This is a genomic window from Nitrosophilus alvini (assembly GCF_015100395.1).
GTDB classification, from domain to species: Bacteria; Campylobacterota; Campylobacteria; order Campylobacterales; family Nitratiruptoraceae; genus Nitrosophilus; species Nitrosophilus alvini.
The window spans coordinates 1,371,942-1,429,612 of the sequence record NZ_AP022847.1 but is presented as its reverse complement, the minus strand read 5'-3'; the positions used below and the strand labels follow the sequence as shown (position 1 = coordinate 1,429,612).

At 37.7% G+C, this 57,671-nt stretch carries 57 protein-coding genes and 1 pseudogene (2 of these 58 cut by a window edge); 33 read left to right on the top strand and 25 right to left on the bottom strand.

Features of this window, described 5'->3' with window-relative positions; genetic code table 11:
* The 4 genes from EPR_RS07280 to plsY form a co-directional block, all read right to left on the bottom strand.
* Positions 1-891 carry the 5' portion of a sensor histidine kinase gene (locus tag EPR_RS07280; RefSeq protein ID WP_234697110.1) on the bottom strand. It extends 378 nt beyond the left edge of the window, so the window shows 891 of its 1,269 coding nt (coding positions 1-891); it begins with the start codon at positions 889-891; the stop codon falls past the left edge of the window.
* A gap of 23 nt (positions 892-914) precedes the next feature.
* Positions 915-1,586: a homeostatic response regulator transcription factor HsrA gene (gene hsrA, locus EPR_RS07275; protein ID WP_200762576.1), complete on the bottom strand. Its 672-nt coding sequence runs from the start codon at positions 1,584-1,586 to the stop codon at positions 915-917.
* 131 nt (positions 1,587-1,717) lie between these two features.
* Positions 1,718-2,050 carry a dihydroneopterin aldolase gene (locus tag EPR_RS07270; RefSeq protein WP_200762575.1) on the bottom strand — a complete coding sequence of 111 codons (333 nt, stop codon included), beginning with the start codon at positions 2,048-2,050 and terminating at the stop codon, positions 1,718-1,720.
* On the bottom strand, positions 2,047-2,673 hold the full coding sequence (gene plsY / locus EPR_RS07265) for a glycerol-3-phosphate 1-O-acyltransferase PlsY (RefSeq protein ID WP_200764202.1): 627 nt from the start codon (positions 2,671-2,673) through the stop codon (positions 2,047-2,049). The genes EPR_RS07270 and plsY overlap by 4 nt, the downstream gene beginning before the upstream one ends.
* A 150-nt stretch (positions 2,674-2,823) precedes the next feature.
* Between plsY and nadA the strand changes: the two genes are divergently transcribed.
* The 19 genes from nadA to EPR_RS07170 all read left to right on the top strand — a co-directional run bounded on the left by nadA (position 2,824) and on the right by EPR_RS07170 (position 21,045).
* Positions 2,824-3,822, top strand: a complete 999-nt coding sequence (gene nadA / locus EPR_RS07260) for a quinolinate synthase NadA (RefSeq protein ID WP_234697108.1) — start codon at positions 2,824-2,826, stop codon at positions 3,820-3,822.
* Between the two features lie 39 nt (positions 3,823-3,861).
* Positions 3,862-4,680 (top strand): carboxylating nicotinate-nucleotide diphosphorylase, encoded by an 819-nt coding sequence (gene nadC, locus EPR_RS07255; RefSeq protein WP_420827475.1) that lies wholly within the window; start codon positions 3,862-3,864, stop codon positions 4,678-4,680.
* A gap of 33 nt (positions 4,681-4,713) precedes the next feature.
* Positions 4,714-5,664 carry a DHH family phosphoesterase gene (locus EPR_RS07250; protein ID WP_200762573.1) on the top strand — a complete coding sequence of 317 codons (951 nt, stop codon included), beginning with the start codon at positions 4,714-4,716 and terminating at the stop codon, positions 5,662-5,664.
* Positions 5,661-7,028 (top strand): peptidoglycan metallopeptidase Pgp6, encoded by a 1,368-nt coding sequence (gene pgp6, locus EPR_RS07245; RefSeq protein WP_234697107.1) that lies wholly within the window; start codon positions 5,661-5,663, stop codon positions 7,026-7,028. Before EPR_RS07250 ends, pgp6 begins: the two co-directional genes overlap by 4 nt.
* A 69-nt stretch (positions 7,029-7,097) precedes the next feature.
* Positions 7,098-7,985 (top strand): UDP-3-O-acyl-N-acetylglucosamine deacetylase, encoded by an 888-nt coding sequence (lpxC, locus tag EPR_RS07240; protein WP_200762572.1) that lies wholly within the window; start codon positions 7,098-7,100, stop codon positions 7,983-7,985.
* Positions 7,954-8,436 (top strand): hypothetical protein, encoded by a 483-nt coding sequence (locus EPR_RS07235; protein WP_234697106.1) that lies wholly within the window; start codon positions 7,954-7,956, stop codon positions 8,434-8,436. Before lpxC ends, EPR_RS07235 begins: the two co-directional genes overlap by 32 nt.
* Positions 8,437-8,465: 29 nt before the next feature.
* The gene (thrB, locus tag EPR_RS07230) at positions 8,466-9,347 is read left to right on the top strand and encodes a homoserine kinase (protein WP_200762571.1); all 882 of its coding nucleotides are present in this window, start codon (positions 8,466-8,468) and stop codon (positions 9,345-9,347) included.
* A 63-nt stretch (positions 9,348-9,410) separates the two neighbouring features.
* Positions 9,411-9,644, top strand: coding sequence for a DUF448 domain-containing protein (locus tag EPR_RS07225; RefSeq protein WP_234697105.1), 234 nt, complete (start codon positions 9,411-9,413; stop codon positions 9,642-9,644).
* The gene (gene infB / locus EPR_RS07220; protein ID WP_200762569.1) at positions 9,637-12,201 is read left to right on the top strand and encodes a translation initiation factor IF-2; all 2,565 of its coding nucleotides are present in this window, start codon (positions 9,637-9,639) and stop codon (positions 12,199-12,201) included. The genes EPR_RS07225 and infB overlap by 8 nt, the downstream gene beginning before the upstream one ends.
* Complete coding sequence (gene rbfA / locus EPR_RS07215) at positions 12,198-12,551, top strand: 30S ribosome-binding factor RbfA (protein WP_200762568.1); 354 nt, start codon at positions 12,198-12,200, stop codon at positions 12,549-12,551. The genes infB and rbfA overlap by 4 nt, the downstream gene beginning before the upstream one ends.
* Positions 12,551-12,979 (top strand): ribosome maturation factor RimP, encoded by a 429-nt coding sequence (gene rimP, locus EPR_RS07210; protein ID WP_200762567.1) that lies wholly within the window; start codon positions 12,551-12,553, stop codon positions 12,977-12,979. Before rbfA ends, rimP begins: the two co-directional genes overlap by 1 nt.
* Positions 12,980-12,996: 17 nt before the next feature.
* Complete coding sequence (ribD, locus tag EPR_RS07205) at positions 12,997-13,983, top strand: bifunctional diaminohydroxyphosphoribosylaminopyrimidine deaminase/5-amino-6-(5-phosphoribosylamino)uracil reductase RibD (protein ID WP_234697104.1); 987 nt, start codon at positions 12,997-12,999, stop codon at positions 13,981-13,983.
* Entirely contained in the window at positions 13,976-14,686 is a 711-nt protein-coding gene (gene ubiE / locus EPR_RS07200; protein ID WP_200762565.1) for a bifunctional demethylmenaquinone methyltransferase/2-methoxy-6-polyprenyl-1,4-benzoquinol methylase UbiE, read from the top strand. The genes ribD and ubiE overlap by 8 nt, the downstream gene beginning before the upstream one ends.
* A gap of 539 nt (positions 14,687-15,225) precedes the next feature.
* Positions 15,226-16,026: a cytochrome c3 family protein gene (locus tag EPR_RS07195; protein WP_200762564.1), complete on the top strand. Its 801-nt coding sequence runs from the start codon at positions 15,226-15,228 to the stop codon at positions 16,024-16,026.
* Between the two features lie 17 nt (positions 16,027-16,043).
* Complete coding sequence (locus tag EPR_RS07190) at positions 16,044-16,547, top strand: cytochrome c3 family protein (RefSeq protein WP_200762563.1); 504 nt, start codon at positions 16,044-16,046, stop codon at positions 16,545-16,547.
* 41 nt (positions 16,548-16,588) lie between these two features.
* Positions 16,589-18,133, top strand: a complete 1,545-nt coding sequence (locus tag EPR_RS07185; RefSeq protein WP_200762562.1) for a cytochrome c3 family protein — start codon at positions 16,589-16,591, stop codon at positions 18,131-18,133.
* Between the two features lie 9 nt (positions 18,134-18,142).
* Positions 18,143-19,240, top strand: coding sequence for a cytochrome c3 family protein (locus tag EPR_RS07180; protein ID WP_200762561.1), 1,098 nt, complete (start codon positions 18,143-18,145; stop codon positions 19,238-19,240).
* The gene (locus EPR_RS07175; protein WP_200762560.1) at positions 19,234-20,247 is read left to right on the top strand and encodes a cytochrome c3 family protein; all 1,014 of its coding nucleotides are present in this window, start codon (positions 19,234-19,236) and stop codon (positions 20,245-20,247) included. The genes EPR_RS07180 and EPR_RS07175 overlap by 7 nt, the downstream gene beginning before the upstream one ends.
* Before the next feature lie 36 nt (positions 20,248-20,283).
* The gene (locus EPR_RS07170; RefSeq protein WP_200762559.1) at positions 20,284-21,045 is read left to right on the top strand and encodes a tetratricopeptide repeat protein; all 762 of its coding nucleotides are present in this window, start codon (positions 20,284-20,286) and stop codon (positions 21,043-21,045) included.
* A gap of 52 nt (positions 21,046-21,097) precedes the next feature.
* On the opposite strand, the gene EPR_RS07165 is transcribed toward EPR_RS07170, so the two are convergent.
* From EPR_RS07165 to EPR_RS07085, 17 genes are all read right to left on the bottom strand, one after another.
* A complete protein-coding gene (locus tag EPR_RS07165; protein ID WP_234697202.1) occupies positions 21,098-21,793 on the bottom strand; it encodes a tetratricopeptide repeat protein in 696 nt (231 codons plus the stop codon).
* 135 nt (positions 21,794-21,928) lie between these two features.
* A complete protein-coding gene (locus EPR_RS07160; RefSeq protein ID WP_200762557.1) occupies positions 21,929-25,141 on the bottom strand; it encodes a cytochrome c biogenesis protein CcsA in 3,213 nt (1,070 codons plus the stop codon).
* Positions 25,142-25,290: 149 nt separating this feature from the next.
* A complete protein-coding gene (locus tag EPR_RS07155; protein WP_200762556.1) occupies positions 25,291-25,812 on the bottom strand; it encodes a hypothetical protein in 522 nt (173 codons plus the stop codon).
* Positions 25,793-27,904 (bottom strand): cytochrome c3 family protein, encoded by a 2,112-nt coding sequence (locus tag EPR_RS07150; protein WP_200762555.1) that lies wholly within the window; start codon positions 27,902-27,904, stop codon positions 25,793-25,795. Before EPR_RS07150 ends, EPR_RS07155 begins: the two co-directional genes overlap by 20 nt.
* Before the next feature lie 10 nt (positions 27,905-27,914).
* The gene (locus EPR_RS07145; RefSeq protein WP_200762554.1) at positions 27,915-28,916 is read right to left on the bottom strand and encodes a 6-bladed beta-propeller; all 1,002 of its coding nucleotides are present in this window, start codon (positions 28,914-28,916) and stop codon (positions 27,915-27,917) included.
* A gap of 11 nt (positions 28,917-28,927) precedes the next feature.
* A complete protein-coding gene (locus EPR_RS07140; protein WP_200762553.1) occupies positions 28,928-30,658 on the bottom strand; it encodes a hypothetical protein in 1,731 nt (576 codons plus the stop codon).
* 28 nt (positions 30,659-30,686) lie between these two features.
* Positions 30,687-31,652: a peptidylprolyl isomerase gene (locus tag EPR_RS07135; protein ID WP_338037311.1), complete on the bottom strand. Its 966-nt coding sequence runs from the start codon at positions 31,650-31,652 to the stop codon at positions 30,687-30,689.
* A gap of 17 nt (positions 31,653-31,669) precedes the next feature.
* On the bottom strand, positions 31,670-32,359 hold the full coding sequence (locus EPR_RS07130; protein WP_200762551.1) for a cytochrome c3 family protein: 690 nt from the start codon (positions 32,357-32,359) through the stop codon (positions 31,670-31,672).
* Positions 32,343-33,437 (bottom strand): 6-bladed beta-propeller, encoded by a 1,095-nt coding sequence (locus EPR_RS07125; RefSeq protein WP_200762550.1) that lies wholly within the window; start codon positions 33,435-33,437, stop codon positions 32,343-32,345. The genes EPR_RS07130 and EPR_RS07125 overlap by 17 nt, the downstream gene beginning before the upstream one ends.
* Before the next feature lie 247 nt (positions 33,438-33,684).
* Positions 33,685-34,434: a cytochrome c3 family protein gene (locus tag EPR_RS07120; RefSeq protein WP_200762549.1), complete on the bottom strand. Its 750-nt coding sequence runs from the start codon at positions 34,432-34,434 to the stop codon at positions 33,685-33,687.
* Positions 34,435-34,687: 253 nt separating this feature from the next.
* Positions 34,688-35,377 carry a cytochrome c3 family protein gene (locus EPR_RS07115; RefSeq protein ID WP_200762548.1) on the bottom strand — a complete coding sequence of 230 codons (690 nt, stop codon included), beginning with the start codon at positions 35,375-35,377 and terminating at the stop codon, positions 34,688-34,690.
* 88 nt (positions 35,378-35,465) lie between these two features.
* Positions 35,466-36,638, bottom strand: coding sequence for a sensor histidine kinase (locus tag EPR_RS07110; RefSeq protein ID WP_200762547.1), 1,173 nt, complete (start codon positions 36,636-36,638; stop codon positions 35,466-35,468).
* The gene (locus tag EPR_RS07105; RefSeq protein WP_200762546.1) at positions 36,628-37,284 is read right to left on the bottom strand and encodes a response regulator transcription factor; all 657 of its coding nucleotides are present in this window, start codon (positions 37,282-37,284) and stop codon (positions 36,628-36,630) included. Before EPR_RS07105 ends, EPR_RS07110 begins: the two co-directional genes overlap by 11 nt.
* Positions 37,281-38,390 (bottom strand): cache domain-containing protein, encoded by a 1,110-nt coding sequence (locus EPR_RS07100; RefSeq protein ID WP_200762545.1) that lies wholly within the window; start codon positions 38,388-38,390, stop codon positions 37,281-37,283. Before EPR_RS07100 ends, EPR_RS07105 begins: the two co-directional genes overlap by 4 nt.
* Before the next feature lie 228 nt (positions 38,391-38,618).
* Positions 38,619-39,689: a cytochrome c3 family protein gene (locus EPR_RS07095; RefSeq protein ID WP_200764198.1), complete on the bottom strand. Its 1,071-nt coding sequence runs from the start codon at positions 39,687-39,689 to the stop codon at positions 38,619-38,621.
* Positions 39,690-39,698: 9 nt separating this feature from the next.
* The gene (locus tag EPR_RS07090) at positions 39,699-41,063 is read right to left on the bottom strand and encodes a cytochrome c3 family protein (RefSeq protein WP_200762544.1); all 1,365 of its coding nucleotides are present in this window, start codon (positions 41,061-41,063) and stop codon (positions 39,699-39,701) included.
* Positions 41,064-41,250: 187 nt separating this feature from the next.
* Complete coding sequence (locus EPR_RS07085; RefSeq protein ID WP_200762543.1) at positions 41,251-41,592, bottom strand: c-type cytochrome; 342 nt, start codon at positions 41,590-41,592, stop codon at positions 41,251-41,253.
* A 184-nt stretch (positions 41,593-41,776) separates the two neighbouring features.
* Here EPR_RS07085 and oadA point away from each other — a divergent pair, with 184 nt between their 5' ends.
* Positions 41,777-43,591, top strand: coding sequence for a sodium-extruding oxaloacetate decarboxylase subunit alpha (oadA, locus tag EPR_RS07080; RefSeq protein ID WP_200762542.1), 1,815 nt, complete (start codon positions 41,777-41,779; stop codon positions 43,589-43,591).
* Between the two features lie 9 nt (positions 43,592-43,600).
* Positions 43,601-44,869: an exodeoxyribonuclease VII large subunit gene (gene xseA / locus EPR_RS07075; RefSeq protein ID WP_200764197.1), complete on the top strand. Its 1,269-nt coding sequence runs from the start codon at positions 43,601-43,603 to the stop codon at positions 44,867-44,869.
* 10 nt (positions 44,870-44,879) lie between these two features.
* Here the strand turns inward: xseA and sppA are convergent, their stop codons facing one another.
* Positions 44,880-45,752: a signal peptide peptidase SppA gene (gene sppA, locus EPR_RS07070; protein WP_200762541.1), complete on the bottom strand. Its 873-nt coding sequence runs from the start codon at positions 45,750-45,752 to the stop codon at positions 44,880-44,882.
* Positions 45,745-46,965, bottom strand: coding sequence for an aminofutalosine deaminase family hydrolase (gene mqnF, locus EPR_RS07065; protein ID WP_200762540.1), 1,221 nt, complete (start codon positions 46,963-46,965; stop codon positions 45,745-45,747). Before mqnF ends, sppA begins: the two co-directional genes overlap by 8 nt.
* Positions 46,966-47,044: 79 nt before the next feature.
* On the opposite strand from mqnF, the gene aroQ reads away from it, so the two are divergent.
* The 10 genes from aroQ to EPR_RS07015 all read left to right on the top strand — a co-directional run bounded on the left by aroQ (position 47,045) and on the right by EPR_RS07015 (position 55,689).
* Positions 47,045-47,524: a type II 3-dehydroquinate dehydratase gene (gene aroQ / locus EPR_RS07060; RefSeq protein WP_200762539.1), complete on the top strand. Its 480-nt coding sequence runs from the start codon at positions 47,045-47,047 to the stop codon at positions 47,522-47,524.
* 67 nt (positions 47,525-47,591) lie between these two features.
* On the top strand, positions 47,592-48,617 hold the full coding sequence (locus EPR_RS07055; protein ID WP_200762538.1) for an aminopeptidase P family protein: 1,026 nt from the start codon (positions 47,592-47,594) through the stop codon (positions 48,615-48,617).
* Positions 48,618-48,631: 14 nt separating this feature from the next.
* A complete protein-coding gene (gene folK / locus EPR_RS07050; protein WP_234697103.1) occupies positions 48,632-49,126 on the top strand; it encodes a 2-amino-4-hydroxy-6-hydroxymethyldihydropteridine diphosphokinase in 495 nt (164 codons plus the stop codon).
* Positions 49,123-49,929, top strand: coding sequence for a MinD/ParA family protein (locus EPR_RS07045; RefSeq protein WP_200762537.1), 807 nt, complete (start codon positions 49,123-49,125; stop codon positions 49,927-49,929). The genes folK and EPR_RS07045 overlap by 4 nt, the downstream gene beginning before the upstream one ends.
* 8 nt (positions 49,930-49,937) lie before the next feature.
* On the top strand, positions 49,938-50,675 hold the full coding sequence (locus EPR_RS07040) for an LOG family protein (protein WP_200762536.1): 738 nt from the start codon (positions 49,938-49,940) through the stop codon (positions 50,673-50,675).
* Positions 50,676-50,686: 11 nt separating this feature from the next.
* Positions 50,687-51,703 (top strand): tRNA 2-thiouridine(34) synthase MnmA, encoded by a 1,017-nt coding sequence (gene mnmA / locus EPR_RS07035; protein WP_200762535.1) that lies wholly within the window; start codon positions 50,687-50,689, stop codon positions 51,701-51,703.
* 119 nt (positions 51,704-51,822) lie between these two features.
* Positions 51,823-52,752, top strand: coding sequence for a ribose-phosphate pyrophosphokinase (locus tag EPR_RS07030; protein WP_200762534.1), 930 nt, complete (start codon positions 51,823-51,825; stop codon positions 52,750-52,752).
* A 19-nt stretch (positions 52,753-52,771) separates the two neighbouring features.
* On the top strand, positions 52,772-54,562 hold the full coding sequence (lepA, locus tag EPR_RS07025; RefSeq protein WP_200762533.1) for a translation elongation factor 4: 1,791 nt from the start codon (positions 52,772-52,774) through the stop codon (positions 54,560-54,562).
* Positions 54,563-54,577: 15 nt separating this feature from the next.
* Entirely contained in the window at positions 54,578-55,126 is a 549-nt protein-coding gene (locus tag EPR_RS07020; RefSeq protein WP_200762532.1) for a YajG family lipoprotein, read from the top strand.
* A complete protein-coding gene (locus EPR_RS07015; RefSeq protein ID WP_200762531.1) occupies positions 55,123-55,689 on the top strand; it encodes a ComF family protein in 567 nt (188 codons plus the stop codon). Before EPR_RS07020 ends, EPR_RS07015 begins: the two co-directional genes overlap by 4 nt.
* A 12-nt stretch (positions 55,690-55,701) precedes the next feature.
* Here the strand turns inward: EPR_RS07015 and EPR_RS07010 are convergent, their stop codons facing one another.
* Both EPR_RS07010 and EPR_RS07005 read right to left on the bottom strand, forming a co-directional pair.
* Entirely contained in the window at positions 55,702-56,154 is a 453-nt protein-coding gene (locus EPR_RS07010; RefSeq protein ID WP_200762530.1) for an acyloxyacyl hydrolase, read from the bottom strand.
* A gap of 1 nt (position 56,155) precedes the next feature.
* Positions 56,156-56,488: a hypothetical protein gene (locus EPR_RS07005; RefSeq protein ID WP_200762529.1), complete on the bottom strand. Its 333-nt coding sequence runs from the start codon at positions 56,486-56,488 to the stop codon at positions 56,156-56,158.
* A 527-nt stretch (positions 56,489-57,015) separates the two neighbouring features.
* On the opposite strand from EPR_RS07005, the pseudogene EPR_RS09370 reads away from it, so the two are divergent.
* Together EPR_RS09370 and EPR_RS09365 are read left to right on the top strand one after the other, a co-directional pair.
* Positions 57,016-57,288: pseudogene (locus EPR_RS09370) on the top strand (methyl-accepting chemotaxis protein); the annotation flags it as partial.
* Positions 57,289-57,363: 75 nt separating this feature from the next.
* A protein-coding gene (locus EPR_RS09365) for a CZB domain-containing protein (RefSeq protein ID WP_234697201.1) crosses the window boundary here: on the top strand, positions 57,364-57,671 show its 5' portion. The gene runs 52 nt beyond the window's last position; the window shows 308 of its 360 coding nt (coding positions 1-308); its start codon is at positions 57,364-57,366; the stop codon falls past the right edge of the window.

Here is a 57,671-nt window from a genome sequence, read left to right as displayed (position 1 = left end):
ATCTGTTATAAGTTCTTTTTTCTCCTGTTCGGCAAGGAGTCTGTAGTTGTTTGCTTTGTCTTTGAGATACTCGATTATATCCATCTCTACCGGAGGTTCGAACTGATCACCCTCCTGTCTTCCGATTTTGAGAATATTTCCGACCATATTGTTCATTTCATCAATGGTTTTTATATTCAGTTTTATTGTCTCTATGTACTCTTCGGGGGTTCTTTTCTTCAAAAGTGTTACTTCGTTTTTAAGTTTCATAACTGCCAGTGGAGTTTTAAGTTCGTGTGCAACTCCTATGAAGAGCTCTTTTTGATATTTTACAAATGTCTGAATTCTGTTTATAAGCATATTTAACGATTTGCCAAGAGGCTGAAATTCTACCGGTAGATTCTCTATTTTTATAGGTTTGAGCATAGCTTCGTTCATATCTGCCAATTTGTTTGTCAGGTTAGTTATTGAGGTTACAAGCATTTTTGAGATAACAAAAGCATAGAGTATGATAAATGCAAATGCCAAAATATTGGCTATCAGAATAATTCTATATATCTTTTTAAGAAGTGTTACAACAGATGTGATATCTTTTGTCAGTTTAAGATATGTCTGCTCTCTGTAGTTGTATGGAAATAGAAGTTGTATGTAGTATCTGCCGTTTTCTTTGTATTCATTGAATCTTATACCGTAGATAAGTTTTGGCTGGGTAGTAACTTCCACGTTTATATCAAGTGTATTCTCAAGATAAAAACTGTCAAGTCTTGTACCGCTTCTATGGTACGGGATTGTGCTTGCAAGGAATTTTGCCTGTCTGATTAGTTGCTCTTCGAGTTCTTGATAAAGAGAGTTTTTTATGTAACCGTAAAGCAGACTGGAAAAAATGGCAATCAGTGCCGCACTTGCGATCACCAACTGCCATATGAATCGGCTTCTTATGCTCCTTTTGGGAAACAAAATCTATAGCCTCGTCTTCTAACTGTCTCAATTGTAGTTATTCCCAAAGGTTTGTCTAGTTTTTGTCTGATCTGGTTGATTGCAACTTCGATAACATTTGGAGTAACCAGTTCAGGCTCTTCCCATATAGCGTCAAGTAGTTGCTCTTTTGATACTATCTGATCTTTATGTCTTGCCAGATGTGTCAAAACTTCAAAAGGTTTTCCTTTTAGTTCTATTTCTGTATCTTTGTATGTGATTTTTTCCTCTTCAGGATTTATGATAAGCTCTTCTATCTCTATAATATTGCTACCGCCAAATCTGAGTCTTGCTTCTATTCTTGCAACAAGTACATCAAATTCAAAAGGCTTTCTTATGTAGTCGTCTGCACCTGCTCTCAAAGCTTCTATTTCACTATCTTTGTCATCTCTTGCCGAAAGAACTATAGCAACAGTTTTCGGGCTTGCCTGTTTTACACTTGTGACCAGTTCAAGACCGTCTCCGTCCGGAAGCATCCAGTCAACCAGTATAAGATCATAATTTCTTATATCCAGATAATATTGTGCATCTTTGAGATTTTCGGCTATGTCGCTTTGATAACCAAACTCTTTTAGTCCTTCGGCCAATGTCTTATTAAGCGTGATTTCATCTTCCACTATTAAGATCCTCATGGTACCCCTTTACGTTTTATTTTAAGCGGAATTATAGCATAATTTTAGAAAAATTTAAAGAAAATTTCAACTTTTTTAAAGGAAAATCTGTTCTATGACAAAATGATGACGGGAAAATCAGAGTTCGTCTGTTAAAAGTTTTTATAAGACTTTATGAAGGTTATGCCCACACTGCAGTCGGGCAAAATGTCAGGCTTTTTTAAAGTCAATTTTAGATTTTTAATCTGGGGATATTCGGTTTTCAGTTTTTCAGCCAGACTCTGTAAAGCGGTCTCTATAAGTTTGAACTTCTCTTCTATAATATGTTTTTTAACCATTTTGGCAACTTCGGCATAGTCTATATAGTTTTCTTTGAAATCATACTCTATTTCGATATCCATAATAACTCTTTGAGGGGAGACTCTCTCTCTTTCCAAAACTCCTATTATTGCATTGAAAGAGAGATCGTTTATGAGTATTTTCATACCGGAGCTTTCTCCTGTCCCTGAAAAAGCCGTACAATATTTGGTATATGTTTATAAAGAACAATAAAAGCTATAAGAAGCAGAGGTGCATGAGATTTTATATAAGGAATTTCCGGATGAATTAAAAAACTTGATACTAACAGTGCAGCCAGTCCTGATAAAGACGATAAAGAGGAAACCTTTGTCAATTTTATCATAATCGCCCATACGCCGATAGCTATTGCAGTCTCAACAGGAAGCATAACTGCAAGAACACCAAGTCCTGTAGCCACCCCTTTGCCTCCTTCAAACTTTAAAAAGGGACTGAAACAGTGTCCCAAAACCGCAAGAACACCGACAGCCCATTGGGTGGCAGGTGAGAGAGAAAAAGCTTTTGCAAGCAGTATTACAGCTACACCTTTAGACGCATCCAATAAAATAGTTGCAATAGCCAGTTTTTTTGCGAGAGCAGGATCTTTTTCTTTAACTACTCTTAAAACATTTGTAGCGCCTATACTTTTGCTACCTCCCTCTTTTACATTTACGCCGGCAAAAAGTTTTGAAAGAATAAGACCAAAAGGGATACCCCCTACAAGATATGCCAAAATATAAAACTGTATATTAATATTTGTCAGAAAATCCAACATTATTTTCCTTTATGAGACATAAATAATTTTTTGATGTCCTAATTTCAAATTTTCAGAATTTTAGCCAAATATATATAATATAATTATTATAAAATTTTCCAAACGGATTTTCTTATAGGATCCGATTTTTAGACAGAAAGGGATTTCGTGAAAGACATTAAAGAGTTGCAAAGAGAGATAAAAGAGCTTAAAAATGAGCTTTCAGTAACAATAGTTGCACACTATTATCAGAAAGATGAAGTATTTGAAACGGCCGATATTACAGGAGACAGTCTTCAGCTTGCTCAAAAGGCCAGCCAGGCAGACAGTGAATATGTGTTGTTTTGCGGTGTCGGGTTTATGGGGCAGAGTGTAAAGATAATATCGCCTGAAAAAAGAGTTGTTATGCCTAAAATTGCCTGCTGTGCAATGGCAAGAATGATAGATTCGGAATATTTTGACCAATCGGTGGAGTATATGGTCAAAAAAGGCATAGACAAAGAAGATATTCTTCCTATAACATATATAAATTCAAATGCCGAAGTAAAAGCAAAAGTGGCACAGATGGGAGGAATGGTATGTACCAGCTCAAATGCCTCAAAAATTATAGAAAAAGCTCTCTCAAGCGGGAAAAAGATACTTTTTGTTCCCGATAAATGCCTGGGACAGAACATTGCCATCAAGATGGGTGTGAAATCTTGTGTTATCGGTGAAGGAGAGTGTGACCCCAAAGAGGCAGATATCATATGTTACAACGGTTTTTGTTCCGTTCATCAGCTTTTTGAAGTTGAAGATGTAGAGTTTTTCAGAAAAAAATATCCCGGTATCAAAATAGCGGTTCATCCCGAGTGTAAACCTGAAGTATGTAAATTGGCGGATTTTGTCGGCTCTACAAGTCAGCTTCTAAATTATGTAAGGTCTTTGCCGGAAGATCAGAAAGTTGCTGTAGGAACAGAATATAACTTTGTTCACAGACTAAGAAGCAAAAATACATATGTTCTTTCATCTACAAAACCGGAATGTCCGACTATGAACGAGACTACTCTCCAGGATGTTGCCGATGTACTGTATGCAATAAAAAAGGGCGATCCTATCAATGAAATTTTTGTCGACGAAGAGACAAGAAAATGGGCAAAAATTGCTCTTGAGAGAATGTTTGAAATATAAAAGAGATGGTAGTAGTTTATGGGGAGGGCGATGGAAGTAATGGCCATTGAAGATTTTGCAAAGCGTATTTTGGCTGAAGATATAGGCAGAGGAGACCTTTTTTCAAGGGTTGCTGCTTCAAAACCGGCAAAAGCGAAAATTGTAGCGAAAAGCGAAGGCGTTTTGGCCGGTGTAGTTTATGCCGATGCTATAGCAAAAATTGTCGATATAGAAATAGATTGGCAAAAAGAGGATGCGGATAGATTTGAAAAAGGTGATCTTATTGCGTATCTTCAGGGAAGTTCAAATGATATTCTTGCAGCTGAAAGAGCCATTCTCAATACCCTCCTGCATGCGAGTTCCATAGCGGCCAATACGAAAAAAATGGTGGAGATTGCTGAAAAATACGGAGTGAAACTTCTTGATACAAGAAAGACCAGACCGCTGCTAAGGGAGTTTGAGAAATATGCCGTAAGGGTTGGCGGAGCTATAAATCACAGATTTGGTCTTGATGATGCTCTGATGCTGAAAGATACGCATCTCAAAACTGTCAAAAATCTCAAAGAGTTTATAAAAAAAGCCAGGAAAAAAATCCCCTTTACCGCTAAAATAGAGGTGGAATGTGAAAATTACGAAAAAGCAAAAGAGGCCATGGAGGCCGGAGCCGATATAGTAATGTGCGACAATATGGATGTGGATGAGATAAAAAAGACGGTTTTGTATAAAAAAAGAAAATTCCCGCATATTCTTATAGAAGCGAGCGGAAATATAACGGTTGAAAATATAGAGGAGTATGCAAAGACAGGTATAGATGCGATAAGCTCCGGCAGTATCGTGCATCAAGCGGTATGGCCTGATATTTCAATGAAGTTTTTGTAATTGGGATTTTTTACTATTTAAGCAGGTAAAATTATGTATAAAAAAGCATACGAATATATACAAAAGAGCGATAACATTGTTTTGATTTCACATGTTAATCCGGATGGAGATGCCATAGGAAGTTCACTTGCTCTGTTTCATGTTTTGAAAAAAGCAGGCAAAAAGGTGAGTGTTGTAAATGTCAGCGAAGATATTCAGAGGTCTCTCGATTTTCTTCCCGGTTTTTCGAAAATCAGACGCAGTATGCCAAAAAAATGTGATCTTTTGATATCACTTGACTCAGGAAGTTTCGAAAGATTGGGAATTGATAAGCCAAAAAACTGTCCAATAGTAAATTTTGACCACCATATCAGTAATACACACTTTGGAGATGTTAATATAGTAGAACCCGATTTTGCATCTACTTCTGAAGTTATTTACAGATTTTTGGAAACAAACGGTATCGAATACGGAAAAGATACGGCTCTTTGCATATATACCGCAATTGTAACCGATACAGGTTACTTTTGCTATGAGAAAGTTACCCAAAGAGTTTTTGAAACTGCAGCAAAACTGGTGAAAAAAGGTGTTGATCCCCACTATGTGGCAAAAATGCTGAGAGAAAGAGAGTCTCTGGCCAAACTGAGGCTGACAGCAAAAATTCTTGATACCCTGACGCTTTTTCTTGATGCAAAAGTTGCCGTTGTCAGAGTTACCCAGGAGATGTTTAAAGAGACAGGAGCGGTTATCAGTGATGCTGAAAATGCATCAAATATGGCCAGATCCCTGGCAACGGTGGAAGTGGGGGTATTGCTCAGAGAAGAGAAAGATAGTACTATTAAGGTATCGCTCAGGTCAAAAAACTATGTTGATGTAAGTAAAATTGCAAAAATGTTCGGAGGCGGCGGACATAAAAGAGCAGCCGGATATGCGGTAAAAGATAGTTCATTTGAAAAGGTGTTGGAAAATCTATTAAAAGCTTTGAGAGAGGAGATAAAAAATTGAGAAGAAGAAGCAATAAACTTATATATATATTTATGTTCTTACTTATAATGGCAGGCGGCGGCGGTTTTTACATATATACATCACAATCTTTTGAAAGGGAGAGTCCCAAAATAGAAATTTCCGAGCTTATATATTGGAATCTAAAAACTCCGATCAAAGTAAAAATTACTGATAATACGGGTATAAGTTACTATAAAGTTATCCTTAGTGATGGAAAAAATGAAACCGTTTTGGCAGAAGCCAAGCTTGAAAATCCTCTCAAAGAGATAGACCTAAGACTAAAAGCTCCCAAAATCGGCCTTATTTTTGCAAACAATGTTGGGTATCTGAAAATAACGGCAAAAGATAATAGCAGATGGAACTATTTTGCCGGCAATGAAACAGAAAAAGATGTAAAAATTATAATTGATAAAAAAAGACCTTCTCAATACATCGTTATAAATTCATATATGATTAAAAGAGGCGGTACTGCCCTTGTCGTATTCAAAGCGGTTGATGAAAATATGAAAGATATATACATACAGACAAATTTCGAAAAAAGATTTAAAGCCGTACCTTTCTACAAAGAGGGGTATTATATAGCTTTGGTTGCATGGCCTATAACCCAAAACAGTTTCAGGGCCACAGTAGTCTCAACGGACAAAGCCGGAAATGTCTCGAAAAGCTATATAAAATATTTTTTAAAAGATGTTAAATATAAAAAAAGCATTATTCATCTGAAAGACAGCTTTCTTAAAGGAAAAATTTCCGATATTGCAAGCGAATATCCTGAGACTGAAGGAATGTCTCTTGTAGAAAAATTCAAATTTGTAAATGAAACGTTACGAGGTATTAATGAGAAACTGATAGAAGATATAACATCCCAAGTACCTGAAAAGATGGTAAAAAGTTTCTCTATAAAGCCTTTTTATCCGTTAAAAAACGGCGCAAAACTTGGAGGTTTCGGAGATCACAGATATTACTACTACGGTAAAAAACTCGTCAGTGAATCGTATCATTTGGGTTATGATTTTGCCAGTATAAAACAAGCTCCGATAAAAGCAAGTAACAAAGCAGAAGTGGTATATGCGGAGTATAACGGTATTTACGGAAATATGCCGATACTTTATCACGGTTTGGGACTTTACACTCTTTATGGACACTGTTCTGCGATTATGGTTGAAAAAGGTGATCAGGTTCAAAAGGGTGAAATCATTGCTAAAACCGGAATGACGGGATTGGCTCTTGGGGACCATCTGCATTTTGGCACTGTTGTACAAGGGGTCGAGGTCAATCCATTGGAATGGATGGATAAAAAATGGATAAAAATTAATATAACAGATATTATCAAAGATGCAAAAAAACTTATAAATAAAGAGATATAAATACCTGTTTAACATATTTTTTGGTACAATAGGGCAATTTACGGAAAGCCTGGCCAGGGGAAGATATTAATGAAACAGACTACAATAGCAAAAAAAGTAGAACTAACCGGTATCGGTCTTCATAAAGGAAAGCCTGTCAGAATGGTTTTAGAGCCTCTTGAAGAGGATATGGGAATCGTTTTTTACAGAAGCGATGCAGGTGTCAGTATACCGTTGTGTGCTGAAAATGTAAGAGAGACTAAAATGGCCACTGTTATCGGGAAAGACGGTGTGACCGTATCTACAATCGAACACTTTTTGTCTGCCGTTTACGCATACGGAATAGACAATCTCAGAATTTCCCTTGATTCTGATGAGGTTCCCATTATGGATGGAAGCAGTATAGGTTTTTGTATGCTTCTTGATGAGGCAGGTATCAGAAAGCTTTCCAAAAACAAAAAAGTTCTTAAAGTTAAAAAAGAAGTTATTGTAACGCATGATAAAAAATATGCAAAACTAAAACCATCAAATGAACCGATTTTCGAATTTTCTATCTCCTTTGACCATCCTGTAATCGCAGAACAGTCTTATCGTTTCGAGTTTTCCAGAAAGGCTTTTCTTGAAGAGATAGCAAAAGCCAGAACCTTTGGTTTTCTGCATGAAGTACAGTATCTAAGAAGTCTGGGGCTGGCTCTTGGAGGGAGTCTGGACAACGCTATAGTTCTTGACAGTAAAAAAGTACTTAACAGTGACGGTTTAAGGTTTAAAGATGAGTTTGTCAGGCATAAGATACTTGATGCAATAGGAGATATGAGCCTGATGGGTTATATTATAATGGGCGCATATGAATCATTTGCAGGTAGCCACAAACTCAATCATGAACTTACTCTCAAACTTTTGGAAGATAAAAGCAACTATGAGATTATCGAAATAGAAGAGGAAAGTTTTGCCTCAGGCATTGAAAGAGCCCTTGCGTAAAAAAGTCGATATTATTATCGTTGCCCTGACTTCTCCTTTGAAAATCGGCATCTATGAAAACGATGAGCTAGTCAAAATAGTTGAGAGTAACGAAAAAACGAGTGAAGTTTTGCCGCTTTTTTTTTCTGAAATTTTGAAAGAGTATGATATAAATACAGTTTTTTTTGCAAAAGGGCCGGGCAGTTTTATGTCAATAAAACTTGTCTATATTTTTTTAAAAACCCTGAGTATTTCACGCGGGATAGAGTTAAAGGCTGCAGATGGATTTCTGTTCAGTAAAGATGAACCGATTCCGGCAATCGGCAACCTCTATTTTGTCAAAAAAAATGGTATTATTTCGACAAAAAAGTTTGAAAAAAAGATTGATACCTCATTTGAACTGCCGACAAGACTGGATAGAAGCAGATTCAGTGATGATATAGAGCCTCTTTATATTTTACCGGCGGTTTGAAGTGACCAAATTTTAAAACAGGAGAGTATTTGGTAATAAGTGTACCGGCTACAAGTGCAAATATGGGACCGGGTTTCGATACGCTCGGAATTGCCTTGAATATAAGAAATATCGTAAAAATCAAGCGTTCAAAATTTTTCAGTGTTTCCATAAAAGGCGAAGGAGAAAAAAATCCCAGGCTTAAAGGCAATAATATATTTATCAGCATATTTAACGATTATTACAAAAATCTTACCGGAAAAATAGACAAATTCAGATTTACATTTTATAACAATATTCCTCTCTCACGTGGACTTGGAAGCAGTTCGGCAGTAATTGTCAGTGCAATAGCTGCTGCTTATGAGGCGGCTGGAGTTTCCATATCAAAGCAAAAAATCCTCAATCTTGCTCTTCAGTATGAACCGCATCCTGACAACATCACTCCTGCCGTTATGGGAGGTTTTAATGTGGCTGTTGTGGAAAAAGATAAGATTTACAGCCTAAAAAAAGAGATGCCTTCCAGTGTCAATGCTGTTGTAGTAATACCAAAACGTTCCATATCTACAGCCCATTCCAGAACCAGGCTTCCCAAGTTTTATTCAAAAGATGATGCGGTTTTTAATCTCTCAAGAAGCTCTCTGTTGGTATCTGCAATGTTCAGCGAACAGTGGGATCTTTTGAAAATTGCTTCCAAAGACAGGATGCATCAAAATATCAGAATGAAATCGATGCCTATACTTTTCGAAGTTCAAAAAACAGCTCTTGAAAATGGAGCCTTGATGAGTACGCTTTCCGGAAGCGGTTCCACTTTTTTCAATATGGTGCATGAAAGTGATAGTAAAAGAGTGGAAAATGTATTGAAAAAGAGGTTTCCTGAGTTTGAAGTAAGAGCGGTCGCATTCGATAATACTGGTCTGATTATTGAAAATTGAGTCTGATTTTGGTAAAAGATAACTTTTTGGTATAATTAGCCCACTATGTCTAAGCCGGTAAGAATGTGTATACATTGCAAAAAACGATTTTTGCAAGAGGAGCTTTACAGACTTCAATGCTCAGATAAAAAAATAATCCAGTATATCGGGACAGGAAGAAGTTTTTATATCTGCAAAGATTGTATAGATTCAAAAAATTTGGGGAAAAGCCTTGCAAGAATCTGCAAAACAGACCCGGCAAGTGCCATAAAGTCCCTCTATGAGGTAATGTTAAAGGAGAAAATAGATAATGGATAAAGTTAGAATCCATGAAATAGCAAGTGAATTAGGACTTAAAAGCAAAGAAGTTGTTGAAAGAGCCATTGAAATAGGTTTTAATGTAAAAGCAGCCTCAAGCACGGTTACATATGAAGAAGCGGAAAAACTGATGGATTATATTATGAGTGGCGCTTTTACTAAATCGACCACCAAAACCAAAGAAGAAAAAAAGAGTTCTGTTGCAAAAAAAGAAGATAAAAAAGAGAGTGTAAAAGCTGTTAAAGAGAAAAAAGAAGAGAAAACTAAAAAAGAAGAGGTTTCAAAAACAGAAGCGGTAAAAAAAGAGGCTGAAGAGAAAATATCCAAGCCCAAAGAGGTTGAAAAAGAGACTCTTGCAACAACATCTATGAAAAAGAGAAGAGGACTTGTTATTGTCAAGAAAAAGAGACCAAAAGAAGAGGTTGTGGAAAAAGAGCCCGAAGCACCGGTAGAAGCAAAAGCCGATCTTGCGCAGATGTTGCAAACAACCGAAGAGAGTCTCAAGAAAAAGACGAAGAAAGCGAAAAAAACGCCTGCTGCTCCAAAAAAAGAGAGCGGTAAAAAGATAGAAATTCTTACAGACAGAGAGCTTAGTGATGTGAGTATAGACCTGGAAGAAGAGGTTGTTGTTCTTCCTGATTTTTCAGAAGAGTTGAAAAAAGTTGAAGAGAAACAGAAAAAAGAGATCGATGACAAGAGAATAAAAGTAGCAAGAAAGAGTTTTGTTGCAGAGACAAGATCGATAAGCAGAGGAAAAAAGAAGAAAAAGAAGAAAAAAATAGAGAAAAAAGTAGAAGAAGTAAAAGTGGTAGAGATTCCTGAAGATATAAGAGTTTATGAGTTTGCGGAAAAGACCGGCAAAAGTGTGGCTGAAGTGATAAAAGTTTTGTTTAACCTCGGAATGATGGTTACTAAAAATGACTTTTTAGACAAAGATACTCTTGAGGTTTTAGCAGAAGAGTTCGGTGTTGAGATAAAAACGGTAAATCCTCTCGAAGAGCTGGATTATGTAAAAGTTTATGACGAAAAAGAGGATGAGTATCTTGAGGAGAGACCGCCTGTAATAACAATAATGGGACATGTAGACCATGGAAAAACCTCGCTTCTGGATAAAATAAGACATACAAAAGTTGCTGAAAAAGAGGCCGGTGGAATAACCCAGCACATCGGTGCGTATATGGTTGAAAAAGACGGCAAAAAGATAACTTTTATAGATACCCCGGGACATGAAGCGTTTACGGAGATGAGAGCGCGCGGTGCAAAAGCCACTGATATTGCCATTATAGTAGTTGCGGCTGATGATGGTGTTAAGCCCCAAACAGTTGAGGCTATAAACCATGCGAAATCTGCAGATGTTCCTATGATAATAGCAATAAACAAGATAGACAAACCGGATGCAAATCCAGACCTTGTAAAGTCTCAGCTTGCCGAAATGGGGATAACGCCTGTAGACTGGGGCGGAGAGTATGAGTTTGTGGAAGTTTCCGCCAAAACCGGACAGGGGATAGACGAACTTCTTGAGACTATCTTGCTTCAGGCAGAGTTGATGGAACTTAAGGCAAATCCAAAGAGAGAGGCAAAAGCTGTTGTTATAGAGAGTTCGCTGGAAAAAGGAAGAGGGCCGGTAGCTACAGTTATAGTACAAAACGGTACCTTGCATATGGGAGATCACGTTGTCTGCGGAACGGCATACGGAAGAGTCAGGGCAATTATAGATGATCTTGGCAAAAATGTTAAAGAGCGAAGACCCAGTGAGCCGGGAGTTGTTGTGGGTCTGAACAAAGTGCCTGCTGCCGGCGAGATTATGGTAGCGGTTAAAGATGATAAAACTGCAAGAGAGTATGCTGAAAGAAGAGCTGAGTATGAGAGACAAAAAGAGCTTTCAAAAACAACGAAAGTTACACTTGAAGAGCTCTCTTCTCTTGTTAAAGAGGGGCAAATAAAGACTCTGCCTGTTATTATAAAAGCTGATACACAAGGAAGTCTTGAAGCGATAAAAGGAAGCCTTGAAAAGCTTAGAAATGAAGAGGTAAAAATCAAGATTATTCACTCTGGAGTCGGCGGAATAACCGAAACCGATGTATCTCTTGCCGATGCCAGTGAAAATGCGATAATTCTCGGATTTAATGTACGGCCTACCGGAGCTATCAAAGAGAAGGCCAAGCAGCTTGGAATCCAGATAAGAACATACTCAATAATATACGATCTGATAGATGATGTAAAAGCGCTTCTTAGCGGTCTTCTTTCACCTGTCATAAAAGAGGAAGTTACAGGGCAGGCGGAAGTGAGAGAGACATTTACCGTACCTAAGATCGGTACTGTAGCCGGCTGTATTGTAACAGACGGTATAATCAGCAGAAACTCAAAAGCTAGAGTTATAAGAGACGGTGTTGTAATATATGACAGCCGTATCAGTTCGCTAAAAAGATTTAAAGATGATGTAAAAGAGGTTACAAAAGGGTATGAGTGCGGTCTTATGATAGAAAATTTCAATGATATAAAAGTAGGCGATATTATAGAAACATACAAAGAGACCGAGGAGCAACAGACTCTATGAATCCTAGCGAAATAAAAAGACAAAGGGCTGCATCGTTGCTCAGAGAGCTGATTCCCGAAGCCCTTGGACATCTTAATGACGAGAGGCTTCATGGGCTTACGATTACCGAAGTGGTATGCAAAAAGGGCCTGTATGATGCAGACATATATATTGACCCGGGATTTTTTACCGAAGAGGAAAAAAAAGAGATACTCAAACAGCTTAAAAAAGCTTCAAGAGCACTTGAAAGATACTGTTTAGAGAGCAGCGGATGGTTTAAATGTCCTAAATTTCATTTCAAGTTTGATGAAAATATCGATAAATCAAAAAGAATAGAAGAGCTTTTCGAAAAGATAAAGAAGGAAAAATAGTGTCACTTGAATCGGAAATAAGGCAAATTGTAGAAGATGCCGGTGTAGAACTGTATGATATAGAGACAGTTACCGAACACGGAAAAACTATTTATAGAATATATATAAAGTCAAAAAATGGTATAGATCTTGATAAATGTGCACAGATAAGCAATCTGATTTCTCCTCTGCTTGATGTTACTCCTCCTGTCAAAGGTGAGTATTATCTTGAAGTAAGCTCTCCCGGAGTTGAAAGAAAACTGAAAAAACTTTCACACTTTGAGAACTCTATAGGAGAAAGTGTAAAAATTGTCCTTAATGACGGTACGGTAATAAAAGGAAAAATAGAGGATGTGAAAGGAAATACCATAACTCTTTTGACCGATCACGGTAAAGAAGAGATAAATTTTAACGATATCAGTTCGGCAAAGACATATTTTGAATGGTAAATATCGATAAGCTGTGTATGAGCCTTGCGATCGAGAAGGCTTGGAAATATCAGGGACTTACTTTCCCCAACCCTGCTGTGGGCGCCGTGATAACAGACGGGAATGGAAAAATTCTTTCTATAGAGGCTCACAAAGAGGCGGGCACTCCTCATGCAGAACTTCTTGCTATAAAAAGTGCATTCCATATTCTTACCGGTGATAAAAAGATTCTGGATATAAACGAAGCTATATCCCTATACGAATATATTTTAAGCCAACATGACAATATTTTTAAAGAGTGTACCATATATGTTACTCTTGAGCCCTGCAATCATTTTGGGAAAACGCCCCCTTGTGCCGATTTGATAAGAGAGCTATCTTTCAAAAGGGTAGTAATAGGAACTAAAGATCCAAATCCTGAAGCTGCCGGCGGTATAGAAAAACTTGAGTCAACTGTTGATGTAAAAACCGGTATTATGGAAGAGGAAGCGAAAAAACTCATTGAGCCTTTTGTGACCTGGCAAAAAGAGACTTTTGTTTTTTTCAAGTTGGCACAGACACTTAACGGTTCGATCAAGGGCGGTATAATAAGTTCTGAAGAGTCAAGGAAATATGTTCATAAATTAAGAGAGAAAATAGAACTGATTGTAATCGGTGGCAACACTGTCCGTATAGACAGACCTGTTCTTGATTGCAGGCTTACCGGCGGTAGGCCTCCTGATGTGCTTATATTCTCTGAAAAAAAGGATTTTGACAGGAATATTCCTCTGTTCAAAGTTCAGGGAAGAAAAGTTTTTGTAGATGACAGCTTTGAGATATTGAATAGATACAGATACGTCATGATAGAGGGCGGTGAGGGGATGATTGAAGCTATCAAAGATATAGCTTCTTGGTATCTTTTTTTTGAAGCACCTGTTATAAGAGATATCTCTTCGTACAGGGGTTTGTTGGAACTAGAGTTTTTAAACATTAAGAAAATAGGTAGGGATCTTATGATCTGGGCGAAAAGGGTTAAAAATGGATAAACAGAAAAAAATAGTAAATATGTTTGATGATATAGCAAAGACATATGATATGGCTAACAGGGTTTTGAGTTTTGGTGTAGATAAAACATGGAGAAAAAGAGGATGTGACCTGACATACGGTTTTTATGACAAAAAAGAACTGAGTCTTATTCTTGATGTTGCGTGCGGAACCGGTGATATGCTTGATTACTGGAGAAACAGGGCAGAGGCCAAAAATATACAAGTCGAAAAATATCTTGGTATTGATCCTTCAACCGGAATGCTTGAGGTTGCAAGAAAAAAACTTCCTGATATGGAATTTTTGCAGGCTGAAGCAAAAAACCTTCCTGTAGAAGATAGCAGTGCAGATATTTTGAGTATCTCTTACGGAATAAGAAATGTAGTTGATAGGATAGAGGCTTTAAAAGAGTTTCACAGAGTTCTGAAACCTTCTGGAATGATCGTTATACTCGAGTTTACAAAACAGGAGAGAGAGGGAATAGGCTCGATACTGGTAGATTTTTATATGAAAAGAGTTCTTCCTGCTGTCGGTGGCATGGTTTCCGGTAATAAAGAGGCCTATCAATATTTGCCAAACTCCATAGATAATTTTTTGACTACGAAAAAAATGATAGATGAGCTTAAAGAGAGCGGCTTTGAAATGATGTATCATAAGTCATTTTCTATGGGAATCTCTACACTTTTTATAGCAAAAAAAATTTAATAAACTTTAAATACAACAAATAATTTAATATTTAACTACAATACCTCTTTTTTATATCTACAGGCCGTATGGCCGCCTCTTTTTTTAAGAGACAGAAAAAATCATATATTTTTTTTCCAAAATTTAAATATAAAAAATCATTATAAATATCGGGTTGGCTATGTAGATATGATAAATAAATACTGTTTATGGATATAAAAAAAATGAGAAACATCGCGGAATGACATTTGCATAACAAAGTACCAAAAAATAGGCATTTTGGGAATTTTTGTAATACATGTGTAAAAAATTACCGCAGAATTACAGGTTGTATGTTTTCAATAGCAGTTATTTTTATTATAATAAAGGTTTAAATAACAAAACAGATCAATGTTAATAAGAAACAGTTATTAAAATTATAAAATAAAAAATAATTTAATCAAATACATTAGATTTTAATTTATTTTAATAAAACTTATTTTACAATTCATTTCTACTTGCTGAGAATTGTTGTTAGTTAAATTTGTAAATACATCAGATTGAATTAAGGAAGGATTGGTATGAATGGCGAAGAGAAGAAAACCAGTAGCGTTGAAGAGAGCGCTAAACCAGATGAAATCAAAAAAACAGAGGAGACAGGTATGAAAATGGACGATACTTGTTCAAATTCGGGAGGCTCGAAACTGAGCTTTAAAGTTGTGGCGGGAATAGGAGGACTTTTTTTAGTTATAGGCCTTGTCATTTCTTATATTACTGCTGTAGCTGTAAAAGAGACTTCTGGAGTCAATTTTTGTAGCTCCTGCCACTCTATGAAACCTATGGCGACTGCTTATTTGAACAGTGTGCACGGGGGATTTGGAGAGAGCGGATTTGTCGCTCAGTGTGCTGATTGTCATCTTCCTCACGAATCTCTCATAGGCTACCTTGTTCAAAAAGCCAGAACAGGTATACATGATGTTGTAACAGAAGTGACTGCCGATACATTCAACATAGATTGGAAAGAGAAGAGAGAAGAGAGAAGAAACTTTCTATATGATAGCAGTTGTCTTCATTGCCATGAGAATCTTTTGAGAGCAACAAAGCCGAACAAAAAAGCATATCTTGCACATAAAGCATATTTTTCAGGAAAGCTGAAAGTTGAGGTAGAACACAAAAAAGTACAGGCTATGTGTGTAGACTGTCATAAATATGTTGGACATTATGAGCTTGGCAAAGAGCTTGATAAGATCGGTACGGTTTATGATGAGGATTACTACAATTACAAAAGAGATAAACCCAACTATGCTGCTGAAGAAGAGCTCGCATCAAAACAAGCAGAAAAAAAAGTGGCTGAAGAAGAAGCCCATAACGAACATCATTAATAAAGAGAGGCACCAAGATGACAGATAAAAACAGAAAACTAGCTCTAATAGGCGGACTTGTTTTGATAATGATATTTACCGCTGTCGCAATGAGTGAAGTCAACTTTACTAGGCTCGTAAAAATCAATAAAAATATTATGGAAAATATTATGGAGGGAACACATCATATTTTCAGAAATCCCAATATAAGCGTGGAATATATCAAAGAGCATACTGGCAGTTCGAAAACCATTGATGAAAAAGAGCTTCCACAAGCATTTAAGCCCGTTCAAAAATATAAGCATCCGCCGTTTATTATGGGTGCGTGCCAGGTATGTCATGCGCCTAAGAGATCTAAACCGGCGGCAATTTTGACACCTACTGTACAAGATCTCTGTTTTGAGTGTCATATTCCGGTTGTGCAGCCAAAAGAGAACATAAACTGTAACAAGTGTCACAATCCGCATCATGCGCCAAAAGAGCATTTGATAAGGAAAAAAGTTACGGCTGAAAAGTGTCCTGTAGGAAAATTTGAGTATTGATTAATATGTTTTTGATAAAATAGATTTAAGAAGGTGTGGGGATGAAGATAAAGAATATAATACTTATGATGATTATTGCTATTGTAATCGGAGCGGGATTCTATTCAATTGCCAAGTTTGATCTGGCAAAAAAAATAGAACGTGCCCAAAAGATAACAAAAAGCATACTGCACGGAGTTTTGGAAGGCCCTCATAAGTATTACCCCACACATGCCGAGATTACTGAAGAAGAGCTAAAAGAGATAAATGTTACAAAAATTGCTCAGGAGATAGGTGAAGGAATAACTGCTAAAGAGAAGAAAAAAATTGCTGTTATAGAGAAAAAGACCGAAGAAGCATTAAAAATTACAACAAAAAAACTCATAGAAGAGAAAAAACTAAAGCATACGAAGGCAAAAGCCAGAAAAGCAAGATTTTTAAAGCCAGAGGAGCTTCCGCAAAAGTTCAGACCTCTTAAAAAGTATCTTCATGAACCGTTTCATATGGGGGCGTGTGAACTTTGCCACGTTTCTGCAGGCGCAAAGCCGGGTAAACTTATAACAAAAAATATAGAAGAGCTTTGTTATAAGTGTCATAAGACAAGATATAACAAAAAATTTGACCATAAACCGGTAAAAGAGGGAAGATGTATAGACTGTCATGATCCGCATCAGTCAAATGCGAACAATCTTCTTAAGGCAGATACCGTTAACCAGCTCTGCTTGAAGTGTCATAAACCTGGCAACAAAAAGAAAATCAAGAAGACTGTAAATATGAAGGCGGCATTTAAACATAAGCCGGCTGAAGATAATTGTGTAAAATGTCACGAGGCTCATACTTCCGACTTTAAAACTCTTTTGAAAGATGACGGAAAGATGCGCTTGTGTCTAGACTGCCATTCTAAATTAGAAAAACATGTGAATATGAAAAAATGGATAGAGAATGTCAAATATAAACATGGTGCTGTCAACAACTCTAAGAGAAAGTGTTTGGAGTGCCATAATCCTCATGCGACAAATCATAAAGGTATACTCAAGAAGCAGCAGGTTAAAATGTGTTTGAGTTGTCACAATAAAGAGGTCAAGTCTGATGAAGACGGCGGAATGCTAATGAATATGGCAGAACACCTCAAAAGAAATCCAAATTGGCATAAGCCTATAAAAGATGTAAAAAAAGAGGGAGGATGTGCAGCCTGCCACAATCCTCACGGTTCAAATCATTTCAGTATACTCAGAAGGTCTTATACCACAGAGTTTTATGATGATTTTGAAGCGAAAAAAGATTTCATATGCTTTAAGTGCCATAAAATAGAGAAGATAAAAGACAAATATTCTGAAAAAACAGATTTTAGAGACGGAAAAGTGAATCTTCACTATCTGCATGTAAATAATAAAAAAGGTAGGGCGTGTAGGGCATGTCATGATGAGCATGCTTCAAAATATCCGCATCTTATCAGAAGATATACGGAATTTGGCGGCATAAAATTCCCTATCAGGTATATCGAAACAAAAACGGGTGGTTCTTGTCAGCCGGCATGTCATAAGAAATACGAGTATGACAGAGTAAAACAGAAGAATAAGTACAGCGAAGACGTATTTAAAAAATAGGGGCAAAAAATGAGAAAAGAGAAGATCATAACCAAACTGGCTCTCTGTATTCTTCTCTTTTTTTCTTTTGAGGTACTCTTGTTTGCCCAAACAAACAACAATAACCAAGATGAAAACGGGATAATCGTATCTCTTATCAAAAAAGCGAAATATGATCCCATAGATATTCTACAGCCTGCAGATAAAGGGGTATATGAGGAAGAGTATATATCTGTTGCAGTTAAAATATATGATAAAAAAATAGATAAAATAATTATATATACAAGTCAAAATGAAAGAGTTGAAATAAAAATCGAAAAGGATAAAGATACATATTGTCAAACTTTCAACTTTCCTTTCGGTGAGCATTCAGTAAAGGTTGTTGCATATATAAACGGAGAAAAAAAAGCCCGAAAAAAGATACATTTTTACAGAAAAGCTTTTTTATCAAAATTTTATAAAATTGTTCCGGAAGGTTATGAGAAAAAGTTCTTTCATAACGGCGAATTTGATAAAATGTGCAGCTCTTGTCATGACATGAGCGTTAATGAGGAAGAGGGAGTAGCATTTTATGATGTAACCGAATCTAACTGTTTTGTCTGCCATAAATCTTTAATCTATAAGAAATTTGCCCATGCTCCTACTGTAAATTTTGTTTGTTTGCCATGTCATAACGGGAAAATCGGGGCTAAAAACAGGCAGTATAAAGGAAAGTCAAAATTTCTGTATCCAGATCCTGTCGGAAATACCTGTTTTAAATGCCATAAGAGAAACCATAAAATATGGAGCAGTAAAAAAGTTAAACACGATCCTGTTGGAGCAGGCAAGTGTAATAAATGCCACAATCCCCACTCATCTGACGTAAATAAAAACTTTTTGAGAAAAAGCGTATGGAAACTCTGTACCACATGTCATGCAGATAAGAGTTCAAAAAGAAAATATATCTCATTGTTCAAAACCAGATATAAAAATGGAGAAGAGATTGAGAAAAGATTTATAACAGGCGATTTTAACTGTATAAGTTGTCATAATCCCCATGTATCGGATAGAAAGTTTTTGTTGAGAGAGAAATTTGCAAATATGCGTAATGTCTGCCTTGATCTTGCAAGTTCCGGAGGCAGATGGTGAAAAAAGTACAGAGCATTTTAAAGCTTATTCTACTTTTCTTTTCCATTTCCGCATTTGGAGGAGAATTTGAGCTTATAAAGCCGTATGGACAGGACATATACTATTCTAAATATGCCGCTGTAGTCGTTAAAAAAGGTAGCGGAGTAGATAGGATTTCTGTTTTTGTCGGTGATAAATTAAGCGGAAACGTAGAGGTTAAGAGTGATCATGAGGAGTATTTTTGCCTTAATGTAAAGCTAAATTTGGGTGTAAATAAAATAAAGGTTATAGCTTACTCTAAAGATAGAAAAGTGTATGAAGCTATCAGGCAAGTCTATTACAAAAGTATTCTATATAAAAAATACAGATATCCTCCTAAAATTTTTCACAAGCAGTTTTTTCATACCGAAGAGAATGAGAAGATCTGTTCTGAATGTCATGATATGAGTGTAAACGAACAAAAAGGGATAGCTTTCGAAGATATATATGAATCAAACTGTTTTGACTGCCACAAACCTATATTTTTTGAGAAGTATATGCACGCACCTGCTGCAAACTGGTTATGTGCAACAAGCTGTCATACTGGAAAAACCGGTGAGTTTAATGAGAAATATAAAGGTGCCTCCAGATTTATCAATCCTGACCCTATCGCACCGGTATGTTTTGAGTGCCATAAAAAATTTGAGAAGAAGTTTTACAAAGAGAAATACAGACACGAACCGGTTGATGACGGCAGATGTAATAAATGCCATGATCCTCACGGAGGAAAAGATAAGAAATTTTTGAGATATAAAGTATGGAATCTTTGTACTGCATGTCACGTGGATAAGAAAACAAAAGGTCATGTTGTAACAACATTCTCAAGAAAATCCCATCCGACAAAAGGAAAGAAAGACCCTACGGATCCTACTAAAGAGTTATCATGTACAAGTTGTCATACTCCGCATGTTTCTAACAACGGTTTTATGCTGAAAGGGTATATGGGCAGAGGGACTATGCTGTGGTGCAGAAGATGCCATAAAAAATAACTGGTGCGGGCAAAATCAAAGAGCAAGGAGTATAGAATGAGAAAAGGCGTACTACTGTCGCTAATAGTGTCGGTTATGATTGCGGGAAGCGGTTCTAGTGCAAATGCAAAAAGCGAGTTTATTGAAAGAGCATATTCTTCTGTCATAAAACTTGCACAGCAAGGGAATCCAAACGCACTTTATGCATTAGGCGACATGTATTATCTAGGGCTTGGTGTTGAGAAGGATTATGAAAAAGCTATTGAATATTTTGAAAAGGCTGCCAATAAAGGACATACCAAGGCAATGTTCAATCTTGGGTATATGTATCACAATGAAGTAGGAGTTAAAAAAGATTATAAAAAGGCTCTCTATTGGTTTAAAAAAGCTGCAGAGAAGGGCGATCCTAAGTCAATGTTATATCTTGGAACAATGTATTACAATGCAGAAGGAGTACCGGCTGATTACGGTAAAGCTCTTTACTGGTACACAAAAGCCTCAAATCAGGGTTATCCGCAAGCACATTTTGCTCTGGGTAAAATGTTTTATACAGGAACTGGTATAAAAAAAGATTTTAAAATGGCTTATGAGCTTTTTGAAAAGGCTGCAGCCCAGGGGCATGCGGAGGCTCAGTTATATCTTGGAAAAATGTATCTGACAGGCGAAGGTGTTCCAAAAGATATGGATGAGGCTAAGCACTGGATACAGCAGGCCTATATGAATGGAAATAAAAGTGCCAAAAAGATACTTGATACTTACGGGTGGGAAGTGGTGATAATGAAGGAGAGATTGCCCGGTCTTGATAACAGTGAAGGGTAAAGTTTTGAAACCCAATCTCCGGAGAAATTTCCGGAGATTATGAAAGTTATATCTACTCTTCTATTTTTTTCAACAGCTCTTCGGCCTCTTTTTTCCCGTCTTTTAATGCTTTTTTCAAAAGCTGTTTTGCTTTCTCTTCGTCCTTTTCTACTCCCTCTCCGGTTAAGTACATTTTTCCCAGTTCAAGTTCGGCATCTGAACAGCTTTGCATGGCGGATTTTTTGAGATAATACTCCGCTTTGTCAATATCTTTTTCAACCCCTTTTCCTCTTTTGTACATATTGCCTACTATATATTGTGCTTTGGGATATCCCATATCGGCAGTTTTTTTGTACCAGTAAAAAGCTTTTTTATAATCCTTTTCTACACCAAGCCCTTTATAGTATATATCGCCAAGATAGAGTTGAGCTTTAGGATCGCCCTTCTCTGCAGCTTTTTTAAACCAATAGAGAGCCTTTTTATAATCTTTGTCGACTCCTTTGCCGGTAAAGTACATATATCCAAGATTGAACATTGCCTTGGTATGTCCTTTATTGGCAGCCTTTTCATACCATTCAATAGCCTTTTCATAATCTTTTTTCCCCAGAAAACCGAGATAGTGCATCTCCCCTAAAGTAAATTGTGCATTTGGGTCACCTTTATGGGCTTTTTCTGTTGCTGATTTGATCAATCTTTCTTTAAATTCCAGTTTTGGCGATGCCCACAAAGAAGATATAAGCAAAACAGGCACAATAATCACTGCGGACATTTTTTTCAAGTTCTATTCCTTTTTATATATAGATTTTTAATATTATTATACAGTAAATTTGACTTAAATCAAAAAAAAGTAAAATAAATTTTTTTAATAATTGGTACTGTGAAGATTTTTCACAGTACCATTAGATTAAGAGATTTTAATAGCAGATTTTTGAAGTTGTTCAAAAACTTTTCTGTTTCTGTAAGCGGCCGCTATTATGGCGGCAACGATCACTATAGCGTAATATACCCAGGTTGGGACCGGAACGGGGTCGCCTGCTGCGTATGAATGAAGACCGGATAGATAGTAGTTTACCCCAAAGTATGTCATGATAACAGAACTGTATGCCACTACAGACAGAGCGGCAAAATTGAAACTGTTCCAGACTTTAGGAATAAACCGGAGGTGAACAACAGCAGTATATACTAGAATTGTAACAAGTGCCCATGTCTCTTTTGGATCCCATCCCCAGTATCTACCCCATGACTCGTTTGCCCATACGCCTCCCAGGAAATTTCCTACGGTCAAAAGCGATAGACCTACAATCATAGACATTTCATTAATTCTGCCGGCTTCTTTGATATTGAGTATTATCTGCTTTCTAGTTTCATCTTTTTTTGTAAAACCGAGCATGATAAAAAGAATCAATGCTATAAATCCAAGAAGCGCACTCAATCCCAAAAATCCGTAACTGGCAGTTATAACAGAAACATGAATAGTCAGCCAGTATGATTTCAATACCGGAACCATAGTGGTAATTTGAGGATCCAGCCAGCTAAGATGCGCTACAAAAAGAGTGATACCCGCAAATATAGCGGTTGATGAGACAGCAAACTCGGATTGTCTTGCAAAAAGAATACCAGATAGTATTATTGCCCAAGAGATATAAAGCATCGCTTCATAACCGTTGCTCCATGGAGCATGTCCGGCAATGTACCATCTAAGTCCGAGATTAAATGTATGTGCTAAAAAAGCTATTATCAAAATTCCTACAACAATTTTTGTAGGGACTTCAAGGTTTAAAGAAGGCTTCATAAGTCTGGCGAAAATCAAAAAAAGCAGCACAAGGCCTGATAGAAGATAAACAGGAACAAGTCTGTTAAAAATATCGAGCCTGTTATAAAGAAGTTCTGCTTCAATTCTTGATTTTGAAGGGATAATATCAGCTCCATATTTTTGCTGATAGGCTTTGATCTCATTTACCGCTTCGTCCGCAAGACTCCAGTCTCCGCTGCTTAGCCCCTTGTTCAATCCCTTAAAATTCTTTTCCAATATTGCTCTTATGATTTTGGCCTCTTGCGGTGGAAAAGTTTTCAGAGCTGCTGCGGGAGAATACCATGTTTTGTTTGGATCGCCTTTTAGCGGAAATACTTTCATAAATTCACCCGAATATACCATATATGCGATGTTGAGTCTCTCATCTACTTTGATAACTTCTTTATCAAACTTGTCTCTTTCTCCGGGTCTTTTTCTTGTGGCTTTTTCTACCGCCTCCGCTAGCTTGTAGTTACCGTTTTTGTCAAATATCTCTACAAATGCAAAATACTTTTCATCTTCAGGAATTCCTAATAGTTTTTTGACTCCGGGATGATTAACTTTTATCATTTTGATTCTTTGCCAGTATGTTGGTTTTGCAGCCATCCCAAGAATTATCTGGTTGTGTGTAAGCCCCAGCATTGTGTCTGAACCGTGAATTTTGTTTAAAATGTCTATTGCTGCAGAATCGATAGGTTTGATTCTTCCATCGTGGCTTTGTAATAGAATTGAGCCGTAATTTTCAGCATGCTTTTTATCTATCTTTTTGACTGTTTCGATAATATGCTTCATATCAATCTGAGAGTGATTATGTCCGGCATGTTCATTGGCTGCATTAAGATTGTTTGTAAATAACAGCATAAGAAACGCAATAGCCGCTGCTGCAGGTTTTTTTGCACTCTGAATATATCTTGTCCGTGCCAGTTTTCCAAATCTGCTGTAAGGATTTAGCAGGTTTAGTAAAAAGCCGAGTCCGAGAAGAAAATATCCAAGATAAGTGGGCCATTTACCTGGATCGTGGTTTACGGAAAGTATAGTGCCTTTTTCGTCCTGATCGTAGCTTGACTGGAAGAATTTGAATCCGCCGTATTCCAAAGTGTTGTTCATGTATATTCTATAAGGCATTTTGACTCCGTTTTTTTCATCATAGAGTATTACATGACTCTCATATGAGGATGGACTCATAGAGCCTGGATATTTTTCTATTACAAAATCTTTAAGATAGAGATAGAAAGGAAGTTCTATCTCTTTTGAGCCCCATTCTAGAGAAATCTGGGTATCTCCTATATTGACGTTTTCAGTAAATCCTTTAAATCTTCTGCCCAATCCCATGAGAGCTACCTCTTTTTTTTCACCGTCAAGTTCTGCTTCAACTATCAGGGCGGAGAGTTTTGTACCTTTCATCTTCATACCGTTACTATTCTCTTCGGCACGTACCACTTTTTTGATGCCTTTTAGGAGAGCTTCTTGAGGAACAACCTGTATCCCGTTGATGAGATACATCATTTTTGTTGTGAAAGGATACTCTTTGCCGGCTTCAAAAAGGCCTTTTTCCTGTTCGGCCATTTTAAAGTAGCCTATATCTTTGTTTGATTTGAAATAAAATTTACCATCTTTTAGATAGATAAATAGATAAGGTTTTTGTATATCTGTCGGCTCCTTTTTTCCAAACGCAAGGACAAAAGGACCAAGATCGGTATATTCGTTAAAAGAGAGAAAATATTTTTCAGGACCCGATGGTGTGGCAACGGTAAATACCACCAAAGGATTTCCGTTTTCATCTGGAATTGCTACTTTTTCGGCATTTTTTATAAAATCTTTGTAACGTACATGCAAAATTTTGCCGCCTATCTCAACACTCTCATCAAAATCGTTTCCGCCTATAGCCGAAATAAAAAGCTTTTTCTCTTTGTAAACGCTTTCGTTTCCATTTTTAGCCGTTATCTGTAAAAAGGCGTCTGCAGAGAGCATTCTGTTCTCGCTCATCCCTTCTCTTATATGCATTACACCTTCGTAACCCATATATCTTGTAAGGCCGGAGCCTAAAAGAATGATAAGAAAACCTACGTGAAATATAAAAGCGGGCAGTTTTTTGGGTTTATATAGTTTGAATCTTATTATGTTTCCAAGAAGATTCAATCCAAGTAATACCTGAAGCACTTCAAACCATTTTGCTGCATATACCAGAGCCCAGGATGTATCAGTCCCGTAATCGTTTTCGATAAATGTAGCTACAGCTATAGAGACAGCGAATATAAGTGTAAGAACGACCATAGTCTTCATCGAAATCAGAATTGACCATAACTTCTGTATAACTTTTGTCATAAAACCCCTTTTGATTTTTGAATTATCATACTCTATATCTTTTTCCCGCTTTTGGCAATAAATATCACTGCCATAAGAATATTTTAAATTTGTTTTAAATTTTTTTGAGAAAAGAATAGTCGTATTTTAGCAGTTTTTGGAGTAAATTACTAATCTTTTTTCAGCCTTTCTTCCTTTTCTGAGAGTACTTTTATATTTTCTATTTTCCATTTGCCGTTATCTTTTGTAAGTGTGTATTTTACTTTATAATACATTTTTGATGGAGGATAAGCCTCTTTTATACCTCCTTCGGGCGTATAGCTAAAATATCTGTATCTCCAAATCTCATCTGTCAAAGCCTCGGCATTTGAGCCTTGTGTATTTATATTTTCAAATTCTATTTTAAGAAGTGTTGCATCCATGTAAAGATTGTTCTCCTGCCATGATGCTATCCAGATGTAAAGCTTCTGGGCAACTTTTGGAGTAGCCTCTTTTTCAAATATCTTTTTATTATCAAAATTTTTTATAAAATCCCTGTTTTTTGCCGCTTTTATTAAAAGATTGTTATATGATATGACGGTATTTTTGATTTCCTCTACATCACTGTTTGCATAAAGGGAACTGCCAAAGAGAAAAAGAAACAGAAAAGGGATAAAAAACCCTGCTCTGTTTTTAAGGCATAGGATCGACAATATCGTATCCCCCTGCATTCCAGCCGTGACATCCGCCACCGCCGCAGCCTGGCGCATAAACATTGTTGGAACTGATGTCTAATGATGTAGGACTTGCCTTTTTATATCCGTAGATTAACAACTGCTTCGTACCGTTATAATTATAATTGTACGGTTCTGGAAAGTTGGCATAACCTATCAGTCTAGATACCGGCGAACCGTGTGGGATTGCTACGTGGCATCTGACGCAGGCGATGTCATATCTTTCCATTTTCCATGCCCACTGTTTGTGAGGATAGTTGAGATTGTGACAGTTAGAACAGAAGAGATCAGGTATAGTACCGTCTGCCTGGATCTGTCCTGTAGAGAAAAGATTTCCGTTTGGATCTTCTGGCCAGTATTTGTTTGGACCTTTGAGCATGAAATTGTAACTTGAGCCGTGAGGGCCTTTCGGATCCCCGCTGTCTTCGTTATCTGCTCCGTGACAGTCGGAGCAGTACATAGTCTGGGTTCCGAGACTCTGGTTCCACGGATAGAACATAACGTCCGTAGTTCCCCAGGTATCGAGTCCTTTTGGAGCGTAGGAGCCCGGCATATCGTTCAGTGCCATTATGACCGGGTGAGCTGACCTGTTGTTAGGATTGAACTCAAATGCTTGGTCGGTCGCTCGCACGCTTTCACTATCTATCCAGTTGTCGGTAGCTCCTGTAGCCACTTCACCGGCAGCTGAGGCGAGTGTTGGTCCCAGTGCCCAGTAAGAGTGGCATTTGAGGCATATCTGATACTCTTTTGTCGATTCTGCGAGTGTTGTAAAGGATGTGGGTTGAGTCCACATTGCCGGCCATGAGGGTTCAACACCCTGAACTTTTCTTATAACATCAGAGACAGCGTTACTTGGAGTATCCGGGTACCATTTTGTTGCGCTGTCCTGCTGGCTTCCTATATGATTATTTGAACCTAATCTATGTTGATTGTGGCAATCCATACATTCAGCATGTTTTGAATCGCTCCATTTGACGCTGTGACTTGAAGCAGGGTCTGTTTCAGTGGAACCGTATCCGTACAGAGTGTCAAAGTTTGTATGCACTCCGTCGATTGTGTTTACCGGATGCGCAAAAGGTCGGTTAAGGATAGATTCAATATCATTGCCTGACCAGGTTGTGCCTGTTCCATGACAAGGAGCAGTGTCTTTGGAGGCCGCCGCACCCATATAGCAGGTATTCTGCTCAACCTGTCTGAGCAGATACGGTTTTCCCTGTCCGTTGTGAGGGGTATGGCAGTTGACGCAGTAAAGGTCAGCTACCGATACAGAGCCGCCATTGTTATATCTATCCTTAACACCCTGATCCCAATAAGGAGAACCCATAACTTCATGTGTTGTAGGCCATGGAACATTTGGATTTTTATCGTGGCAGGACATACAGGTAAATTTAACGTTTTCACCGTGATTCGCACCTGTATTTACTCTCAAAAACTTCATATTTTCAAGATGAGGGTCGTGACATGATGTACACTCAACATACTGTTTACCGGAATATGTATAGAGTTTGAGCGGAGCATCGGGAGTGGTTTTGAGCTCTATAGTCTTACTTCCAACGCCGAAATTTTTTACATTTGTGGGATCGTATTCGATACCTACAGGGTGGTGGATAGAAAGATCAGTACCTATGAAGCCTTCAGCCGTTGAAGGCATTGTTCCGTCTGCATTAACTCCTATCATATCTATAAGGGTGTTGCCCAGGATACTTCCCCGAACCATATAGACTGCACCGATTGCAACAGTTCCGTCATGGCAACTCAAACACTGTCTTGATAAAGAGCCCGGTGTCCCTTCGGTGATGCCAAGATCTGCCGGAAGAGGGTAGTTGGTTCTTTTGAGATATTCGCTGTCGTACATTATGTATGCGGATTGAGGCATCTCTCTGTTCCATAAGGGCTTTCCGGGCTGCGCATTGTGTGGAATATGACAAAAAACGCAAACCTCCTGTTCGCTTGAAGCTTTTATCGTGCCCGGGCCTGTTGCGGAGAGATTGTGTTTTGTATTTAGTATAGTGCCGGAGGCAGTTGAGAATGCCAGAAGCAGTGTTGTCAGATATATCAAAGGTCTTCTCATGGCAGCCTCCTTATTTTTCATCATTGTAATCTGTGATTTTAAAAACCTGAACTCTCATATTGTAAGAGTCGGTTACATATATAGTTCCATCAGGCGTGATTGAAATATCCTCTGGAACAACAAACTCTCCCTCCTTCTCTCCATAACTTCCGAATACAAGAAGAAGGTCTCCTTTTTTATTAAAAATCTGAACAGCATGAAAAAGAGTGTCTGTAACATATATATTACCATATTTGTCGACTGCAACACCTCTCGGATTTGAAAAGCTTCCGATAGTATTACCAAGTTTGCCGAATTTTCTTAAAAATCTTCCCTTTTTGTCAAAGATTTGGATTCTTTGATTCATAGAGTCGCTTACATATAGATTTCCCTCTTCATCAATTGTAATGAAAGTGGGTCTGTTAAATTTTCCGTCACTGTTGCCCGGCCCGCCGATGGAACTTATATATTTTCCTTCCGGTGTAAAGATTTTTATATCGGCGCTTAAAGTGTCTGTTACATATATGGTGTTTTTCTCTTTGTTATAAGCTATGCCTGTAGGCCTGAGTATCTTTTTTGAAGTGCCTATTTTTCTGAGAGGATTACCCATACGATCAAAAACCAGAACATATCCGAGCATCGAGTCGGTTACGTAAATATTTCCCTTTTTATCTGTTGTTACGTCTATGGGGGAGGCGAATTTTTGAGACTTAAATCCCTCTATGATTTTGAGTTTTTTTCTTTTGGTGTCAAATATAAATAAAGACCTTGTTCCTATATCTGTTACGTAAATTTTTCCACTATCAAAATGTACGCCGAAAGGTTTGATTAGGATTTTTTCTTCATGTCCTGCAAAAAAATCCCAAATTTTAGCAAAAAATCCCTTTTTTATATCCAGATCTTCAGCTTTTGAAATCGACTTTTCATAAGCGATTCTCGTCTTTTCCGGCGGTTGTGGCCATACCGGCTTGGAACCTGCCAGAAGAGGCAAAGTAAGTGATAGAAACAAGATCGTTTTAATTACTTTTTTCATGAGCGCCTCTTTTATAATGTTCTGCTAATTCTAAAATAGTAATTTGTATGGGTACGTTCGCCAAAACTTCCTCCGGTTTGGGAGGAGAGTTGCGTACCGACTCTTATCTGAATTTTTCTTATTCTGTATGTCATATCGGCAGTTCCCGAATATGTAACTATATCGTAAGCCGTATCGCTTGAGACTCTTCCCACGGCTTTAAACATAAGGTTTCTTCTGATCATATACATAAATGTTGCGTTTGCGTATGGATTTACTCTGTTTGTAAAAGTTCCAGAAGAGTACGTCACACCCGCTTTTGAAGTGAGTTTTCCATTATATCCTACAAGTGTCCAGTAATTTACAGCGTTATCTATACTTAGTATGTTTGTTGTTCTCTCTGTTGTTTCATTATTGTTTGTATAAGTATTTTCATCTCTTGTGGCATACATTTTTAGATAATATGAGAGTTTTTCACTGAATTTTTTATTATACCCTGCATTCAGTGTTATTCTTCTTGTAGAGTCGCTGGTTGTGGATATTAGCTGATAATAGCTGATATTTGCAGATAGGCTCGATCTGGACTCTTCAAAATTTTTCGTTATACCGCTGCCAAGCGTGTATGAGAGCATGTTCCTGTCTGAAATAGTGCTGTTGCCGTCATCACCGAACTTTTCCATTCTACCTGTTACGCTTGCGTTTAACGTTCCGGTCATAGATTTTGAAAACTTTTTTATATAATTGGAGCCAAGAGTCAGGCTTGTAAGCGTCATATTGCTCGTATCTCCGGAAGCGTTGAAAATCTGAAGGTTTTGATTGGTAGAAAAGTTTTCCGTTACACGATATGTGCTGTTTTCGTTAAAAGTTATATAGTTATTTGTTCCATCTTTTGTCTTCATATTATTGGCGGTTAAAGAGGTGCTTGCCGAAAGTTTTTCATTTGGATGGTAGTTGAAGTTTATACTACCGCTAAGGTCTTCGAGTTCAAAATAGCTGTTTTTAAGATAACTTGCAAATGTTCTCATATTCATAGTTTCCGACATTCTCCATGAGAAATTGGCTGTAGCGTTATCTACAACATCGTTCCACTGGTCGGTATATCCCAGACCTGTATCGGTACGGTAGTAGTCTCTTGTCTGGTGGCTATAGTTAAAACTTGCTGTTTTGTTCATATCAAACTGTTTGCTTATTCCTAAACTGTATCTTCTAGTATTTCCCGTTTCGTAGGCAAACGATTCGGTCTTTTCGGTTTCTGTATCTCTTACTTCATAATTTAAATCAAAATACTTTAGTTTGAGTCTACCGAAAATTCCCTGTTTGTCTGTTTTATATGTGACAAGTGTGGCAGTATCGGCCTGTGTACTCCATAAAGGGGAGTCGATTTTTTCTTTATATATGGTAAAAGGATAATTGGACCTCTTTATAAAATGAAGATAGGCTTTATAGTTTGTATGTTTTATATTGTTTTCGCTTTTTGTAGTAGAGGTTTCGCTTTTTGTAGTAGAGGTTGTATCGTCTACATAAAAAGAGGTACCTATATCGTATGTTAAAAGAAGAGGGCTGTAAAGGTAACTTTCATATCCTAATTCATAATTTTGTATAAATGATTTTCTTTCGGTAGAGTTGTACTTATCTTCTATCTTATCGTTCATGAGTACATACTCCAGTTTACCGTACAGTCCTCTTGTATAGCTGTTTGCTGCATTGGATACATACGGTATCAATACAAAAGCTGAAACAAAAACCAGATATCTTTTACTCATTAAACCCACCACAATATTATCTATAAGATTACTTGTAAGCTTTATAGACTATTTTAGCCTCTTTTTTAGCCTGTTTTAAAATCTTATCCATTTTCTGCTTTTCATATTTGGCTTTTAGCTCTTTTTTAAGCCTCTTTTTTACATCGTCAAATTTAAGCTGAATAGCCGGAGATATCTCTTCCAGTTTTATAATATAAAACCCCTTTGAAGTCTCTACAATGTCGCTTATTTCACCTTTTTTTAACTTCATAGCCGCTTTTTCGATAGGCTCATCCAGCATCCCTTTATGAACGAAGCCCATATCACCGCCTTTTATACGGCTCATAGCATTTGAATATACTCTGGCCAGTTCAGCGAAATCCTCTCCCTTTTTCAGTTTCTCCATGACCTCTTTGGCCCTTTTGAGAGCCTTTTCTCTTCCTTTAGGGTCTGTAGGGTCGTTTCTAAGGTAAATCACTCTTAATTTTATCTTTTCGGGAAGTTTGAACTTGTATCTGTTTTTTTCGTAATACTCTTTTAGCTCTTTTTCACTCAGGTCGGTTTTGACCTCTTTTTCATACAGTTTTTGTATAAGAAGATCGTTTCTTAGCTCTTTTTTGAACTCTTCATATGTAAGATTTGCTTTTTTAAGACCCATTTCGAAGTTTTTTTGAGATCCGAACGCCTTTTTTATCCTTTTTTCCTCTTTTTCAAGCTCATTTTGGGAGATTTTATACCCTCTTTTTTTTGCATATTCTATAAGAACTCTTTTATTTATAAGATCCTCAAGGGCCTCTTTTTCTACCTCTTTAAGTTTTTTTTCCGTAACGGTAGAGTGGAAAAAACTTCTTGGCATAAGCATGTTTGTCTGTCTGTCCAGCTCTTTTTTGGTTATTTTATATCCGTTAACTACGGCAATAGTTCTTTTTTCATCGGCAATATTTTGGTTTTGTGAAGCAAAAAGTGTAAAAACTGCGACAAAAAAAAGCAGTAATAGTTTTTTCATATACAAAATCCTTTTTGTTTTCCAAATTATTTGTTATGACAGCCTCTGCAGAGACTGCTTCTAGAGTTTCCGGTTCTTAAAAATTGATCGTTTGAGCTGTGAGGGTCATGACAGCTTGTGCATCTTACAACCCCTTCGGAAACAAGGTCGCTTATAGTTTTTGCGCCTGCCCAGCCTTTTAAAACATAGGACTCATCTCTCAGATTTGCTTTTTTGCCTTTTTTGCTGGAAGGAGAGTATCTGACACCTATAGGGTGACCGTGTGCGTTGTTTGCATCGGGGCCGCCCGTAGGCTGGTTCTCAAAGCCGTATCCCAGCATCTGATCGCTTTCGCTAAATAGAGAGATATTGGGGCCGTTTACTCCGTCATGGCAGGTAAGACATACTCTTACCATAACGTCGGGCTCTTCAGTATGTCCGGGATGTGTGGTGTTCTCCTCCATTCCGTATGGAGAAAAGTTCATTTTCTCTTCAGCCTCTCTAAGCCATAGAGGAGATTTGTAACTGCTGTCGTACGATTCATGAGGTATATGGCACCAGATACAGAGCTCTTTTTTTTCTTCACCTTTTGGAAGCTTTATGCCACTGAGCAGATTGTGCTTTGTATTGTAAATCCCTCCGCTATCTTCCAAGTCGGGCAGAGCCGGTGGTTCTGCATTTAGATGTAAAGCTAACAATAAAACCGATAAAACACAGATACTACTCAGTTTTTTCATCTTTTTTAGTGCTCTCCAGCATTTTAAGTTTTCTATACTCTTCAGGATGTTTCTTTTTCCATGCTTCGCTAACATATTGATAGACCTGGACTCTTGCGTTGAAAGAGTCGACTATATATATGCGGTCGTTTTCGTCTGCATATATTCCGGCAGGGAGGTAAAATTTGCCAGGAGCAAAACCGGCTCCTCCGAAATATAGCAAAACGGTTCCCTTGTCATCGAATATCTGCACATTATTAAAAGCAGCGTCCGCAACGTAGATATGACCTTCCGTGTCTATTCCTATTCCCTTTGGTCTGGCAAACATACCCGGCGCATCACCAAGACGCCCGAACTTTGTAAGAAACTCACCCTCCTGGTCAAATATCTGAACCCGGAAGTTTTGTGTATCTACAACTGCCACATTTCCATTTCTTGGGTCTATAGCTATGTTTGTTGGGAAGTTGAACTCTCCCTCCTTTATACCTCTTTTTCCAAACTCGAAAAGAAGTTTTCCGCTTTTAAGGTCATAGACTTTTACGTTATGTGATTTCGTATCTACAACATAGAGTCTGTTTAACTTTTGATTGATCGCTATGCCGGAAGGTCGTCTAAACTCACCTTTTTCTCCAATAGCGAAAACCAGATTGCCGTTTTTTGCATATCCAAACACTTTTCTAAGCTTCGAATCCGAAACGTATACGATACCGTCAGGACCAAAGGCTATGCCAACGGGCAGAGCAAGCTTACCTGCAGGTCTGTCACCTAGAAAGGTTACCTTTTTATTTTTTATATCTATAACAAAAACGATACCTAAAGCCGTATCAGTAACATATAGTACATCGCCTTTTGCAGCTACTCCGTAAGGTTTGAAAAGGTTTTTTCCGGAACCTTTAGTCTCTTCACCTATAAAAATATCCAGTGCTTTGTTGTTTGTAAAGTCTGCTTCACCTCTGTAGCTTCCCACATAAAAGAGTCTTGGTTCCTCAGGCGGAGGCGGCATAATGATGCGAACTTCCTGCTGTTTTTGCGGGGCGCACCCGGTGAACATAGATAATAAGAGTATAGTAGATAATAGATAAAGTACCGTCCTTTTCAAGAACATTCTCCTCGTGAATAATTTTTGTTCATTATATCAAAGAAAAGTGTGATAGGCAATTTTTGACGTGACAAAGAAATGACAAACCAGAATATGTTACCAACTGTTTTCAAAAAAGGTTGGTATCACAAAATATTATAAATAAGTATTATTTTAAATATAATGTTTGTTTATCAACCTCTCTTGAAAAAATTTGGCAAAAAAAAAGGTACAGCCGTAGCTGTACCTTTTTGTAAACAGTCAAACATTACTTGTCATGACAAGTTAGACAAACTTTACTTCCTTTGTTACTAGCTTCTCCTACAGTACCAGCGTTTCTTCTAAGGAAAGTGTCGCTCTCGCCAAGGTGAGGATCGTGGCAGCTTACACACTCAACTTTGCCGTTTCTAAGAAGATCGGCAATAGTGCTTGCACCGCTCCAGCCTGTAACTGCTGTAGTAGTAGGTTTAAGGCTAGCCGCACCCTCTACATAAGTGATAGAGACAGGGTGGTCGTTTGTAAGGTCTGTTCCTATCTGCGTTACACCTGCAGGCATAGTTTTTGCTGTTCCGGCTGCAGTTGCACCGAACGCTACTAGCTGTCCGCTTGCGTTATATCCACCAGAACCAGGCGCGTTAACAATAGAGTTGATAGCGCTAACACCGTCATGGCAGCTTAGACATGCCAAAGATGGAGCGTTTGGCTGCTGGTCAGTTGAAGTCCCTGCAATAGTCTGTCCAGCTGTATTAGCTGCAGTTGCACCGTACATTGTAAATGAACCAGATGAAGGTGTAGCTTTGTTCCAGAGCGGTGCTCCTGCAAAGTCTGTGTTAGCGGCGTGCGGGGTGTGGCAGTATACACAGATCTCATCATTGTTCTGACCTGCATCAGCCTTTATCGTACCACCGCCTGTAGCAGAAAGGTCGTGCTTACTTCCCGTGATGGTCGCCATTGCAGAAGTAACACCCAGTGCTAAAATGGCTGCTGCTGCAATTTTGGCTATTTCAGTTCTTCTCATATCGTCCTCCTGTGAGTTGTAGTTGTTTCAATTATTATTGTAACCAATCTTTGTAAAAATAGTGTAAAAAAATAGATAAAAAATATTATTTACCAAGAGTTGCATAAACATTATATATATTTAAGTTATTCAATTTTTTTATTTTGAGTGTAAGTACATGTGTTAGTGTGAGTGTTAGTGTGGGTGTGGGTGTGGGTGTGAGTGTGGGGAATGCCGGTCACGATTCTTGATTCGTGAATCGTGACTGATGGCTCTATTTATCGTGGCAGGTTTTGCAAAGTTCGCTTGCGGTATTTCTGTGTCTGAGATATCTACTATATGTAGGATCGTGGGGGTCGTGGCAGCTTACACACTGCACTTTTCCGTCTCTTAACAGATCATTTATAGTCGAAGCATTATTCCAGCCGGTAATAGCGGTATTTTTAGGTTTTAAACCGGCTACCCCTTCAACATAAGTTATGGATACCGGATGATCGTTTGTCAAGTCACCGTTAAGTCCGATAGCTATGATATCGCTTGCAGGCATTGTTTTAGGAAGATTGCTGTCATTTCCTATATATGTTCCGTTAGTATTATATCCGCCTGAACCTGGGGCGTTTACAACGCTGTTCATTGCGCTGACACCGTCATGACAGCTAAGACATGCCAGAGTTGCTCCTGTAGGAGATGCATCTGTGGCAGTTCCTGCTATGGTCTGACCGGCAACGCCCTCCGTCGTTGCTCCGTACATCTTGAATGATGTTGTTATCATAGGTTTATTCCAAAGAGGTGCGCCGTAATTTACATTGGATGCGTGCGGGGTGTGGCAGTAAACACATATCTCGTCATTATCACCCCCATATCCTGTGCCCAGATCGTGTTGAGTTCCTACCATTGACTGGGCGAACAAGAATGTGGAAAGTGCTGTAAAAATCCCAATATTTATCAGTATTCTCTTTTTCATAAAGTTCCCCCTTTTTGGACTGTGGGTAACATTATGACATAGTTGTGTAAAATGAGTGTAAAATTATTAAAATTTATATTATAAGTGGTTAGCTGGCAGGAAAAATATATTCGAAATAGCTCCCTTTTCCGAGGCTTGAGACAATATTTACTTTTATTTTTTCTTCATTTGCAATTTTGCCGACTATATTTAGACCTATTCCGAATCCTCCTTTAGTATTATCTTCTCTGTAGTATCTGGAGAAGATTTTTGCCGGATCTTTTATACCTATCCCGTAATCTTTGAAACCTAGTATTATTTTATTGTTCTCTTTTTTTAAAGACACAATCACTTTTCCACCCTCATTTGAGTATTTGATGGCGTTTGAGAGATTGTTGTCTATTATTTTCTGAAGTTTTGCGGGAACAAAATTTATATAGATGTCTTTTTGTATATCTGTATGTAAAGAGATATCTTTAAGCTCTGCTATATCTCTGAAATAATCGACCGATCTTTTCAAAAACTCACTGAAATTTATCCTTTTCTTTTCGGCTCTGTTTATTGTGCGCTCTTTTATAAGATAGTTCATATCATCATAGAGAGAAGAGAGTATTTTGGCGGCAGATTTTATACGGGAGAGATACTTGTTTTTTCCGAATTTTTCCGTGAACATATCTATATTTATATTGATGATAGACAGAGGAGTATTTATCTCATGCATGGAGTCTTTTATAAAATCATCCAGGGCTTTGTTTATCTCTTTGAAAGGTTTGGAGAAATTTTTTAGGATAATAAATGAAAAAATGAAAGTAATGGCCAAAATAGATAAAAAGACTATCATTATATTATATAAAATAGTGTATATATTAAATTCTGTGCCTACTACAAGATATTTTGCTCCAAAATAACTACCGTCTCTGAATTCTGTAACAAAATATCTGTAATTACCGAGTTTATGATAACCTGGTTTCAGATTAAGTGTAGAGATGGGTTTTTTGATAAGTGTAAATATAGGATTGCCGTTCTGATCATACAGGCCTGCCTGATAGGATTTAAATCTGGGAAATGTAAAAGTGCTTTGGAATCTACTGTCAAATTTTTCCATTTCATTTATTATCTGAATGGATTTCTTCTTTAGCGCCATTTCTGTTTTAACCTCTTCAAGGTTATAGGTGTAGTTGTCGTATATTGCAAAGGGTACAAGTAGAATAGCGAGGACAGTGAGAGTATATAAAATGGAATATCTCAGTGAAAATTTTGATTCGTCTATCTTAAGCTTCAAGTTTGTATCCTACACCTCTGATATTTTTAATCAAATCTTTATCTAGTTTTTTTCTCAGGTTGTTTATCTGAACTCTTACATTCGCGGGATCCACATAATCATCCCATACATATTCTGTTATCATTTCCGGAGTGACTACCTGATTTTTATGTTTTATAAAAAGATCGAGTATCATCTTTTCTGTCTTGGAGAGTCCTATCTCTTCATTGTTTCTTGTAAGAGTAAAACATTTTGTATGATATTCGTATCCTCCGGGAAGTTTTATTGTGTCTTTGTTAGATCGTAAAGATGCAAGTCTAAGTGCTGAAGCAACTCTGAGTTTCAATTCTTTCATATCGAAAGGTTTTTTGATATAGTCGCAGCATCCAAGATCATACCCCTTTTCCAGACTGTCGATTTCTGTTAGTGAAGTTATGAAAATTGTAGGTGTGTCGATGCCGTTTTTTCTCAAACTCTCCAAAAGCTCAAATCCATTGATACCCGGAACATTTACATCCAGAAGTAAAAGATCGAATTTTGAATTGAAAATAGCTTCCAGTGCAGCTTTACCTTCCGAATACTCTTCTACAACATATCCGCTCTCTTCAAGGAGCTCTTTTATCGATTTTCTGAGCGTATACTCGTCCTCTAAAAGAAGTATTTTCACTTTATTTTTCCTTCCTTTTTTGTTTTATGGTAGTTGTGAAGTATCAAGTCTATCAATTCCTCTTTAGAGAGTTTTTGTAGTTTTTCTCTTGCAGCTTTATTGAAATATAATCGATCTTTTTCATCTACTCTGTTTTTGAAATGCAGAATATATTCCGGGCTCATTGTCTCAAAAATATTTTCACTTTTTGAATTTACATAGTGATAAATGTCCTCTTTGGTACTTTCCATAGTAAAGATACTTTTTAACAGAGTTTTCTGTTTTCCTGCAAAATTTTCGAAATTTTCATTTGATACCACAGTAATAAAATATCCAAGATTTTTTCCGTAATCGTTCTCTATCGGATAGGCCGCAAAAAACATCCCCTCTTTTTTTAGATAGTCGGTATGGATAAGTTTGTTGAAATCATCTTTGCTCAGTGATCCTAGTATTTGTGAAATATGTTTATTGTAGTTTTTATTGGCTATTTTGAAATTATGTACGGAAGGATTGTTTTCTATAATATCACCTTTAGAGATAAGTTCTGTTCTTATGATCGGTATAGTCTCTATACTATATTCCCGTAATCTTGCAACTACTCTATCAAGAAGTGTAGTGACTTCCAAAATTCCAATTATATGTCCGTTATAAATTATCGGTGCAGAAGCTTTTATACCGGTAGGAACTGTAGTCTCTATGACCGCTTTAGGTCTTCTGGTTTTTATTATTTCAATCAAATCTTCTCTTCTTGCCTCTAGCGGTATTCCTGAAGCGCTTGCATCCCAGCTGCGTGCAAATATAAGAAGCCCTTTCCCGAAAATCTGTGTGTATATATATTTTCTGTTTAGATGTTTTATAAAAGATTCGGTTGTATCGTGAAGGATGGTAAAACATTTTTTTGTATTGTTTTCAAGTATAGCATCTGCAATAGCTCTGTTTTTACTTAGTGCCAATGCGAGAGATAATGATTGTGCTTTTTCGGAATCAAGAGTGCGGGAAAGGAATTTATTTATATTGTCATAGGCCATATTTTTTTTATTTATTTCTCTTTTTTCGTTAAGATTGAATATAAGAACGAGAATAGCGGCCGAAATAATGAGTGTGATCGCAACAAAGATTTTTTTCATAGTATAAATCATTCTACTTTATTGGTATTAAAACATATTATTATACAATAAATAAAAAAAATTGTATTAAATGAAAAGATTTTTTTACAATCAATAAAAACAGTTTAGCAGTAAAGTAACATTTTTACTCATTGATACAAAAAGAGTTTTTAACAAGAAAACATAATTCATAAAAATATTTTATAGTAGAGATTGGCATAAGCCGTGTTGACAAAGAGCCGGCTTATGCTATTTTTTGTGGCATCTTCTGCAGACACTGAACGGAACGGGTCCTTTTGTACGTAGTAGAAACGGTCCCATGGAACCGTGAGGATTATGACATGAGGAGCAGACTAGTTCTCGTCCGGGACGTGAAGGATCAGGTCTGCCGCGTGTAGGATGTCCACCTTTGTTTCTTATATAAACAAAACTGGAAATAACGTGCTTTCCCGTGGCTTTTTCTGCATGACATGTTGTACACAGTTCCCATATGGGTTTTCTAAGAAAAAAAATATTTTCAGAAGAGTGTGGATTATGACACTTGTTACAGCGTCCCAGTTTTGTAGGACCGTGATCGGATCTATTGTGTTTCATAATCTTCTCTATTCTTTCATGACACACAAAACAGCGTTCCATTATGGGATCTGGTTGCAGATATTTACTTTTTCCTTCCTCATCTAGATTGTTTTCAGCTGCTTTGCCTGTATGGCATACGCCGCACATAAAGTTAACCGATGGGGCATGACCGTTTTTTCTGGAAGTTAAAGGATTGTGACAAGTATAACAGTTTGAGTCCTGAGGGTTTTCAAGCACTTCTATATCTGTTGTTGCCGAACCTTTTGCCTTTATCTTCTTTTTTTGTGCCATCTGTTTGTCAGGTTCCATGTTATGACAGGTTGAGCAGGTTTTTTCATTTTTATCTGTGTGGAAAAAGAATTTTTCATATTTATACGGTGCTTCGTCAGCACCCTCATGTACTTCTGACCGATAAAAGAGGTCGATTTTTTTTTCATAACTTCCTCTTTTTTGATCATATGCTGTTACGAAAATTCTATTTTTACCTAATTTTAGCCTGATGCTTTTGCAGTAAATGTTTTTTTCCGGCTTAGTGGCAATAGTATAGGTTTTGTTTAAATCGGTATAGATTTCAATTTTTTTTACTGTTTTAGGATCAGTTTTGATTACGATAGATGCAAAAGCATCATCGTAAATAGAGCTGTTTTTCGGAAATAGTATAACGAGATTTCCATTGTCTGCTCTTCCCTGCCATAAAAAAATAAAAACAAAGAGGAGAAGAGCAAAAGCTTTGTTTCTCCTCATTTTTGTCCCTTATTTTGTATTGACAATGGGTTTTTCCCTGTCATAGTATCTTCTTGCATGGCATGCAGGAGCACATGAACCTCCTGTAGGTGTTTCGATATATCTGATCGGGAAGTTTATCTTTCCGAATTTTGTCTTTTTCCTTAAATGGTGAGGATAGTCTTTTGTTCCGTGGAAATCGTGACATGCTCGGCAAGTTCGTCCCTTTTTCTTATCAACATGAACAAAGTGAAGATTGACATCTCCGTTTCTGAAATTTGTATATTCTGTTGTTTTAGGCTCTGTGATCTTTTTGGATTCATGACACTCAAAACAGATATAGTTCTTTTCATCGAAACTTGCATAAAATGTTGGTGGGAACGGTTTTTTTAGCATTCTGAAGTTGTTACTTCCGTGCGGGTTGTGACACATAGCACAGTCTCCCCACTGTATCGGCCCGTGCCAGTCAGGATTTTCTTCAAGATGTTTTGCCATGTTTATTAATTTAACACCGTCTTCATCTCTTTTGAGAGGCTGATTGTGACATTGCAGACACAGATCTTTTACGGTAGCTGCTTTTATCATTTTTGGTTGTCCCGTACCATGCGGATCATGGCACTCCTGACAGCCTCTTGGTCTGTTTATAGCACCGTGTTTATTGATGGATTTTGTAATCCACTCTTTTTTGTCAGCATGACACATAAGGCAGAGATCTTTTTTTCCGTCGGCTTTGAGCTGGAATTTGTAATCCTCCGTATGTGGATCGTGACAATTTATACACTGATCCTGAACAGGAGGGTGAATATTTTGTGTTTTATGTAAAAACTCTCCTTTGGCCACGTGGCATGATGTACAGAGTTCATTTATATTTGATGCAACTAAAAGCCTTTTATTTTTTGATTTGTGCGGATTATGACAGGCCGTGCATGCACCTGCTGCTACAGGTCCGTGGATAAACTTTTTACCCTCTTTGAGATTTTTATCATGACACTGATAACATAGATCGGGAGTATCCATAATCAGATCATATTTTTTGCTCTTTTCGGGATTTTTATCTTTATGACAAACCGTACAGTCACCCCATTCAAACGGCGGATGGACTACCTCTTTTTCAGATAGCAGGTTAGGTTCGAAAAAGGGTTCACCGCTTTTTTGCTGATCTGTCGGTACGGGTGATGGAGCCGCCGTTGGTGCAGTTTGTTGAGGCGTGGCTTGCTGAGGTGCGGCAACAGGTTCCGGTTTTGGCGTTTCTTTAGCGGGAGACTTAACAGGTTTCTGTTTTTCCGTTTTTGTTTTCTCTACGGTTTTCTCTGTTGCCGTAGGAGCACAGCCGCTAAATACAACCAGTGAAACTGCCAAACATAAAAGTAATAACTTTTTTGTTGAAAATTTCATTTGGCACTCCTTGAGTATATAAGAATTTTTAATGACATGTATAATAGCTTTCATAAATAATATTTATGCAAGCCCAAAATTAATGATAGTACAAATAATATGAAAAGTCTTTGACAAAAATCAATAAAAATTATCAAAAAACGTCAGAAAAAACGGAAGAGTTGAGAATAGTAACATTTTTGTGACATTATCTGTTTTTATGTACGCTTGTCAAAAAATATGATAAAGCTCTGTAATCTTCCTCGAACATATGTTTAGTTTTATAAAGCTGCGGTTTCATTATTTCAAATCTCTGTGGGTCAATTATAGGTTTGGCGTTACCTTTTAAAAACTCTACTAACTGTCTTTCATTTCCCAGGTAATGTATGGCTATGGTCTCAAGAGAGGGTCCGATGCTTGCAGCGTCGTCTTTGGGCTTATGGCAGATATTGCAATTATATTTTTCAAAAAGAATTTTGCCTTTTTGTGTAAGATCCATCTGAGCACTTGCCATACAAATCAGAAGAGAAACAATAACCAGTTTTTTCATATTGGCTCCTTTTATAATAAATTATAATAGTATCAGGATACTTATACCCGATTTTTGTAAAATGGTTGTAAAAATTTGAGAGAAATTTTCTCTCTAAATATATATTGTAGTCTTTTTTTCTTCAAGGGATTTAAATTGCATATGTGATAAAATCATTAAACTTAAAAAATTTCAGGAGTCTGTAATGGTCAAAATAACCGAAGTAAGTCTAAGAGACGGGCATCAGTCTCTGCTTGCCACTAGAATGAGAACGGAAGATATGACAGACGCAGCTAAAATTTTTGATGAAATAGGTTTTCATAGTGTGGAAGTATGGGGAGGAGCTACATACGATACATGCCTTAGATATCTGAAAGAGGATCCTTTCGAGAGGTTGGCAACATTCAAGTCGATTTTTCAAAAAACTCCGCTACAGATGCTTTTGCGAGGGCAAAATTTAGTCGGTTACCGCCACTATGCGGATGATGTGGTAAGAGAGTTTATAAGACTAAGCAGCGAAGCCGGTATTGATATCTATAGAATTTTTGATGCTTTGAATGATATCAGAAACCTGAAAGTTTCGGTAGAAGAGGTAAAAAAGCAGGGAAAACATGCACAATGCGCTATAAGTTATACAATAAGTCCAGTTCATACTGTTCAAAATTATGTCAAATTGGCAAAAGATATGGTGAAACTGGGCGCAGACAGCATATGTATAAAAGATATGGCCGGCCTTTTGACACCATACGGGGCGCATGAACTAATAAAAGCTTTGAAAGAGGAGATAGAGGTTCCTCTGCAACTTCATGCTCACTCCACTGCCGGTTTTGCATTTGCAACACACTTAAAAGCAGTGGAGGCAGGCGTAGATATCATAGACCTTGCAAACTCAGCTCTAGCGGAAGGAACTAGTCATCCTTGTACCCAATCTATGGTAGCAACTCTCAAAGATACTGAGTATGATACAGGGCTTGACCTGAAAAAAATGGAAGAGGCAGCAGAAATTCTCAAAGAGAAAAGAAAAAAATATAAAAAATTCGAAAGCGAATATAACAGAATAGATACAAGGGTGCTTATAAATCAGATTCCTGGCGGTATGATAAGCAATATGGCAAATCAGCTCAAAGAGCAGGGTGCTCTTGAAAAGATGGATGAAGTACTAGAAGAGGTTCCAAGAGTCAGAAAAGATTTCGGATACCCTCCTTTGGTAACGCCGTCTAGTCAGATAGTAGGTACTCAGGCCACTTTGAATGTTCTGTTGGGACAAAGGTATAAATCCATTACGACCGAGACCAGAAACTATATAAAAGGATTATACGGTAAGCCGCCTGCGCCTATCGATCCTGAGCTTAAAAAGCTTGTTCTTAGTGAAGAAGAACCGATCACCTGCAGGCCTGCGGATCTGCTACCTCCTGAACTGCCAAAAGCTAGGGAAGAATCCAGAGATTTTGCGAAGAGCGATACGGATGTGATAAGTTATGCGATATTCGGACAGGTTGCAAAGCAGTACATGATTGAAAGAAATGAAGGCAATCTTCAACCAGAGCCTCTTTTGACATTTGAGGAGATGGAAGCCGGGGAGAGACTCTCTGATGAGTTTAATGTAACTGTACATGGTGAGACATATGATATAAAAATAGAAGGTGTAGGACACAAAACACAGGATGTCAGACCTTTCTTTATAAGAGTTGACGGTGAGCTTAAAGAGGTTTTTGTAGAAAACAATGAGGATATAGAGAGTGCCGCTAACGAACAGACTACTCCTAAAAAAGCGAAAAAAGGTAAACTGCCGAAAGCTTCTCTAAAAGGCCATGTTACAGCTCCAATGCCCGGCAATCTTACGAAACTGAACGTGAAAGTGGGTGACAGTGTTAAAAAAGGCGACACTATTGCTATAGTCGAAGCTATGAAAATGGAAAATGAAGTACATGCTCCCGTTGACGGAGTTGTGGAAGAGATATATGCAAAAGAGGGAATGCAGGTCAATCCTGATGATGCTCTGATGCTGATAAAAGAGTAGGAGAAAGTTCTGAATATAATAACTGTAAGCGAACTTAATGAAAAGATAAAAAATCTTCTTGAGTCCACTTTTTCGGATCTGTTGGTGGAGGGCGAGATAAGCCGCCCCACCTATCATACAAGCGGGCATCTCTATTTCAGCCTCAAAGATGAAAATTCCGTTATTAGATGTGTAATGTTCAGAAGCTATGTGGCGAAGCATAAATTCCGTATCGAAGAGGGACAAAAAGTTGTAATAAGCGGAAAACTTTCACTCTACAAACCGAGAGGCGAGTACCAGATAAACTGTTTCAAAATAGAACCCGCCGGAGCTGGTGCTTTGGCTGTTGCATATGAACAACTGAAGAAAAAACTCGAAGCAAAAGGGTATTTTGAGAAAATTTACAAAAAAGAGATTCCAAGATTTGTAACATCCGTTGCGATTGTCACTTCAAAAACGGGTGCGGCTTTGCAGGATATGCTCAGAGTCATAAATAGCCGGTGGCCTTTATTGAGAGTATATCTGATCAATACTCTGGTACAGGGAACCGGTGCAGCCGAAGATATTGCCAATTCTATAAAGATTGCCGATTCGCTCGGCGTTGATGTTATAGTTGTAGGAAGGGGAGGTGGGAGTCTTGAGGATCTTTGGGCTTTTAATGAAGAGGTAGTGGCTGATGCCATATTTTTGGCAAAAACTCCCGTAGTATCTGCCGTCGGACACGAGATAGATTTTTTGATAAGCGATTTTGTTGCGGATATGCGTGCTCCAACTCCCTCTGCTGCTATGGAGATGATACTTCCGGACAGATTTGAGATGATGATGTATCTTGACAATCTAAGAATTGAATACAAAAGAGGATTGCAAAAATTTTTCCTGCACAAACAGGAGATTTTAAAACATCTGCTGCACTCATTCGAGCAGAGTTCTCCTTCAAGACGATTGGGATTTTACCAAGAAGAGATAAGAAAACTCAAAGAGCAGACAGTAAAAAGTTTTAAATTCTTTCTGAATAGAAAATCGTTGGAGATTCCCGAATTGAAAAAATCAATTTTGCAGACGGCAAACCATAGTTTGCATCAAAAAAGTTCTCTGATAGAGCATCTAAAAGAGAGGCTTGAGACTGTAATGGAGACGAAAAAAACAAAAAAAGGATTCGCACAGGTCGTAAAAGATAAAAAACCTGTAGATGTTTCGCAGTTGGAGATTGGAGACATCTTTGAGCTTCAAAGCCTTGAAGCAAAAATAAAAGGAAAAGTTTTGGAAAAAGAGGAGTTTGCAAAAGAGCAGACCCTCTGAAATATTATAGTTAAATACTGGCTTTGAATCCGAAAAGCATCATGCTGATTTTTGATGCGCTCTCTTCTATTATCTTTTCCATAAATTTTTCGAATCTGTCCTCTTTTTTCCAAACGGGATAAGCGACACCGCTAAGAGCTGTGATCTCTTGTTTTGCATCGTATAGTGTGCCTATCTTGTCTATAAGTCCTACCTTGATCGCCTGCCTTGCAGTAAAAATATGCGCATTGGCAAATTCGTCTCTTTTGCCAAGGTCCAGTTTTCTGGCTTTTGCAACATCAGATACAAACATATCGTATGTATCTTTTATCACTTTTTCAAGCTCTTTTTTCTCAAACTCCTGCCACTCTCTGAATGGCGTTCCTACCTCTTTGTATTTTCCGGCTTTTACCACCTGAGGTTCTATACCGATTTTTTCAATAAGCTTTTTGATATTTGCGCCTTCGAATATTACACCGATAGAGCCGACTGCGCTTCCGGGGTTTGCAATTATTTTATCTGCCCATATCGAAGCGTAGTAACTGCCGCTTGCAATTGTGCCGGCTGCATATACAACCACCGGTTTTTGACGCCTTATTCTTTTGATTGCCAGGCTGATTTCTATTGAGGGGGCTACAGCGCCTCCCGGAGAATTGACAACAAAAAGAACGCCTTTATAGTTTGGTTTTTCGGCTTCTTCAAGTTTTTGTAAAACTTTGTCGGCTGAAAATATAGGGCCGGTCAGATCGACTCTGATCAGATTTGGTTTTTGGAGAGTTTCTCCTTTCGGTGTACCGAATATCAATACGAGAATCAATACAAACAGAAGAGCTTTGAAATATTTTTGAATAAAATCGAGAACAGCTTTTATCGGATAAAAAAGTTTTTTGAAAAAATCAATCATAAATTTCTCCTCCTATGAGTACCATTTTGGGATTTTCTCCGTGTAGAATAAGGTGAAGATAAGCGTCTTCTTTGTTTTCAAGGTCTTCAGGCAGTTCGCAGATTATCATATCTGCCCATTTTCCTTTTTCAATTTCTCCGCACTCTAGTCTCAAAGCCTTTGCCGCATTTTTTGTTACGCTGTCTATAAGTTTTTTTGCCAATTTTACAGGTTCTATGTTCGGATGCAGGAAAAGAGCAGCTTTCATCTCCTCAAAAAGATTTAGAGAAAAGTTTGAGCTGAGACCATCGGTGGCCAGGAGCATTGTTATATTTTTATCTTCAAGTTTTGGAATATTTAAAACGCCGTTTCCAAGCAGCCTGTTTGATACCGGGCAGTGTACTATGACATTGTTCTGTTTTTGGATGATTTCAAGCTCCTTGTCATTGGTATGGACTGCATGAACAAAGAGAGTATCTGTCTCTTCGAAAAGTTGTAAAAACTCTTCCGGACGGTTTGCGGCAGTAGATTGATTTAAAAACTCTTTAAAAAATTTTGCGAAGTCTCCTTTGTCGTTGTCGAGCCATTCTCTTTCCGCTTTGCTTTCCATAAAATGACAGCTAATAGGCATCTTATTTTTTTTTGCAACTTCAATCGCTTTTTTTGCCAGTATTGTATGAACGGAATATGGAGAGTGTACCGCTACAGCGGGAAAAAATCTGTCACTTTTGTGCTTTTGTGACTCTTCAAGCCTTTGTAAAAAGTCAGAAAACAAAATATCTGCCGCAGCCGGGTTTGAACCTATAATCTCATTGAAAAAGACCACTCTTTGCGGTGATTTTGCGCAAATTTCCATATCATATCCGTAACTGCTTATTGCTCCAAATGCGGTTGTACCGCTTTTCAGCATTGATGTAACGGCATTTTGAAGGCAGTTGTTTTGACATTTTTTTATAAGTTTTTCTCTTTTTTTTATAACGCTGTTGAGCCATATCAGAAAATCACCATAAGAAAGTGACGCCCTGTTTGCACTGAATTCCAAATGAACGTGCGAATTTATGAGTCCCGGCAGCAGAATAGAGTTTTTGGGAGTCTCTATTATTTCGGCTGCTGGATATTTGGATATCAGTTTTTCAAAAGAGTCTATGTCGATTATATTTTTTTCAAAAGCAACAGCTTTTTCTTCCATTATTTCATTTGGTGTGAGTATGAAATCCGCTTTGATTATTTTCATATCTCTCCTTGCAGTTGATGCGGTTTGTATAAGCTAAATATTGATATAATCATATCTTAAAAAAACTGAAAGGAAAGAGATGAAAGTTATGGTTATTCAGGGTCCAAATCTCAATATGCTTGGAGTCAGGGAACAGAATATCTACGGCCCGATGAGACTTGAGCAGATTCATGACCAGATGAAAGCCTTTGCAGAGCAAAACGGCCTCGATATTGAGTTTTTCCAAAGCAATCTAGAAGGCGAGATAGTAGACAAGATTCAGGAGTGCCTTGGAGATGCCCACGGTATTATCATAAATCCTGCTGCATATACACATACATCTATCGCAATAAGAGATGCGATAGCGGCAGTTCAGCTTCCTACTATAGAAGTTCATATAAGCAATGTCTACAGAAGAGAAGAGTTTAGGCAAAAAAGTCTTATAGCTCCGGTATGTGCGGGACAGATAAGCGGTTTTGGACCGTTTAGCTACCATTTGGCAATGGTTGCCATGCTACAGATTTTTAATGAGCTTAAAGCTATTCAGGAGTCACAGCAACAGCAGCAACAACAGGCGTGAGGAGTGTGAGTGTGGGTGTGGAACCAATCACCAATCACGAGTCACGAATTTAGTCTGGGTGTGAATTATGGATAGCTACATTGTAAGAAGCGAGAGCGCACAGTTTTATGAGTGTGGTTACAGCTGTGACAATGCGATATTTCTAAAATTTGGTGATGAGGCTTTTTTTATAACGGACGGCAGATACATACAGGAAGCCAAAGAGTCGGCCAAATCCTGTGAAGTTGTCGAATCAAGGGATCTGGAGAAAGCCGCAAGAGAGCTGATACGCAAAAACCGTATAAAGAGAATTGTTTTTGACCCGTATGAGTGGAGTATAGGCTCTTATGAGAAACTCTCATCCGGAATGAGATGCCGTTTTGTAAAAAGAGCGGCATTTTCCCATAAAAAAAGAGTTATAAAAAATGATGAAGAGATAGAGCTTATCCACACTTCTGTAAAGATAAACGCAGATATATTTGAAAAGTTTGCACTCTATCTTTCAAAAGAAGGCATGGAGCAAACAGAAAAGAGACTCCATTTTGAAGCCGAGGCGATGCTAAGAGGCTATGGAGAACGCAGTCTCAGTTTTGATCCGATATTTGCCATAGGAGAAAATGCCGCGAAACCTCATGCAATTCCCACGCAAAAAAGACTAAAAAGCGGTGACCTTGTACTTTTTGATGCCGGTGTGAGATATAAAAGATACTGCTCTGACAGAACAAGGACGGCATATTTCGGCGAGAGATTAACATTTGAAAAAATGGGACAGACTTTTTCTTCAAGGCAGATGCAAAAAGTATATGATACGGTTTTGAAAGCTCAGGAGAGCGCTATCGAGAGTATCAGAACCGGCATGAAAGCCTGCAATATAGACAAAATAGCAAGAGATATCATCGAAAAAGCAGGATTTGGTCGATATTTTGTCCATTCTACTGGGCATGGAGTGGGTCTTGATATCCATGAAATGCCATATATCTCTCCCAAAAGCGACACGGTTATAGAAGAGGGTATGGTTTTTACGGTGGAGCCTGGTATCTATATTCCTGACAAATTCGGTGTAAGAATAGAAGATATGGTAGTGGTGAAAAACGGCAGAGCCGAAATTCTTTAAATCCGGAGTCCTTTTTGATAAAAAATCTAAGTGGCGAGCTTGTGCTCTATTATTGCAATCTGTTTCCGTATGTATCAAAAAAGTGTGTAAAAAAAAGAAACAGTGTTCTTATAGGCATAGGCGGCAATATAGGAGATGTGAAAAGAAGATTTAAAAAACTGCTTTTCAGACTTCAAAAGAATCCAAAAATATCCGTTGAAGCCACCTCGCCGATTTTGAAAAATCCCCCTTTCGGTTTTCTTGAACAGAATGATTTTTTCAACGGAGTTATAAAACTTTCTACGGATATGAATATGTATGAATTTTTAAAATATGTTCTCTATCTGGAAAAAAGTTTCGGAAGGGTAAGAACTTTTAAAAATGCACCAAGAACGCTCGATATAGATATAATATTTTTCAACAATATTAAAATCGATAAAAAAAATCTACAAATCCCTCATCCGAAATGGAAAGAGAGAGAATCGGTTGTGATACCACTGCTCTATCTAAGAAAAGGTGTTCATAAATGAGATTTATTGCAATAACCAGCGGTAAAGGCGGTGTGGGAAAAAGCACCATAAGTGCAAATTGCGCCTATATGCTTTCACAACTGGGTTATAAAGTAGCAGTATTTGATGCGGATATCGGTCTGGCAAACCTGGATATCATATACAATGTAACTCCCAAAAAAAATATTCTGCATGTGATGAAAGGTGAAGCGGAGTTTGAGGATATCTTGGTAAAACTCAACAACAACCTGTATTTGATTCCCGGCGAAAGCGGAGAAGAGATATTGAATTTTGATGAAAGCGAACTTGTGGAGAGATTTCTCTCTTCATTGGAAAAGTTTGACGACTTCGATTTTTTGATTATAGATACGGGAGCGGGGATAGGTGAGCATGTCAGAAGCTTTATCCGTGCGGCCAGCGATGTAGTAGTGGTAACTGTTCCGGATCCTTCTGCTATAATGGATGCTTATGCTATGATAAAATATTCAAGCCGAGTTATTGATAGTATATATATGATTATAAATGAAACAAAATCAAAAAAAGAGGCCCTCTCTATATTTGGCAAAATAAAGAGTGTTGCACAAAATCATCTTGAATCGGATATCGATATTGAACTTTTGGGAATATTGGAAGAGAGTCATATAATCAGAGAGAGTTCAAAGAACAGGACACTTTTTGTAAAAGAGCACCCTTTTTCCAGACCATCATCACAGATGCTGGAAATTATAAAAAAACTTACAAAAAATGTAGACAAAGAGGGAAGTGAAATCGGTAAAAACAGCTCAATTGCTGCTTTTTTCAGAAAACTTTTGAACAGATTTTAGGAGAGTGGATGCCAAGAGGTAAAAAATATATAAAAGATATACAGGCAGGCGATGTTTGGAGTGTTTTTAAGATAATGAGCGATTTTGTCGAAGGTTTCGATGAATTAAAAAGTATAGGACCTTCTGTAACTTTTTTCGGAAGTGCAAGACTCAAAGAGGACAATCCCTATTATCAAAAAGCAAGAAAACTTGCTTATATGCTTGCCGACAGAGGATTCAATATCATAACAGGCGGTGCAGGCGGTATAATGGAAGCTGCAAACAGAGGGGCGTATGAGAATGGAAAGTCTGAATCTATAGGACTAAATATAGAACTTCCGCATGAGCAGAAGAGCAATGATTATCTTACGATTAATCTTAAATTTGACTACTTTTTTGCAAGAAAGGTTATGCTTATAAAATATTCGCTTGCGTATGTCATATTTCCGGGTGGTTTTGGAACATTGGATGAGTTTTTCGAATCTTTGACCCTAGTTCAGACAAAAAAAATATCGCCGATAAGTATTTTTTTGGTAGGAACAGATTATTGGGGGCCGCTATATGAGTTTATAAAAACTACACTTGTAGAAAATGGTACAATTGCTCCCGAAGATGTAAATATTATAACTTTTACGGATGATCTTGGTCAGATAGTTGAAGAGGTTGAAACAAGACTCATAACTCATATCAAGGATCTAAAAGAAGCCGGAATGGAAGAGAGTGAACACTATAAGGCACTTGTTGAGTTTTTGGCAAATAAAGAGTAAAGAGGTTTGAGATGAAAAAAGTGATGGTTGCAATGAGCGGCGGCGTAGATTCTACTGTAACAGCTTATCTTCTGAAAAAAGAAGGTTTTGAAGTCGAAGGCGTATATATGAAGATTCATACAAGAGAAGAGCTTCACAAAAGATATATGTCAAATGTCAAAAAGGTGGCCGAATATCTGGGGATAAAAGTGCATATTCTTGATAAAACAGAAGAGTTTATGGAAAGGGTTTACAATCCTTTTATAAGGGGTTATATAGAAGGACTTACGCCAAATCCTTGTGCAATTTGTAACAGATATATGAAGTTCGGAGCTCTGGTTGACTTTGCTCAGTCGCAGGGAGCGGACTTTTTTGCAACAGGACATTATGTAAAAACGGATGGGAAATTTCTGTACGAAGCAAAAGATAAAAGCAAAGATCAGAGCTATTTTCTTTTCAATATAAAAAAAGAGGTCCTGCCGAAACTGCTTTTTCCTCTTGGTGATATGTACAAAGAGGATGTAAAAAAGATAGCAAGAGATATTGAACCCTTAAGGGAGATAGCGGAACAAAAAGAGAGCAGTGAGATATGTTTTGTGGAAAATACATATATAGATATACTCAGAGAGCATACAAAAGTTGATATGCCGGGCGTGGTTGTGGACAAAGAGGGAAATGTCATAGGAGAGCACAAAGGATATATGCACTATACAATAGGAAAGAGAAAAGGTTTTACTGTATATGGTGCACATGAGCCGCACTATGTTCTAAAAATCATACCCGAAGAGAATAAAATAGTTGTAGGGAAAAGAGAAGATCTAGATGTAAGAGAAGTAGAGTTAAAAGATCTGAATATGTTTGAAGAAAAAAAAGAGTTTGAAGCTACTATAAAAGTCAGATACAGAATGAATAAAGTTCCCTGTAAAGCAGTAATAAAAAACTCTCATGCAAAAGTCTACCTTAAAGAGCCTGTATTTGGAGTGGCAAGCGGTCAGGCCGGAGTTTTCTATGAAGGAGAAAAGGTTCTCGGCGGAGGATGGATAGTATAACGGTTGAAAAGGTGACTTCATTATAAACGGAGAGTGGATGATTAGGATTGAAACACTATTTTGCTCTTCAACCTTCATCCTTTTTAAGATATAATTCCAAAAAAATTACGGGAGAGAATATGAGAGGATATAAAATCTTTTCAGGTACCGCACATCAGGATTTTGCGAACAAGATTGTAAAATATCTGGATGTACCGCTTAGCAAAGCAACAGTAAATAGATTCAGCGACGGTGAGATAAATGTTCAGATAAGCGAAAGTGTGCGGGGACGGGATGTGTTTATTGTACAGCCTACAGGTTCACCTGCCAATGACAATCTCATGGAACTTCTTATCATGACTGATGCCCTGAGAAGAAGTTCAGCAAATACCATCACAGCCGTAATTCCCTATTTCGGTTATGCCAGACAGGATAGAAAAGCGGCCCCAAGAGTCCCCATCACGGCAAAATTGATAGCCAATCTTATCCAGACTGCAGGGATTACCAGAGTTATTACCATTGACTTGCATGCCGGCCAGATACAGGGGTTTTTCGATATTCCCGTGGACAATCTTTACGGCTCTATAATATTTATAGATTATGTAAAAAATAAAAATCTTAAAAACCCTGTTATCGCAAGTCCGGATATCGGAGGAGTTGCAAGAGCAAGGTATTTTGCCAACAGACTGGGGCTTGATATGGTAATTGTAGACAAAAGAAGAGAAAAAGCCAATGAATCTGAAGTTATGAATATCATAGGAGATGTAGAAGGAAAAGACGTTATACTAGTAGATGATATGATAGATACGGCGGGAACCATTGTAAAGGCTGCTAGCGCTTTGAAAAAGAACGGGGCAAACTCTGTTATGGCATGCTGTACCCATCCGGTTCTCAGCGGTCCGGCATACGAGAGAATAGAAGAGGGAGAGCTTGACGAACTTGTTGTCTCTGATACTCTTCCTTTGAAAAAAGATACTGAAAAAATCAAGGTTCTATCCGTTGCGCCTCTTTTTGGAGAAGTTATAAGAAGGGTATATCATAATGAAAGCGTTAACAGTCTTTTTGTATAAAAGAGAGAGAAAGGAATAAATGGAAAACATAAGAAACTTTTCCATCATCGCTCATATAGATCACGGCAAAAGTACTCTTGCCGACAGAATTATTCAGGAGTGCGGTGCTGTAGAAGAGAGAAATATAAAAGAGCAGATGCTCGATACCATGGATATAGAAAAAGAGAGAGGTATTACTATAAAAGCCCAGAGTGTGAGGCTCAAATATATAAAAGATGGCAAAGAATATATACTAAATCTTATAGATACGCCAGGGCATGTGGATTTTAGCTATGAAGTCAGCCGGTCGCTTGCCTCAAGTGAAGGAGCTTTACTGGTAGTTGATGCCAGTCAGGGTGTTGAAGCTCAGACGATAGCAAACGTTTATATCGCCCTTGAAAATGATCTTGAACTCATACCTGTTATAAACAAAATTGATCTCCCCGCGGCAGACCCCGACAGAGTAAAGGAAGATATCGAAAGCACTATAGGATTGGACTGTACGGATGCTCTTGAAGTAAGTGCAAAAACAGGGCAGGGCATAAAAGAGCTGCTTGATGCGATAGTAGACAGGATTCCGGCTCCTAAAGGCGATCCAGAAGCTCCGGCCAAAGCCTTGATTTACGATAGCTGGTTTGACAGCTATCTTGGAGCTCTTGCTCTTGTGAGAGTATTTGACGGTGAGATTAGAAAAGGGCAGGAAGTGCTCATAATGGGTACAGGCAAAAAACATGAAGTCTTGAACCTTATGTATCCCCATCCGTTAAAACCGATAAAAACCGATTCCATTAAAACAGGTGAAATAGGAATTGTCGTAATGGGGCTCAAAAACATAGGCGATGTTCAGGTAGGAGATACTATAACCGATGCCAAAAATCCGACACTTGAGCCGATAGAAGGGTTTGAAGAGGTAAAACCGTTCGTTTTTGCCGGACTCTACCCGATAGAGACAGACAAGTTTGAAGATCTTAGAGATGCATTGGAAAAACTCAAGCTCAACGATGCAAGCATAGCGTATGAGCCTGAAACTTCAGCGGCTCTGGGATTTGGTTTCAGGGTAGGGTTTCTTGGTCTTTTGCATATGGAAGTGGTAAAAGAGAGACTTGAAAGAGAGTTTGGGCTTGATCTTATAGCAACCGCGCCGACCGTTACGTATAGAGTCAAAAAGACAGACGGAAGCGAAATAGAGATACAAAATCCGAGTGAACTGCCTCCTGTTCAGGAGATTGAAAAAATTTACGAGCCTTATGTAAAGGCTACGATAATTACTCCGACCGAATTTTTGGGAAATATCATAACTCTTCTAAATGAGAAAAGAGGAGTTCAGCTCAAGATGGATTATCTTAACGAAGAGAGAGTTCTTCTTGAGTATGAGATACCAATGAATGAAATAGTGATGGATTTTTATGATAAACTCAAAACAGTAACCAAAGGGTATGCCAGTTTTGACTACGAACCTTCAGGATACAAAGAAGGGGATCTGGTAAAACTTGACATCAGAGTTGCCGGCGAGCCCGTAGATGCACTTTCGATCATTGTTCCGAAAGCCAAAGCACAGTACAGAGGACGTGAACTTGTCAAAAAGATGAAAGAGATCGTTCCCAGACAGCTTTTTGAGGTTCCCATACAAGCTAGCATAGGAAATAAAATCATAGCCAGAGAAACGGTAAAATCCATGGGTAAAAACGTGACGGCGAAATGTTATGGGGGTGATATATCCAGGAAAAGAAAGCTTCTTGAAAAACAGAAAGCAGGTAAAAAAAGAATGAAAGCGATAGGCAAAGTGCAGCTTCCGCAGGAGGCTTTTCTGACAGTTCTCAAAATCGATTAGCCCTTGGAGGAGATAATGAAAAAATATATAATTGCGGCGTTTCTGGCAGTGCTGTTTGCGGGATGTTCCTATAAAGGCGTAAATGTTGTATTTGAGCCGTATCAGGGAAAAAAATATAGTGTATCAGGCTCTTACGGGCTTAATGTGGCAGACGAAAGAGAATTTAAAACCAGAATCGGTGTCATAAAAGCGGCTGACGGTTCTTTGGCTGATATAACTTCCGCTCAGGAGTTGGCAGATATTTTCAAAAACGCCATACAGAATGCTCTCATAGCAAAAGGTATGGAGAATTTCGACATAGACGTGAGGATAGAAGAGTTCTTTATCGAATATGATAAAAAGAGACTTACAGGCGAAAATATTTTCGGAAGTGCAAAAATAACTCTTTATGTGAAACGGGGTCCGAAAAGTGTAACAAAAGTGATAAAAATACATGAGAGCAAATGGATATCACCGGTGGGAAGTGCAAAAAAGATAAGAGATTTTGCACAGGAGATACTCGATCTATCACTCAAATCACTCATCAAAAGTATAGCTGAAGCCAATAAAGAGTTAGTGCAGTGAAATGTCTGCTCTGCGACAGACTTTCACTCATTCATATCTGCCGGGAATGCCAGAAAAAGCATCTTTCTCCTACAATTAAAGAGCGCAAAACGGCTGATGGTTTCAGTATTTACACTTTCTACTCCTACTCCGAGATAGAGCTTTTTCTCAAGACAAAACATAAATATATCGGGTATTATATATACAGGATTCTTGCAAAAAATAGCTTCTCTCTTTTTGCAAAGGAGTTTGAAGAGAGAGCGTATGTGGTTGGGATAGATGATGTTGCAGTATCCGGCTATTCGCATACCGCCATATTGGCTAAAGCTATGAAAACAAAAAACATAAAACCTCTATACGGTTCTTTAAGGGCTGAAAATAAAGTTTCCTATTCTGGGCAGAGTCTTGAGTTTAGGCTCAAAAATCCGAGAAATTTTCAATATAGGGGGAAAAAAGGTATAGATATTATTCTTTTGGATGATGTAATAACCACAGGACTTACAATAAGTGAGGCTGTGGGTGTGTTGCGTAAAGAGGGCTGCAGTCCGCTTTTTGCTTTGACTCTGGCTGATGCGAAAAGGTAAAAGCGGAATTTATCAAAATCCGGATATATAAAAATCCATTGTAATAAAACCTTCTCCTCTGTTTGGCTCTTTGATTCCCCCGTTGGAGAAATGTCTGAAATTTATAGAAACCATATAACTGTCAAATCTGTAGCCAATTCCTGCTTTTTCGCTGAACTCGAAAGTTGTAGAGAGATTGCGGGTTGTTTCAGATAAAAAAACTATACCGATTTCAGCCAGAAAAAAAAGATTTTTACCGAAAAAAATACCTTCGCTAACTCCGGTAAAACATGAGCTTTCAGGCTCTTTCCACCCTCCCACATAAAGTTTTGTATATGTGGGAAGATTTATTAAAGGAGTCTTTATGCCATATGAAAGAGCATAAAAATTTTTGCTGCTACTTTTTGTGCTTGAGCCAAATTCCATTAATAGCAGCGGGTCAGCATAAAGCAATAATGGAAAAAGATATATCAAAAATTTTTTCACACTATTTTTCTACACCTATTATATAAAAGGTTTCTTTGTTTTCCACCTTTTTTAGTTTTACATTGTATTTGTCGGCCCATTTGTTGATTATCTCTTTGGCCTCATTTATCATAGTTTCATTATCAGTGTCTATCTTTATTTTAAAATAACTGAAAGAGTTTGAAAGCGCTACATAAGAAGATGTATGTTTAAGGTTGTCGTTTAAGGCAATAAGATGTTTTTTTATCTTGTCAAATTTTTTTGTGTTTTCAATAGTATCGTTTAGTTGTCTGAGGGATTTTTCGTCCACATTATATCCTAGCTGTGCCAATAGGCCTTCGTTCGAGATGTTCATGGTGCTCCTTTTGAAAGTTGTTTTTAAAAGTATAACAAAAACTCGGTAAATAGTTTATCTCTTTTTGTAGATTTATAATAAATTAAAATAAAATGTTATAAATTAATGTATACTAAAACCAAAGGCGCGCCATGTTTTTGTTTGGAAGCAGCAACAATGAAGAGACAAATAAGTTGCAAGAGGAAAATGTAAGGCTAAGAAAAGAGATAGAACGCCTAAAAGGCGAACTTGACCGATGCAGGAATGAAAAAAAAGAGGAAGAAGAGTGCATTGATTATGATGAACTTCTTTTAGGTTATGAGAACGAACATCTAAAACCGGGGCTTATAGATATCCAGACCAATATAGCAGAGTCTGTAAATTTTGTAAAGAAATCGATATCAAATGCAAAAAATATAAATGAACATTTTGAAGATGTATTAAAAAATATAACCAATATATCCGAGCAGACAAAAAGTCTGGATGAGACAGCTTCAGAGTCCCATAAAACTGTTCAGGAACTTTTAGGTCGTGCAGAAGAGGTTGACAAGATACTTTCCTTGATAAGGGATATTTCCGATCAGACAAATCTTTTGGCTCTGAATGCCGCTATAGAGGCAGCAAGAGCTGGAGAGGTTGGAAAAGGTTTTTCAGTTGTTGCAGATGAGGTTAGAAAACTTGCCGACAGAACCCAAAAAGCTATCGGAGAGATAAATGACATCATCAAAGCGATGAGAAAAGAGATCAATGAAGTTGATTATTTTTCGGAAGCGGTATCAAAAAAAATTGATGAGATCAATACAAAAATCGATAATTTTGAAACAACATTGACAAATATTAATAGTGAAATAGGATTGACATTTTACGATATAGATAAGATTTCGAACAGAATTTTTATGAGTCTTGCGAAACTCGATCATGTAATATGGAAAGTGAATACATATATTTCTATTGCAAAGAAAGAGGAAGCGTTTAAATTTGTTGACCATCACAACTGCAGACTAGGAAAATGGTATTATGAAGGAGAAGGCAAAGAGTTTTTTTCTGATGCACCATCCTTTTCGGCACTAGAGATTCCTCATGCTACGGTACATAATGGAACAAAAAAGATTTTTGATCTAATACATCAGGATAAAACATCTTTTGAAGAGCTGTTGGATGCTCTTGAAGAGATGGAAGATGGAAGTAAGAAAGTGTTTGAGAT

Bases quoted from the DNA above. Each gene is read 5' to 3' on its own strand.
- EPR_RS07140 (WP_200762553.1), bottom strand. From the start codon at position 30,658: ATGAGTAAAAGATATCTGGTTTTTGTTTCAGCTTTTGTATTGATACCG.
- lpxC (WP_200762572.1), top strand. From the start codon at position 7,098: ATGAAACAGACTACAATAGCAAAAAAAGTAGAACTAACCGGTATCGGT.
- ribD (WP_234697104.1), top strand. From the start codon at position 12,997: ATGAGCCTTGCGATCGAGAAGGCTTGGAAATATCAGGGACTTACTTTC.
- EPR_RS07160 (WP_200762557.1), bottom strand. From the start codon at position 25,141: ATGACAAAAGTTATACAGAAGTTATGGTCAATTCTGATTTCGATGAAG.
- lepA (WP_200762533.1), top strand. From the start codon at position 52,772: ATGGAAAACATAAGAAACTTTTCCATCATCGCTCATATAGATCACGGC.
- EPR_RS07195 (WP_200762564.1), top strand. From the start codon at position 15,226: ATGAATGGCGAAGAGAAGAAAACCAGTAGCGTTGAAGAGAGCGCTAAA.
- EPR_RS07045 (WP_200762537.1), top strand. From the start codon at position 49,123: ATGAGATTTATTGCAATAACCAGCGGTAAAGGCGGTGTGGGAAAAAGC.
- EPR_RS07115 (WP_200762548.1), bottom strand. From the start codon at position 35,377: ATGAAAAAGAGAATACTGATAAATATTGGGATTTTTACAGCACTTTCC.
- EPR_RS07175 (WP_200762560.1), top strand. From the start codon at position 19,234: ATGGTGAAAAAAGTACAGAGCATTTTAAAGCTTATTCTACTTTTCTTT.
- EPR_RS07270 (WP_200762575.1), bottom strand. From the start codon at position 2,050: ATGAAAATACTCATAAACGATCTCTCTTTCAATGCAATAATAGGAGTT.
- EPR_RS07030 (WP_200762534.1), top strand. From the start codon at position 51,823: ATGAGAGGATATAAAATCTTTTCAGGTACCGCACATCAGGATTTTGCG.
- mqnF (WP_200762540.1), bottom strand. From the start codon at position 46,965: ATGAAAATAATCAAAGCGGATTTCATACTCACACCAAATGAAATAATG.
- EPR_RS07225 (WP_234697105.1), top strand. From the start codon at position 9,411: ATGTGTATACATTGCAAAAAACGATTTTTGCAAGAGGAGCTTTACAGA.
- EPR_RS07040 (WP_200762536.1), top strand. From the start codon at position 49,938: ATGCCAAGAGGTAAAAAATATATAAAAGATATACAGGCAGGCGATGTT.
- ubiE (WP_200762565.1), top strand. From the start codon at position 13,976: ATGGATAAACAGAAAAAAATAGTAAATATGTTTGATGATATAGCAAAG.
- infB (WP_200762569.1), top strand. From the start codon at position 9,637: ATGGATAAAGTTAGAATCCATGAAATAGCAAGTGAATTAGGACTTAAA.
- EPR_RS07250 (WP_200762573.1), top strand. From the start codon at position 4,714: ATGTATAAAAAAGCATACGAATATATACAAAAGAGCGATAACATTGTT.
- EPR_RS07190 (WP_200762563.1), top strand. From the start codon at position 16,044: ATGACAGATAAAAACAGAAAACTAGCTCTAATAGGCGGACTTGTTTTG.
- EPR_RS07120 (WP_200762549.1), bottom strand. From the start codon at position 34,434: ATGAGAAGAACTGAAATAGCCAAAATTGCAGCAGCAGCCATTTTAGCA.
- EPR_RS07170 (WP_200762559.1), top strand. From the start codon at position 20,284: ATGAGAAAAGGCGTACTACTGTCGCTAATAGTGTCGGTTATGATTGCG.
- EPR_RS07100 (WP_200762545.1), bottom strand. From the start codon at position 38,390: ATGAAAAAAATCTTTGTTGCGATCACACTCATTATTTCGGCCGCTATT.
- rbfA (WP_200762568.1), top strand. From the start codon at position 12,198: ATGAATCCTAGCGAAATAAAAAGACAAAGGGCTGCATCGTTGCTCAGA.
- EPR_RS07150 (WP_200762555.1), bottom strand. From the start codon at position 27,904: ATGAGAAGACCTTTGATATATCTGACAACACTGCTTCTGGCATTCTCA.
- EPR_RS07055 (WP_200762538.1), top strand. From the start codon at position 47,592: ATGGATAGCTACATTGTAAGAAGCGAGAGCGCACAGTTTTATGAGTGT.
- hsrA (WP_200762576.1), bottom strand. From the start codon at position 1,586: ATGAGGATCTTAATAGTGGAAGATGAAATCACGCTTAATAAGACATTG.
- EPR_RS07165 (WP_234697202.1), bottom strand. From the start codon at position 21,793: ATGTCCGCAGTGATTATTGTGCCTGTTTTGCTTATATCTTCTTTGTGG.
- nadC (WP_420827475.1), top strand. From the start codon at position 3,862: ATGGCCATTGAAGATTTTGCAAAGCGTATTTTGGCTGAAGATATAGGC.
- EPR_RS07085 (WP_200762543.1), bottom strand. From the start codon at position 41,592: ATGAAAAAACTGGTTATTGTTTCTCTTCTGATTTGTATGGCAAGTGCT.
- EPR_RS07090 (WP_200762544.1), bottom strand. From the start codon at position 41,063: ATGAAATTTTCAACAAAAAAGTTATTACTTTTATGTTTGGCAGTTTCA.
- EPR_RS07130 (WP_200762551.1), bottom strand. From the start codon at position 32,359: ATGAAAAAACTGAGTAGTATCTGTGTTTTATCGGTTTTATTGTTAGCT.
- mnmA (WP_200762535.1), top strand. From the start codon at position 50,687: ATGAAAAAAGTGATGGTTGCAATGAGCGGCGGCGTAGATTCTACTGTA.
- EPR_RS07185 (WP_200762562.1), top strand. From the start codon at position 16,589: ATGAAGATAAAGAATATAATACTTATGATGATTATTGCTATTGTAATC.
- EPR_RS07020 (WP_200762532.1), top strand. From the start codon at position 54,578: ATGAAAAAATATATAATTGCGGCGTTTCTGGCAGTGCTGTTTGCGGGA.
- EPR_RS07145 (WP_200762554.1), bottom strand. From the start codon at position 28,916: ATGAAAAAAGTAATTAAAACGATCTTGTTTCTATCACTTACTTTGCCT.
- EPR_RS07005 (WP_200762529.1), bottom strand. From the start codon at position 56,488: ATGAACATCTCGAACGAAGGCCTATTGGCACAGCTAGGATATAATGTG.
- sppA (WP_200762541.1), bottom strand. From the start codon at position 45,752: ATGATTGATTTTTTCAAAAAACTTTTTTATCCGATAAAAGCTGTTCTC.
- oadA (WP_200762542.1), top strand. From the start codon at position 41,777: ATGGTCAAAATAACCGAAGTAAGTCTAAGAGACGGGCATCAGTCTCTG.
- EPR_RS07095 (WP_200764198.1), bottom strand. From the start codon at position 39,689: ATGAGGAGAAACAAAGCTTTTGCTCTTCTCCTCTTTGTTTTTATTTTT.
- aroQ (WP_200762539.1), top strand. From the start codon at position 47,045: ATGAAAGTTATGGTTATTCAGGGTCCAAATCTCAATATGCTTGGAGTC.
- EPR_RS07180 (WP_200762561.1), top strand. From the start codon at position 18,143: ATGAGAAAAGAGAAGATCATAACCAAACTGGCTCTCTGTATTCTTCTC.